The organism is Micromonospora humi (assembly GCF_900090105.1).
Taxonomy (GTDB): domain Bacteria; phylum Actinomycetota; class Actinomycetes; order Mycobacteriales; family Micromonosporaceae; genus Micromonospora; species Micromonospora humi.
Map to the genome: position 1 here is coordinate 111,440 of NZ_FMDM01000014.1, position 55,030 is coordinate 166,469.

General features: G+C 74.0%; 55 protein-coding genes, 1 tRNA gene and 1 pseudogene (2 of these 57 cut by a window edge). 38 read left to right on the forward strand and 19 right to left on the reverse strand.

Translation table 11 applies throughout. The features are described 5' to 3' along the window. Positions 1 to 30 carry the 3' end of a hypothetical protein gene (locus tag GA0070213_RS24315; protein ID WP_091069455.1) on the forward strand. It extends 357 nt beyond the left edge of the window, so 30 of the gene's 387 nt are visible here — the last part of the coding sequence; its start codon lies beyond the left edge, outside the window; the stop codon is at positions 28 to 30. A 58-nt stretch (positions 31 to 88) separates the two neighbouring features. Here the strand turns inward: GA0070213_RS24315 and GA0070213_RS24320 are convergent, their stop codons facing one another. Beyond that, complete coding sequence (locus GA0070213_RS24320) at positions 89 to 1,000, reverse strand: phytanoyl-CoA dioxygenase family protein (RefSeq protein WP_091069458.1); 912 nt, start codon at positions 998 to 1,000, stop codon at positions 89 to 91. Between the two features lie 90 nt (positions 1,001 to 1,090). Here GA0070213_RS24320 and GA0070213_RS24325 point away from each other — a divergent pair, with 90 nt between their 5' ends. Together GA0070213_RS24325 and GA0070213_RS24330 are read left to right on the forward strand one after the other, a co-directional pair. After that, complete coding sequence (locus GA0070213_RS24325; protein WP_091069460.1) at positions 1,091 to 1,675, forward strand: hypothetical protein; 585 nt, start codon at positions 1,091 to 1,093, stop codon at positions 1,673 to 1,675. Between the two features lie 58 nt (positions 1,676 to 1,733). Beyond that, entirely contained in the window at positions 1,734 to 1,985 is a 252-nt protein-coding gene (locus tag GA0070213_RS24330; protein WP_091069463.1) for a hypothetical protein, read from the forward strand. 7 nt (positions 1,986 to 1,992) lie between these two features. Here the strand turns inward: GA0070213_RS24330 and GA0070213_RS24335 are convergent. Next, positions 1,993 to 2,065: transfer RNA gene (locus tag GA0070213_RS24335), tRNA-Arg, on the reverse strand. A 169-nt stretch (positions 2,066 to 2,234) separates the two neighbouring features. Here GA0070213_RS24335 and GA0070213_RS24340 point away from each other — a divergent pair. Beyond that, positions 2,235 to 2,981, forward strand: coding sequence for a hypothetical protein (locus GA0070213_RS24340; protein WP_091069466.1), 747 nt, complete (start codon positions 2,235 to 2,237; stop codon positions 2,979 to 2,981). A 67-nt stretch (positions 2,982 to 3,048) separates the two neighbouring features. On the opposite strand, the gene GA0070213_RS24345 is transcribed toward GA0070213_RS24340, so the two are convergent. Further along, the gene (locus GA0070213_RS24345) at positions 3,049 to 4,092 is read right to left on the reverse strand and encodes an alpha/beta hydrolase (RefSeq protein WP_175441468.1); all 1,044 of its coding nucleotides are present in this window, start codon (positions 4,090 to 4,092) and stop codon (positions 3,049 to 3,051) included. A gap of 187 nt (positions 4,093 to 4,279) precedes the next feature. Next, positions 4,280 to 4,690 (reverse strand): HPF/RaiA family ribosome-associated protein, encoded by a 411-nt coding sequence (locus GA0070213_RS24350; RefSeq protein WP_091069469.1) that lies wholly within the window; start codon positions 4,688 to 4,690, stop codon positions 4,280 to 4,282. Between the two features lie 285 nt (positions 4,691 to 4,975). Between GA0070213_RS24350 and ssb the strand changes: the two genes are divergently transcribed. The 3 genes from ssb to GA0070213_RS24365 all read left to right on the forward strand — a co-directional run bounded on the left by ssb (position 4,976) and on the right by GA0070213_RS24365 (position 8,670). Next, positions 4,976 to 5,722 (forward strand): single-stranded DNA-binding protein, encoded by a 747-nt coding sequence (gene ssb / locus GA0070213_RS24355; protein WP_091069471.1) that lies wholly within the window; start codon positions 4,976 to 4,978, stop codon positions 5,720 to 5,722. A 228-nt stretch (positions 5,723 to 5,950) separates the two neighbouring features. Beyond that, positions 5,951 to 7,117 (forward strand): cobalamin biosynthesis protein, encoded by a 1,167-nt coding sequence (locus tag GA0070213_RS24360; protein WP_425412859.1) that lies wholly within the window; start codon positions 5,951 to 5,953, stop codon positions 7,115 to 7,117. Further along, complete coding sequence (locus tag GA0070213_RS24365; RefSeq protein WP_091069474.1) at positions 7,114 to 8,670, forward strand: cobyric acid synthase; 1,557 nt, start codon at positions 7,114 to 7,116, stop codon at positions 8,668 to 8,670. Before GA0070213_RS24360 ends, GA0070213_RS24365 begins: the two co-directional genes overlap by 4 nt. Before the next feature lie 29 nt (positions 8,671 to 8,699). Here GA0070213_RS24365 and GA0070213_RS24370 read toward each other — a convergent pair whose 3' ends face one another. Beyond that, complete coding sequence (locus GA0070213_RS24370; protein ID WP_091069476.1) at positions 8,700 to 9,101, reverse strand: rhodanese-like domain-containing protein; 402 nt, start codon at positions 9,099 to 9,101, stop codon at positions 8,700 to 8,702. Positions 9,102 to 9,213: 112 nt separating this feature from the next. On the opposite strand from GA0070213_RS24370, the pseudogene GA0070213_RS24375 reads away from it, so the two are divergent. From GA0070213_RS24375 to GA0070213_RS24390, 4 genes and pseudogenes are all read left to right on the forward strand, one after another. After that, a pseudogene (locus GA0070213_RS24375) lies at positions 9,214 to 9,911 on the forward strand (uridine kinase family protein); the annotation flags it as partial. Continuing rightward, on the forward strand, positions 9,886 to 11,247 hold the full coding sequence (locus tag GA0070213_RS24380) for a dipeptidase (protein ID WP_091069479.1): 1,362 nt from the start codon (positions 9,886 to 9,888) through the stop codon (positions 11,245 to 11,247). The pseudogene GA0070213_RS24375 and the gene GA0070213_RS24380, both read left to right, overlap by 26 nt. Positions 11,248 to 11,396: 149 nt before the next feature. After that, complete coding sequence (locus GA0070213_RS24385; protein ID WP_091069481.1) at positions 11,397 to 11,603, forward strand: hypothetical protein; 207 nt, start codon at positions 11,397 to 11,399, stop codon at positions 11,601 to 11,603. A gap of 154 nt (positions 11,604 to 11,757) precedes the next feature. Beyond that, positions 11,758 to 13,341, forward strand: a complete 1,584-nt coding sequence (locus GA0070213_RS24390; RefSeq protein WP_091069633.1) for an ATP-dependent DNA ligase — start codon at positions 11,758 to 11,760, stop codon at positions 13,339 to 13,341. Positions 13,342 to 13,356: 15 nt separating this feature from the next. Here the strand turns inward: GA0070213_RS24390 and GA0070213_RS24395 are convergent, their stop codons facing one another. Continuing rightward, positions 13,357 to 14,187 (reverse strand): SURF1 family cytochrome oxidase biogenesis protein, encoded by an 831-nt coding sequence (locus GA0070213_RS24395; protein ID WP_091069484.1) that lies wholly within the window; start codon positions 14,185 to 14,187, stop codon positions 13,357 to 13,359. Positions 14,188 to 14,321: 134 nt separating this feature from the next. On the opposite strand from GA0070213_RS24395, the gene GA0070213_RS24400 reads away from it, so the two are divergent. Then, positions 14,322 to 15,692, forward strand: a complete 1,371-nt coding sequence (locus tag GA0070213_RS24400; protein ID WP_091069634.1) for a cobyrinic acid a,c-diamide synthase CobB — start codon at positions 14,322 to 14,324, stop codon at positions 15,690 to 15,692. Then, positions 15,689 to 16,258 carry a GNAT family N-acetyltransferase gene (locus tag GA0070213_RS24405; RefSeq protein ID WP_091069487.1) on the forward strand — a complete coding sequence of 190 codons (570 nt, stop codon included), beginning with the start codon at positions 15,689 to 15,691 and terminating at the stop codon, positions 16,256 to 16,258. The genes GA0070213_RS24400 and GA0070213_RS24405 overlap by 4 nt, the downstream gene beginning before the upstream one ends. Before the next feature lie 114 nt (positions 16,259 to 16,372). Here GA0070213_RS24405 and GA0070213_RS24410 read toward each other — a convergent pair whose 3' ends face one another. Continuing rightward, a complete protein-coding gene (locus GA0070213_RS24410; protein WP_091069490.1) occupies positions 16,373 to 18,505 on the reverse strand; it encodes a transglycosylase domain-containing protein in 2,133 nt (710 codons plus the stop codon). Between the two features lie 123 nt (positions 18,506 to 18,628). Here GA0070213_RS24410 and cobC point away from each other — a divergent pair, with 123 nt between their 5' ends. The 3 genes from cobC to cobA are packed head-to-tail and all read left to right on the forward strand — an operon-like array spanning position 18,629 to position 22,154. Next, entirely contained in the window at positions 18,629 to 19,702 is a 1,074-nt protein-coding gene (gene cobC / locus GA0070213_RS24415) for an Rv2231c family histidinol phosphate aminotransferase CobC (RefSeq protein WP_091069493.1), read from the forward strand. Next, positions 19,702 to 20,925, forward strand: coding sequence for a nicotinate-nucleotide--dimethylbenzimidazole phosphoribosyltransferase (locus GA0070213_RS24420; RefSeq protein WP_175441476.1), 1,224 nt, complete (start codon positions 19,702 to 19,704; stop codon positions 20,923 to 20,925). The genes cobC and GA0070213_RS24420 overlap by 1 nt, the downstream gene beginning before the upstream one ends. Beyond that, positions 20,922 to 22,154, forward strand: coding sequence for a uroporphyrinogen-III C-methyltransferase (gene cobA / locus GA0070213_RS24425; protein WP_091069497.1), 1,233 nt, complete (start codon positions 20,922 to 20,924; stop codon positions 22,152 to 22,154). The genes GA0070213_RS24420 and cobA overlap by 4 nt, the downstream gene beginning before the upstream one ends. 159 nt (positions 22,155 to 22,313) lie before the next feature. On the opposite strand, the gene otsB is transcribed toward cobA, so the two are convergent. Both otsB and GA0070213_RS24435 read right to left on the reverse strand, forming a co-directional pair. Next, positions 22,314 to 24,914, reverse strand: a complete 2,601-nt coding sequence (otsB, locus tag GA0070213_RS24430; RefSeq protein ID WP_091069500.1) for a trehalose-phosphatase — start codon at positions 24,912 to 24,914, stop codon at positions 22,314 to 22,316. Further along, positions 24,911 to 26,311, reverse strand: coding sequence for an alpha,alpha-trehalose-phosphate synthase (UDP-forming) (locus tag GA0070213_RS24435; protein WP_091069502.1), 1,401 nt, complete (start codon positions 26,309 to 26,311; stop codon positions 24,911 to 24,913). Before GA0070213_RS24435 ends, otsB begins: the two co-directional genes overlap by 4 nt. Positions 26,312 to 26,637: 326 nt before the next feature. On the opposite strand from GA0070213_RS24435, the gene ettA reads away from it, so the two are divergent. The 4 genes from ettA to GA0070213_RS24455 all read left to right on the forward strand — a co-directional run bounded on the left by ettA (position 26,638) and on the right by GA0070213_RS24455 (position 30,140). Then, positions 26,638 to 28,314, forward strand: a complete 1,677-nt coding sequence (gene ettA / locus GA0070213_RS24440; protein WP_091069504.1) for an energy-dependent translational throttle protein EttA — start codon at positions 26,638 to 26,640, stop codon at positions 28,312 to 28,314. Next, positions 28,307 to 28,750, forward strand: a complete 444-nt coding sequence (locus GA0070213_RS24445) for an acyl-CoA thioesterase (RefSeq protein WP_091069507.1) — start codon at positions 28,307 to 28,309, stop codon at positions 28,748 to 28,750. The genes ettA and GA0070213_RS24445 overlap by 8 nt, the downstream gene beginning before the upstream one ends. Beyond that, positions 28,747 to 29,421, forward strand: a complete 675-nt coding sequence (locus tag GA0070213_RS24450) for a DUF8185 domain-containing protein (protein ID WP_425412860.1) — start codon at positions 28,747 to 28,749, stop codon at positions 29,419 to 29,421. The genes GA0070213_RS24445 and GA0070213_RS24450 overlap by 4 nt, the downstream gene beginning before the upstream one ends. Before the next feature lie 131 nt (positions 29,422 to 29,552). Then, positions 29,553 to 30,140 carry a type III secretion system chaperone family protein gene (locus GA0070213_RS24455; RefSeq protein ID WP_091069510.1) on the forward strand — a complete coding sequence of 196 codons (588 nt, stop codon included), beginning with the start codon at positions 29,553 to 29,555 and terminating at the stop codon, positions 30,138 to 30,140. Positions 30,141 to 30,159: 19 nt separating this feature from the next. Here GA0070213_RS24455 and GA0070213_RS24460 read toward each other — a convergent pair whose 3' ends face one another. The 3 genes from GA0070213_RS24460 to GA0070213_RS24470 all read right to left on the reverse strand — a co-directional run bounded on the left by GA0070213_RS24460 (position 30,160) and on the right by GA0070213_RS24470 (position 33,243). Then, positions 30,160 to 30,546 carry a globin gene (locus GA0070213_RS24460; protein ID WP_175441477.1) on the reverse strand — a complete coding sequence of 129 codons (387 nt, stop codon included), beginning with the start codon at positions 30,544 to 30,546 and terminating at the stop codon, positions 30,160 to 30,162. 78 nt (positions 30,547 to 30,624) lie between these two features. Continuing rightward, the gene (locus tag GA0070213_RS24465) at positions 30,625 to 31,992 is read right to left on the reverse strand and encodes an MFS transporter (protein ID WP_175441470.1); all 1,368 of its coding nucleotides are present in this window, start codon (positions 31,990 to 31,992) and stop codon (positions 30,625 to 30,627) included. 222 nt (positions 31,993 to 32,214) lie between these two features. Beyond that, positions 32,215 to 33,243 carry a mechanosensitive ion channel family protein gene (locus GA0070213_RS24470; protein WP_245716537.1) on the reverse strand — a complete coding sequence of 343 codons (1,029 nt, stop codon included), beginning with the start codon at positions 33,241 to 33,243 and terminating at the stop codon, positions 32,215 to 32,217. Positions 33,244 to 33,553: 310 nt separating this feature from the next. Between GA0070213_RS24470 and GA0070213_RS24475 the strand changes: the two genes are divergently transcribed. Continuing rightward, positions 33,554 to 34,093: an HNH endonuclease gene (locus GA0070213_RS24475; protein ID WP_091069643.1), complete on the forward strand. Its 540-nt coding sequence runs from the start codon at positions 33,554 to 33,556 to the stop codon at positions 34,091 to 34,093. Positions 34,094 to 34,106: 13 nt separating this feature from the next. On the opposite strand, the gene GA0070213_RS24480 is transcribed toward GA0070213_RS24475, so the two are convergent. The 3 genes from GA0070213_RS24480 to GA0070213_RS24490 form a co-directional block, all read right to left on the reverse strand. Then, positions 34,107 to 34,940 (reverse strand): class F sortase, encoded by an 834-nt coding sequence (locus GA0070213_RS24480; protein WP_091069517.1) that lies wholly within the window; start codon positions 34,938 to 34,940, stop codon positions 34,107 to 34,109. A 12-nt stretch (positions 34,941 to 34,952) separates the two neighbouring features. Next, a complete protein-coding gene (locus GA0070213_RS24485; RefSeq protein WP_091069520.1) occupies positions 34,953 to 35,465 on the reverse strand; it encodes a hypothetical protein in 513 nt (170 codons plus the stop codon). Between the two features lie 109 nt (positions 35,466 to 35,574). Next, entirely contained in the window at positions 35,575 to 36,021 is a 447-nt protein-coding gene (locus GA0070213_RS24490; RefSeq protein WP_091069523.1) for an Lrp/AsnC family transcriptional regulator, read from the reverse strand. A 147-nt stretch (positions 36,022 to 36,168) separates the two neighbouring features. Between GA0070213_RS24490 and GA0070213_RS24495 the strand changes: the two genes are divergently transcribed. The 11 genes from GA0070213_RS24495 to GA0070213_RS24545 are packed head-to-tail and all read left to right on the forward strand — an operon-like array spanning position 36,169 to position 46,769. Beyond that, positions 36,169 to 37,047: a tryptophan 2,3-dioxygenase gene (locus GA0070213_RS24495; protein WP_091069526.1), complete on the forward strand. Its 879-nt coding sequence runs from the start codon at positions 36,169 to 36,171 to the stop codon at positions 37,045 to 37,047. Between the two features lie 14 nt (positions 37,048 to 37,061). Further along, on the forward strand, positions 37,062 to 38,342 hold the full coding sequence (gene kynU, locus GA0070213_RS24500) for a kynureninase (protein ID WP_091069528.1): 1,281 nt from the start codon (positions 37,062 to 37,064) through the stop codon (positions 38,340 to 38,342). Then, complete coding sequence (locus GA0070213_RS24505) at positions 38,339 to 39,667, forward strand: FAD-dependent oxidoreductase (RefSeq protein WP_091069531.1); 1,329 nt, start codon at positions 38,339 to 38,341, stop codon at positions 39,665 to 39,667. The genes kynU and GA0070213_RS24505 overlap by 4 nt, the downstream gene beginning before the upstream one ends. 20 nt (positions 39,668 to 39,687) lie before the next feature. Beyond that, positions 39,688 to 41,169, forward strand: coding sequence for a 2-hydroxymuconic semialdehyde dehydrogenase (locus tag GA0070213_RS24510; protein ID WP_091069646.1), 1,482 nt, complete (start codon positions 39,688 to 39,690; stop codon positions 41,167 to 41,169). Between the two features lie 17 nt (positions 41,170 to 41,186). Further along, on the forward strand, positions 41,187 to 41,981 hold the full coding sequence (locus GA0070213_RS24515; protein ID WP_091069534.1) for a 2-keto-4-pentenoate hydratase: 795 nt from the start codon (positions 41,187 to 41,189) through the stop codon (positions 41,979 to 41,981). Next, on the forward strand, positions 41,978 to 42,907 hold the full coding sequence (locus tag GA0070213_RS24520) for an acetaldehyde dehydrogenase (acetylating) (RefSeq protein ID WP_091069537.1): 930 nt from the start codon (positions 41,978 to 41,980) through the stop codon (positions 42,905 to 42,907). The genes GA0070213_RS24515 and GA0070213_RS24520 overlap by 4 nt, the downstream gene beginning before the upstream one ends. Next, positions 42,904 to 43,962, forward strand: a complete 1,059-nt coding sequence (dmpG, locus tag GA0070213_RS24525; protein ID WP_091069540.1) for a 4-hydroxy-2-oxovalerate aldolase — start codon at positions 42,904 to 42,906, stop codon at positions 43,960 to 43,962. The genes GA0070213_RS24520 and dmpG overlap by 4 nt, the downstream gene beginning before the upstream one ends. Beyond that, on the forward strand, positions 43,959 to 44,732 hold the full coding sequence (locus GA0070213_RS24530) for a 2-keto-4-pentenoate hydratase (RefSeq protein WP_091069543.1): 774 nt from the start codon (positions 43,959 to 43,961) through the stop codon (positions 44,730 to 44,732). The genes dmpG and GA0070213_RS24530 overlap by 4 nt, the downstream gene beginning before the upstream one ends. Continuing rightward, positions 44,729 to 45,151, forward strand: coding sequence for a RidA family protein (locus tag GA0070213_RS24535; RefSeq protein WP_091069544.1), 423 nt, complete (start codon positions 44,729 to 44,731; stop codon positions 45,149 to 45,151). The genes GA0070213_RS24530 and GA0070213_RS24535 overlap by 4 nt, the downstream gene beginning before the upstream one ends. Next, on the forward strand, positions 45,148 to 45,672 hold the full coding sequence (locus GA0070213_RS24540) for a 3-hydroxyanthranilate 3,4-dioxygenase (protein ID WP_091069545.1): 525 nt from the start codon (positions 45,148 to 45,150) through the stop codon (positions 45,670 to 45,672). The genes GA0070213_RS24535 and GA0070213_RS24540 overlap by 4 nt, the downstream gene beginning before the upstream one ends. Next, complete coding sequence (locus GA0070213_RS24545; RefSeq protein WP_245716534.1) at positions 45,672 to 46,769, forward strand: amidohydrolase family protein; 1,098 nt, start codon at positions 45,672 to 45,674, stop codon at positions 46,767 to 46,769. Before GA0070213_RS24540 ends, GA0070213_RS24545 begins: the two co-directional genes overlap by 1 nt. Before the next feature lie 68 nt (positions 46,770 to 46,837). Here GA0070213_RS24545 and GA0070213_RS24550 read toward each other — a convergent pair whose 3' ends face one another. Next, positions 46,838 to 47,848: a poly(ethylene terephthalate) hydrolase family protein gene (locus GA0070213_RS24550; protein WP_245716535.1), complete on the reverse strand. Its 1,011-nt coding sequence runs from the start codon at positions 47,846 to 47,848 to the stop codon at positions 46,838 to 46,840. 113 nt (positions 47,849 to 47,961) lie between these two features. On the opposite strand from GA0070213_RS24550, the gene GA0070213_RS24555 reads away from it, so the two are divergent. The 3 genes from GA0070213_RS24555 to GA0070213_RS24565 are packed head-to-tail and all read left to right on the forward strand — an operon-like array spanning position 47,962 to position 50,182. Continuing rightward, the gene (locus tag GA0070213_RS24555; RefSeq protein WP_091069651.1) at positions 47,962 to 49,425 is read left to right on the forward strand and encodes an amidase; all 1,464 of its coding nucleotides are present in this window, start codon (positions 47,962 to 47,964) and stop codon (positions 49,423 to 49,425) included. Positions 49,426 to 49,473: 48 nt separating this feature from the next. Further along, positions 49,474 to 49,782: an aa3-type cytochrome oxidase subunit CtaJ gene (ctaJ, locus tag GA0070213_RS24560; protein WP_442929804.1), complete on the forward strand. Its 309-nt coding sequence runs from the start codon at positions 49,474 to 49,476 to the stop codon at positions 49,780 to 49,782. Next, positions 49,769 to 50,182 carry a DUF5130 family protein gene (locus tag GA0070213_RS24565; protein ID WP_091069547.1) on the forward strand — a complete coding sequence of 138 codons (414 nt, stop codon included), beginning with the start codon at positions 49,769 to 49,771 and terminating at the stop codon, positions 50,180 to 50,182. Before ctaJ ends, GA0070213_RS24565 begins: the two co-directional genes overlap by 14 nt. Positions 50,183 to 50,249: 67 nt before the next feature. On the opposite strand, the gene GA0070213_RS32585 is transcribed toward GA0070213_RS24565, so the two are convergent. The 3 genes from GA0070213_RS32585 to pepN form a co-directional block, all read right to left on the reverse strand. Continuing rightward, positions 50,250 to 50,378 (reverse strand): hypothetical protein, encoded by a 129-nt coding sequence (locus tag GA0070213_RS32585; RefSeq protein ID WP_281182319.1) that lies wholly within the window; start codon positions 50,376 to 50,378, stop codon positions 50,250 to 50,252. Further along, positions 50,375 to 50,563 (reverse strand): Uma2 family endonuclease, encoded by a 189-nt coding sequence (locus tag GA0070213_RS31905; protein WP_217628653.1) that lies wholly within the window; start codon positions 50,561 to 50,563, stop codon positions 50,375 to 50,377. The genes GA0070213_RS32585 and GA0070213_RS31905 overlap by 4 nt, the downstream gene beginning before the upstream one ends. 235 nt (positions 50,564 to 50,798) lie before the next feature. After that, entirely contained in the window at positions 50,799 to 53,345 is a 2,547-nt protein-coding gene (gene pepN / locus GA0070213_RS24575) for an aminopeptidase N (protein ID WP_175441471.1), read from the reverse strand. 230 nt (positions 53,346 to 53,575) lie between these two features. Between pepN and GA0070213_RS24580 the strand changes: the two genes are divergently transcribed. From GA0070213_RS24580 to GA0070213_RS24590, 3 genes are all read left to right on the forward strand, one after another. After that, on the forward strand, positions 53,576 to 54,202 hold the full coding sequence (locus GA0070213_RS24580) for a mycothiol-dependent nitroreductase Rv2466c family protein (protein WP_091069552.1): 627 nt from the start codon (positions 53,576 to 53,578) through the stop codon (positions 54,200 to 54,202). Positions 54,203 to 54,377: 175 nt separating this feature from the next. Further along, complete coding sequence (locus GA0070213_RS24585; protein ID WP_091069554.1) at positions 54,378 to 54,707, forward strand: hypothetical protein; 330 nt, start codon at positions 54,378 to 54,380, stop codon at positions 54,705 to 54,707. 128 nt (positions 54,708 to 54,835) lie between these two features. Then, positions 54,836 to 55,030, forward strand: the beginning of a protein-coding gene (locus tag GA0070213_RS24590; RefSeq protein WP_091069558.1) for a DUF1015 family protein. 1,005 nt of this gene lie beyond the right edge of the window; 195 of the gene's 1,200 nt are visible here — the first part of the coding sequence; its start codon is at positions 54,836 to 54,838; the stop codon falls past the right edge of the window.

The following is a 55,030-nucleotide window of genomic DNA, read 5'->3' on the forward strand; positions in this document are numbered from 1 at the left end:
CCGGGGGAGCGGCCACCCCCGCGGACCTGACGCACTCTCCGGCAGCCGGTCCGGCGGTGGCTGCCCGCCGGCACGGCCCGGTGACCCGTCAGACCTTCCAGGGCGTCAGATCCAGGTGCGGGTAACGCTGGGCGACACCGGCGAGGGTCTCGGCGGTCCAGTAGGGATGGCCCGGCGGTGGGAAGCCGAAGAGCGCGAGCTGCGCCGGGGTCGCCCGGCCGACGAAGCGGTACCAGGCGGGCTCGTGGCTGCGTTGCGCCCAGGCATGACGGTTGCTCCAGTCCACGGCGGCCGGCCGGAAACTCAGGTGCATGGTGTAGCGGGCGCCCCGTGGCGCGGTCATGCCGGTGCCCCGGTGGAACGTGCCGGGCTGGAAGGCGACCACCGTGCCGGCCGGGCCGGCGCCGGAGACCTCCGCGTCGTAGAGACGCGGGCTGCCGGTGGGCGCGACGAAGTCGCCGAACCGCTCGCCCACATCGCTGCGAGGATACCAGTTCGGCCGCGCCGGAAGGTCCCTTGTGTGCCGCGTGGCCAGCAGGTGCGGCGGGCCGAGGCCCTCGGGCACGTCGACGAGGTAGACGAACATCTCCAGCTGCCGGTGCCCGGGCGCGTCCGTCGGCACCAGCAGGGTGTGGTTGAGGTAGTCGCGGTGCAGCTCCTGGTCGTAGTCGGCCGCTCCGGTGAACTTCGCCCAGGCCTCGGCCGAGTAGATCCGGAGATCCTCGGTGGTGAGCAACGCGCGCGCCAGCCGCACCAGGCGCTCGCCCACCGCAAGCAGGCTGAGTGCGACGCTGTCGAACGGAAAGCCCTGGATGCCGGCGAACTCGTCGCCGAGGTAGCGGTCCCGCCGCGGATCCGTCCCGTCGTGGAAGCCGTCCGGCGACGGGAACATGGTCGCCAACTCGTCGAGCGCGGGCGCCAGGTCCGCAGCCGGGAGGTAGCCGGGCAGGATGACGAATCCCTCGGTCTCCCACTCGTTCCGTACAGCGTCGTCGATCATCCGGGCAGTATCCCGACGGATCCACCGACGTGCATCCGATTTCCACGCCGGCGTGGTAGACCGGTACGACACTCGGGACGGGGGCAGGCCATGGCCGAAACGCGAGCCTTCTGGCTCGACGAGAACGTCGATCGTGAGCGCGGCACCGGCGGACGCGGCCGCTACGAGGCCGAGGTGCTCAGACGTACCGATGAATTCGCCGACACGTGGGGCGACATCGCGCCGGTCGCCTTCGCCGCGACCGCCTGGCGGGTCGCCACCGAGCTGTCACCCGGCTACGTACGCCGGCACCGGCGGATCGTGGCCGCGACCTGCGCGCCGAGCCCGTGGGACGGCAGCCTGATCTGTGCCGTCACGGTGATCTCCCGGTGGCCGGCCGAACTCACCTGGAGCCGGCAGTGGCAGCGCGACCGGGGCTGGCGGGACTGGCCCCAGTTGTTCGGCCAGTACACGACGCCGACCGACCAGGACCTGACCCGCAGCCCGCACCTGCGCGCCACGCTCCAGGTGGAGGCGCCCGTCCCGCTCGGCGACCTGCCGCCGGCACCCGACGGGCCCGGCGACGCCGTGGCGGCCACGGCGCGGCGCGCGGTCGTCGTGCTGACCCGGGAACTCAACGACCTGCTCCACCCGTTGATCGGTCAACTGGAGGCGGGCGTGCCGGCGGACTCGTGATCCCCCGGCGGCCGCCGGTCGTGGCGGCGCGGCGCTCCGCGCGGGCTATGTTGAGTTGATGGACGAGCTCCTGGCGATCGTGCTGGTCGTCGGCTGCCTCGCCGGCACCCTGTGCCTTCTCGCGTGGCTGGCGGCCCGGGTTCGTAGCCGCGGGGTCGGCGACAACGTGATGGGCCCGTTCGAGGAGATCTGGCATCCGGCCGCCCACCGGTACCGTGCCGAGATCAAGGTGCACGAGGAACGGGTGGCGCCGCTGCCGCCCGCCGGAGATCCGGGGCGGCGAGGGCGAGGTGGAAGCGCCTCCGGGTAGGTGCCTGTGCGCCCGGCAGGATTCGAACCTGCGGCCTTGGGATTAGAAGTCCCCTGCTCTATCCGCTGAGCTACGGGCGCGCGTCGACGGTCGTCGCGCCAAGAGGGTACCGCCGGCTCCGGCCCGGCCGGGGGTACGGGTCGGGCGCGCCCACGTCGCCGCCAGCGTCCCACGCCGGGGCCGCATCCGGCATCGGAGTTCCGGCGGGTCCCGGGCCGGCGGGCACACCCCGGTCCGTACCCTCGGCGGATGCTGCTCGACCAGGAAACCGAGAACGAGATCGTCTTCGAGTTGTGCCAGCACCTCGGGCGGTCGATCCTGCCCGTCGCCGGGTCGGAGGGGCCCGGAGCGCCGGCCGGGACGGTCGGCACCGCCTTCTTCTACAGCGAGTTGGTCGGCGCCACCGACGACGGGGAGGTCGCGCACGAGTGGCTGCTCACCGCCGAGGTGCTCACCGACCGGCCGTACGGGGAGATTCTGCTCCGGCCCAGCGTCACCGAGCCGGCCGAGGGTGCGGCGGAGCCGATCGAGCTGTCCGGTTTCGCCGACCACTGGCTGCGCCTGCCGGAGCTGGGGGTGGCCGCGATGCCGACCGGCGGGCTGCACGGCCACGCGGACGACCGGGGCTGGCGCTGGCGTACCCAGCAGGTCACCGAGGCGGTGGCCGCGTCGGCCGGCGCGGTGGCGCGGATCGGCGCGGCGCCCGGTTCGGCGTTCGTGCTGGCCCTGGGGGTCGCCGAGGACGGGTCACGACCGTTGGAGGCGGTGGTCCAGCAGGTCGCGCGGGACGGCGACGAGGTGCGGGTCACCGTCGAGCTGCCCGCCGGGTACGTGGGTGCGCCGGTGTTCACGGTCGAGGCGGGGCCGGAGGGTGCAGCGGTCCCGCGCTGCCTGGGCGTGCTGCTGCCGCCGCGTGACGGCGGGCACCCGGTCGCCACGTTCGACCGGATCCGGCCGGCGCTCGCCGAGGTCGTGCAAGGAGGGGCCCCTTCTTAACGCCTCCGGTAGAGAGGGGGCCCCTTCTCACCGCCGCCGCGAGGGATGAGGGGCGACGGCGGTCGGCTCAGCCCTCGGCGCCGGCGGCGGCCCGGGCGTCAGCCGGCTCGTCGGCCGGGGAGCGTGGGGCGGGCGGCGCGGACTCGGGCGCCGGCTCGGTGGGGCCGGCGCGGAGGAAGCCCTCCGCCCACCGGCCGACCTCCGCGAAGACCTTCTCGCGTACGCCGGGGCTGGACAGCGTGAGGTCGTGCAGCCCGCCGTCGAAGCGGGCCACTGTGACGTGCCGGCCGAGCCGGGGGGCCCAGCGCACCATGTGTTCCACGTCGAGCACCGCGTCGGCCCCGGTGGCGCTCTCGTGCCACTTCGCGCCCCGGAAGCTGCGCGTGGAGCAGGCCAGCAGCACCGGCACCTCGATGGTGAGCCCGGCCCGCAGCCGGCGCTGACCGGTGCGGATCGCGTTCAGCCAGCCGGCCCGGACCGGGAACCCGGCGAGCGGCTTCCACGCCAGGTCGTAGCGCCACTCGCCACGGTGGTCAGCGTGCAGGCTCTCGCCGTACACGGTGCCGAGCCCGAACGGCAGGATGCGCTGCGGCGCCCGGCGGCCCAGGCGGGCGACGGCGGCCGCGAGCGGTCGACGGACCGCCCAGGGGGCGTTGATGTCGAAGAAGGGGCTGTTCAGCACGATGCCGTCGACCAGGCCGGCGTCGCGGCGGGCGTCCGCCCAGAGCGAGATGATCAGACCGCCGGTCGAGTGGCCCATGGCGAGCAGCGTGTCGTGCCCCTCCTCGGCGCGGATGATCTCCGCGGCGGCGTCCAGCTCGGGGAAGTAGTCGCTGAGGTCGCGGCAGAAGTTGGGGGTCTGGTGCGGGAGCAGACTGCGGCCGTACTTGCGCAGGTCGAGGGCGTAGAAGTCCCAGCCCCGCTCGGCGAAGAAGTCGGCCACGTGGGTCTGGAAGAAGTAGTCGACGAAGCCGTGCACGTAGAGCACGGCCCGGCCGGTCGGGCGGTCGGCGCGCCGGCGGACCACTGTCGCGACCACCGGCCCCTCGTCGTCGGTGCCCAGCTCGATCGTGCGCCGCTCGTAGGGCGCTCCCAGCACGTCCGGTTCCACGACCGCGACGGTACGCCGCCGAGCTACCCGGCGGTAGGGGCGTAAGGCGGGGGCCCTTGTTAACGCATTCGGTAGAGGAAGGGGCCCCGCTTAACACGAGGCGGTTGAGCGGGGGCCCCGCCTGACACCTGGGCCGAGCGCGGGACCCCCGCCCGCCGGCACCGTGCGGGCGGGGGCGTACGGGAACTCAGGCGGTCTCGGTGTCCTGCCGCAACGCGTCCTCCAGCGGGACGGGGTCGGGCTGCTCCGTCGCGCGCAGGTGCTTGTTGCTGCGCGGCTCCTGCCGGGTCTTCGCGTCGTTGAGCTTGCGGCGCAGGTCGTCCCGGACGTCGTTGAGCGCGGCGTGCAGGTCCTCCTCGGTCGAGGTGGTGACGATCTTCTGCCGGCCGGCCACCCAGCACTCCAGGGTCACCTTCTGGCCCCGGGCCTCGCGGTCCTTGACCGACACCTCCAGTTCGGTGGCGTCGGCGTGGAAGCCGGCGAGTCGGGCGTCAAGCGTCGCGAACTGCTCGGCGATCCAGTTGCGGTCGCCCTGGGAGAACCCGGCACCGACCCGCAGGCACTCGCCCACGGTCGCGGGGTTCGCCACGGCGCTCATCGCCCTGCCTCGCGGACGTCTCGGAGAAGCATCGGCGCTCCCTTTCTCTCGGTTGATCAAGTACTTACCCAACCGGCGCGATTCCGGAACGCCTCCCGCCGGTCACGTTCCGATCATGTGTCGCCGCAGGTCGTACCCGTAGGGCCCATCGGCCTAGCAGACGGGGCCCTTGATCAGGCGGTTGTCCACAAGCCGTGCGTCGTCCACAGGCGCGGGGTCGGCGGGCTGCCCGGACGGCCCGGTTCGGCCCACGCTCGTCCGGACAACCGATCCCTGGGAGGGGCGATGTTCGACACCTACGTCACGATCGTCGGCAACGTGCTGACCGCGCCGGAGTGGCGCCGCACCACGCAGAGCGGCACGCTCGTGGCCAACTTCAAGGTCGCCTCGACCGCGCGCCGGCTCGACCGGGACAGCGGCCGCTGGGTCGACGGCAACAGCCTGCGGGTGCGGGTGAACTGCTGGCGACGGCTCGCCGAGGGGGTGGCGGCGTCGGTGGCCCTGGGCGATCCGGTGATCGTCGCCGGCCGCCTCTACACCCGCGACTGGACCGACGAGGCCGGCAACCACCGCACGCTCTACGAACTGGAGGCGGTCGCGGTCGGCCACGACCTGTCCCGGGGGCGGGCCCGCTTCCTGCGCAACCAGCCGCGCGCGGCCACCAGCTCGGTCGAGGACGCCGAGGCGGAGCAGCGCGTGCACGGCGAGGCGACCGAGCCGGTGCCCGACGAGCAGGCCCCGACCACGTTCGACGCCCGGCCGTTCGTCGACGACTTCCCGGCGCCGGAGTTCGGGGCGGCGCACGTCGGTCTCTCCGGCACGCTCGACCGGATGGCCGCACTCGACCCGTTCGACGCTCGCCCCGGGGAGTCGGGGGATGGCGAGGAGGAGGGAGACAAGCCGGTCGCGGCCGAGGACGACGAGCTGACCGAGGTGGAGCTGCCCGTCGACGACGGGCCGAGGGCCGCGGGGTCCGACGGCGGGTCCGCCTCGGGGCGCCGCGGCCGACGGCGTAGCACGGTGGCCGTCTGAGGCCTGGGCCGTGCGACGGGGGCGCGGGGTGGCGACGTCGGCGTGGCCACCCCGCGGTACGGCGATGCGGCGGCCTCGGAGAGGACGCCTCTTCCGTCGTATACCTCGCATCGTTGTGCCGGGGCGGGCCGCACGGTCGGCAGCGGGGAGGCTGAACTGCCAGGGTGGTCGGAGCGTCCGCCGGGAACCGCCGGTGCGGCTAGGCTGGCCGGCCGGAGGTGGTGACGGGTGCGACAGGCGACCGCCATGGCGAACGCGACCGGGCTGGCGGCGGGGTACGCGCTCGACGCGCTGCTCGGTGACCCGCGCAGGTGGCATCCGGTGGCCGGCTTCGGCCACGCGGCCGGCGCGCTGGAGCGACGGATCTACCGCCCCCGGCGGTCGGCCGGAGCCGCGTTCACGGCGCTGGCGGTCGGCGCGCCGGCACTCCTCGGCGCCGCCGCCGCACTGGCCACCAGGCGTCACCCGGTGGCCCGGGCCGCGCTGGTGGCCGCCGGCACCTGGACGGTGCTGGGCGGACGGACCCTGCGGCACGAGTCGCGGGTGATGGGGCGGTCGCTGCGTCGCGCCGACCTGCCCGCCGCCCGGGCCCGTCTCGGTCACCTGTGCGGGCGGGACCCGTCCGCCCTGGACGAGCCGGAGCTGGCCCGCGCCACCGTCGAGTCGGTCGCCGAGAACACCTCCGACGCGGTGGTCGCGCCGCTGGTGTGGGGCGCGGTCGCCGGGCTGCCCGGCCTGCTCGGCTACCGGGCGGCGAACACGCTCGACGCCATGGTCGGTCACCGCTCACCCCGGTACGCCCGCTTCGGCACCCCGGCGGCGCGGCTGGACGACCTGCTCAACCTGGTGCCGTCCCGGCTGACCGGGCTGCTCACGGTGGCCGTCGCGCCGGTGGTGCACGGGGACCGGGCGACGGCCTGGCACGTCTGGCGGCGGGACCGGGCCGACCATCCGAGCCCGAACGCCGGGCAGTGCGAGGCGGCGATGGCGGGCGCGCTCGGCGTCCGGCTGGGCGGGCGCAACGTCTACTTCGGCCGCTCCGAGACGCGGCCGTTCCTCGGTGACGGCCCTCGGCCGGAGGCGCGACACCTGAAGCGGGCGGCCCGGGTCTCCGGCGCGGTGAGCCTGGCCGCGCTCGGGTTGGCCGCGCTCTACCCGGTGACGGTGGGCCGGCTGGCCGGCGCCACCGCCCGCGCCGCGTTGCGCACGATCACCGGCGCTCCCGGGCGCACGATCAGCGGCGCTCCCGGGCGCACGATCAGCGCCGCCACCGGGCGTACGATCACCGGCTCCGCCGGGCGCACGCTCGGTGCTCCCGAGCGCGACGGTCGGGGCCTCGTCCGGAGCGTCGGCGCCGCGCGCATCGCGCGTGGCGGCCGGGGGAGCGGGCGGTGAGCGGCGGGCTGCTGGTCGCCGGCACCACCTCCGACGCCGGCAAGAGCGTGCTCACCGCCGGGATCTGCCGCTGGCTGCGCCGCCAGGGGGTCCGGGTCGCGCCGTTCAAGGCGCAGAACATGTCCAACAACTCGGCCGTGGTGGTCGGCCCGGACGGCCGGGGTGGGGAACTCGGCCGGGCTCAGGCCATGCAGGCCGCCGCCGCCGGGCTCGCGCCCGACCTGCGCTTCAACCCGGTGCTGCTCAAACCGGGCAGCGACCAGGCCAGCCAGGTGGTGCTGCTCGGCGAGGCGGTCGACACGGTCACCGCCGGCAACTTCCACACGTTGCGGCCCCGGCTCGCCGCCACCGCGTACGCGGCGCTGGCCGAGCTGCGGACCGAGTACGACGCGGTGATCTGCGAGGGCGCGGGCAGCCCCGCGGAGATCAACCTGCGGGCCGGCGACTACGTCAACATGGGGCTGGCCCGCCACGCCGGCCTGCCCGCGATCGTGGTCGGCGACATCGACCGGGGCGGGGTGTTCGCCTCGATGTTCGGCACCGTGGCCCTGCTCGACGCGGCCGACCAGGCGCTGGTCGCCGGCTTCGTGATCAACAAGTTCCGGGGTGACGTCGGGTTGCTCCGGCCCGGTCTGGGCATGCTCCGCCAGGTCACCGGCCGACCCACCTACGGCGTGCTGCCGTGGGCGCTGGACCTGTGGCTCGACGCGGAGGACTCGCTCGCGTACGGGCGGGTGCTCGGCCGGCCGGCGGCGCCGCGCGGCACGGACTGGCTCGACGTCGCGGTGGTCCGGCTGCCCCGGATCAGCAACGCCACCGATGTCGAGGCGCTCGCCACCGAGCCGGGGGTGCGGGTGCGGCTGACCGTCGAGCCGGCCGAACTGGCCGCCGCCGACCTGGTGGTGCTGCCCGGCTCCAAGTCGACCGTCGCCGACCTGGCCTGGCTGCGGGAGAGCGGGTTGGCCGACGCGGTGCGGGCGCACGCCGCCGCCGGCCGTCCGCTGCTCGGCATCTGCGGCGGGTTCCAGATGCTGGGCCGGGCGATCCACGACCCGGTGGAGAGCCGCCAGGGCACCGTGCCCGGCCTCGGGCTGCTGCCCGTCGAGATCACCTTCGATCCGCGCAAGACGGTCCGCCGGGCCGAGGGCGCCGCGGCCGGGGACGTGCCGGTGCACGGGTACGAGATCCACCACGGCCGGGTCTCCGCCGCCGACCCGGGGCTGCCGCCGCTGCTGCGCCACGCCGACGGCACCGGCGAGGGCGCCCGGCTCGGCGCGGTGTACGGGACGCACTGGCACGGCGCGTTCGAGTCCGACGCGTTCCGCCGCCGGTTCCTCACCGAGGTCGCCGGGGTGGCCGGTCGGACCGGTTTCAAGGTGGCGCCGGACACGTCGTTCGCGGCGGTTCGGGAACGGACGCTGGACCTGCTCGGCGACCTGGTGGAGGAGCACCTCGACACCCGCGCGCTGCGGCGGCTGATCGAGGACGGCCCGCCGCCGGGCCTGCCGTTCGTGCCGCCCGGCGCGCCCGGGCAGCCGCCCGGCCCGTCCTGACCGGAACGACCCGGCAGCACCCGGGCGGGTCAGTGGCGCACGTCGGCCGGGCGGTCGGACATCGGCAGGCCGGCCTCCCGCCAGCCCTGCACGCCGCCGATCATGTCGGTGGCGTGCCGCAGGCCGAGCGTCTGGAGGCTGGCGGCGGCCAGGCTGGAGCTGAAGCCCTGCCGGCAGGCCACCACGATCTCGCGGTCGTAGCCGATCGCCTCCGGGATGCGCCACTCGCTGGCCGGGTCGAGCCGCCACTCCAGCACGGTGCGGTCGATGACGATCGCGCCGGGCAGCTCACCCTCCTCGCGACGCTGCGCCTCGGTGCGCGTGTCGATCAGCAGCGCGCCGTTGCGGACCGCCTCGACGGTCTCGTGCGGGGTGAGCCGGCGGAGACCGGCGCGGGCCTGTTCCAGGAGGGCGTCGACGCCCGGACACATCACGTCATGGAGCACCCCCAGATCATGCCCGCGGCCCGGCGACACCGCCGGGCGAAACGGCCCGCCCGGGTCGCAGGATCCAGCGGACGGGGGAAACGTTAGCGTCGGTCGGGTGAACGTCGCGGTGGTCGAGGCGTACGCCGGACTGGTCCGGCGGGTGCTGGCCGGGCCGGCGCGGTTGGGGCGTACCCGACTGGTGGCGGTGGACGGGCCGAGCGGCGCGGGCAAGAGCGTCTTCGCGACGCGCCTCGCGGAGGCGTTCGCGGCGACCGGCGGCGACCGGCCGCCGCTGGTCCGCACCGACGACCTGCTCGACGGCTGGGACGACCAGCTCACGTTCTGGGCGCGGCTGGAGGAGTGGGTGCTCGGGCCGGTGCGGGCCGGCCGGCCGGGCGGCTACCGCCGGTACAGCTGGGTCCGTCGGCGTTTCCTGGACCGGGTGGTGCCGGTGCCGGTGGCGCCGGTGCTGATCGTCGAGGGGGTGAGCGCCGCGCGCGCCGCCGTACGTCCCGAGCTGACGCTCTCCGCGCTCGTCACCGCGCCGGCCGAGCTGCGGCTGTCCCGGGCGCTGGCCCGCGACGGCGCGGGGGTCCTGCCGGAGTTGCGCCGCTGGCACGCCGGCGAGCGGGCGCACTTCGCCGCCGACGGCACCGAGGCGGCGGTGGACCTGGTCGTCGACGGCGCTCCCGGCCTGCCGCACGATCCGGACCGCTACTTCGTGCGGCACGGTCGGCGTCCGGGCTCGGACGGCGTGGCCGGGTAAGGCCGGCATACGATTCCGGTCATGACCACTCCGATCATCTCCGAGTCCGAGGTGCGGGCCGCCGTCGCGCGGGAACTGCCCGGCGTCCGTGCCGACCTCGAACGACTCGTCCGCATTCCGGGCATCGCCTTCGAGGGCTTCGACCACTCGCACGTGGAGCGTTCCGCCGAGGCGGTGGCGGAGTTGCTGCGCGGTTGCGGCCTGGACACCCGGATCGTCCGCTCCGGCGGCCAGCCGGCGGTGATCGGGACGAAGGCGGCCCCGGCCGGCGCGCCCACCGTGCTGCTCTACGCCCACCACGACGTGCAGCCGGTCGGTGACCTGTCGCTGTGGGAGTCCGACCCGTTCGAGCCGGTGGAGCGCGACGGCCGCCTCTACGGCCGGGGTGCGGCCGACGACAAGGCGGGCATCATGGCGCACGTCGCCGCGCTGCGCGCGTTCGGCGACCGGCTGCCGGTCGGCGTGGTGCTGTTCGTCGAGGGTGAGGAGGAGTACGGCTCGGACTCGCTGGAACGGCTGCTCGCCGAACACCGCGACGACCTGGCCTCGGACGTCATCGTGATCGCCGACTCCACCAACTGGGACGTCGGGGTGCCGGCGTTGACCACCTCGCTGCGCGGCATCGTGAACTGCTTCGTGGAGGTGCGCACGCTCGACCACGCGGTACACAGCGGCATGTTCGGCGGCGCCGTGCCGGATGCGCTCACCGCCCTGGTGAAGCTGCTCGGCACGCTGCACGACGACGCCGGCGACGTGGCGGTGGACGGCCTGGCCGGGCGCGAGGGTGCGAGCGTCGACTACCCGGAGGACCGGTTCCGCGCCGAGGCCGGCCTGGTCGACGGCGCGCGGCTGTTCGGCACCGGCCGGATCACCGACCGGCTCTGGACGAAGCCGGCGCTGGCGATCCTCGGCGTCGACGCGCCGGCCACCGGGGAGGCGCCGAACGCGCTGGTCCCCGCCGCGAAGGCGAAGCTGAGCGTACGGCTGGCGCCGGGCGACGACCCGAAGAAGGCGTATGCGGCGTTGACCGCGCACCTGGAGCGGAACGCGCCGTGGGGCGCGCAGGTGACGGTGACGTTCGAGCACGACGGCGCGCCCTGCGTGATCGACGCGAGCGGCCCGATGTTCGACGCGGCGCGGGCGGCGTTCCGGGGCGCCTGGGACGGCACCGACCCGGTCGACATCGGGGTCGGCGGCTCGATCCCGTTCATCGCCACGTTCCAGGAGATGTTCCCGGCGGCGGCGATCCTGGTGACCGGCGTGGAGGACCCGCACGCCCGGGCGCACGGGCCGAACGAGAGCCTGCACCTGGGCGAGTTCGCCCGGGTCTGCCTGGCCGAGGCGCTGCTGCTGGCGAAGGTGGCCGAGGCGGGCCGCGCCTGACCTGGCCGTACGACGGGTGCCGCTGCCGTCGGCGTTGCGGGCCGACCTCTCTGTCCGGTCGCGACACGCTCGGTGTCGAAACCGTAACTTCGGGATGGATGTCGGAGTTTGCGGCGTGTCGGCCGGTCGGGTGTTATAGCCTTTCGAACATGCGTACGAACGACGAGATGGCGCGGCTCCAGGCCGCCGTCCGTGCTCTGGGGGACGTCGACGTCTCCGCGTGGCCCGAGGCCACGCTCAAGGAACAGCTCGGTGAGCTCTCGGCCACGCTGGTCACGCTCGACGCGCTGCTCACCCGGGTGGCCGAGGGGGTGCGCGGGCGCGGCCTGCGGGTCGAGGAGCCGGTCTCGGCCTGATCTTCGGGCGCCAGAAGCGGCCCGGCGCGCGCGGCCCGGCGACCGGCACGACGGGCCGCGCGCGTCCGGGCGTCCGGCGGTCCGGCGCACCCGAAACGGTGCGCCGGGCCGCTGGAACCGCCCCGGTGTCACCGCCGGCTGGCAGGATGTGGGCGTGCGTTTCGCGGAACTGGCGGCCACCTCGGCCGCGGTCGGGGCCACCGGCGGCCGGCGGGCCAAGGTGGAGCTGCTGGCCGCCGCGCTGCGCGCGCTCGACCCGGGCGAGATCCCGGCCGGCGCCGGCTACCTCGCCGGTGAGCTGCGGCAGCGGCAGACCGGTGTCGGCTGGGCGGGGCTGCGGGACCTGCCACCACCGGCGGCCGAGCCGACCCTGACCGTGACCGCCGTCGACGCGGGGATCGAGGAGATCTCCCGGGTCGCCGGCGCCGGCTCCCAGGCCCGGCGGCGGGAGCTGGTCGGCCGGTTGTTCGCCGCGGCCACCGCCGACGAGCAGCGCCTGCTGGTCGGCCTGTTCCGCGGCGAGCTGCGGCAGGGCGCCCAGGCCGGCCTGCTCGCCGAGGCGGTGGCCCGAGCCGCCGACGTGCCGGTCCCGGCCGTCCGGCGGGCCCTGCTGCTCGCCGGTGACCTGCGGGCGGTGGCGGTCGCGGCGCTCACCGGCGGCGCCGCCGCACTGGCCGGGTTCGGGCTCCAGGTGGGCCGTCCGCTCGCGCCGATGCTGGCGCAGAGCGCGCCCACTGTCGACGAGGCGCTCACCGCGACCGGCGCGCCGGCCGTGGTCGACGTCAAACTCGACGGCATCCGCATCCAGGTGCACCGCTCCGGGTCGGACATCGCGGTCTTCACCCGCAGCCTCGACGAGATCACCGGCCGGCTGCCCGAGGTGGTGGCCGCCGTCCGCGCGCTGCCCGCCCGCGAGCTGGTGCTCGACGGCGAGGCGATCGGGTTGGACGCCGCCGGCCGGCCGCTGCCGTTCCAGCAGACGTCGAGCCACGCGGCGCGGCGCACCACGCCCAGCACCACCGGCCGCGCCCCGGTCGCGCCCGCCGTGCTGGCCGCCGCCGAGCGGGCCGGCGAGCCGGTGCTCACCCCGTACTTCTTCGACCTGCTGCACCTCGACGGCGCCGACCTGATCGACCTGCCCGGGCGGGAGCGGTGGGCGACGCTGGCCCGCGCGGTGGATCCGGCGCTGCTGGTCGGCCGGGTGGAGGTGGACGACGCGGAACAGGCCGCCGCCGCGTTCGCCGCGGCGATCGACGCCGGTCAGGAGGGCGTGGTGGTCAAGGACCCGGCCGCGCCCTACGACGCCGGGCGGCGCGGCGCGGCCTGGGTCAAGGTCAAGCCCCGGCACACGCTCGACCTGGTGGTGCTCGCGGTCGAGTGGGGCAGCGGCCGGCGTCAGGGTTGGCTGTCCAACCTGCACCTCGGCGCCCGCGACCCGGGCAGCGGCGAGTTCGTCATGCTGGGCAAGACGTTCAAGGGGCTCACCGACGAGACGCTGCGGTGGCAGACCGAACGCTTCCTGTCGCTGGCCGTGGAGAAGGGTGACTGGGTGGTGCGGGTCCGCCCGGAGCAGGTGGTCGAGATCGCGTTCGACGGGGTGCAGACGAGCAGCCGCTACCCGGGCGGGATGGCGCTGCGCTTCGCCCGCGTGGTGCGCTACCGCGACGACAAGAGCGCCGCGGAGGCGGACACGATAGACGCGGTCCGGGCGATCCACGCCGGCCGGGTCACCGGCTGAGCCCCTGGTCCGGGCTCAGGAGGTGGCGGGGCCGGCGGCGGCCGGCTCGGCGGCCCGGTCCACCGGCACGCGCGGGCCGTCCAGACCGGCTCGGCGGCGGGCCTCCCGGCGTGCCACCCAGCCGTAGCCGACCAGGCTCATCACCGCGAAGATCCACCACTGCCACACGTAGCCGAAGTTCTGCCAGTTGTTGGTGTGCCCGATCGGCACCGCCCGGAAGGCCGGGTCGGCGGCCGGCGTCTGCCCGTCCAGCAGCACGTAACCGCCGGTCACCGGGTAGGGCAGCTGCTTCGCCAGGCGGGCGACGTCGATCCGCCGCGCCTCCAGCTTGCCGTCGCGCCGGGCGACGCCGCCGCCACCGCTCTCGCTGCCGACCACCCGGCCGGTGACGGTGACCTCGCCGGTCGGCGCCGCCGGCACCGCCGGCTGGACGGTCGCCCCGCCGCCCGGGATCGGCGGGATCCAGCCGCGGTCGACGAGCACCGCGCTGCCGTCGGCGAGCACCAGCGGGGTGAGCACCTCGAAGCCGACAGTGCTGTCCACGGTCCGGCCGCGGATCAGGACGTCGTTCGCGCTGTCGTAGCGACCGGTGGCGGTGACCCGGCTCCAGGTTAGCCGCTCGGCCGGGGCCGGGCCCACGCTGCCGGCGGCGCCGGTCGGCGCGGGCATGGCGTCGCGCAGCGGCGCGGGGGTCATCGTGGCGCCGGCGTCGATCCGTTCGTTGATCGCCGTGCGGCCGTGGTAGCGGTCCAGCTGCCAGTTGCCCAGGAACACCATCACCGCGGCGGCCACCAGGGTCAGCGCGAGGTAGCCGAGCCAGCGCGGGGTCAGCAGGAACCGGTACACGTTGGCAAAGGCTACCCGTATGAGCGGGGCCACTCGTGGCTGCCGGTGGAATCCCGGCACCCGGCGGACGCCGCGCGTCGGGCCGGGCGGGTATGGTCACGCGGGCGGAAATCCCCCGGATCCAGGAGTCGATGATGACCGACGTGCCCCGCGTCGTGCTGAGCGCACCCTCCTCGGGGCACGGCACCGGTGCCCTCTCCCTCGGCCTGCTCGCGGCCCTGGCCGACCGGGAGCTGCCGGTGGCCGGGTTCAAGGTCGGGCCGGACCAGGTCGACGCGGCATACCTCGGGTTGGCCGCCGGCCGGCCGGGGCGCACGCTCGACCCGCGCCTGGTGGGCCCGGAGCGGATCGCCCCGCTCTTCGCGCACGGCGCGGCCGGGGCCGGGTTCGCGCTGGTCCAGGGCACCATGGGTCTCTACGACTCGGTCGCCGGCCGGCCGGAGAGCGAGTCCACCGCCGCCGTCGCCACCGCGCTGCGCAGCCCGGTGGTGCTGGTGGTGGACGTGGCCGCGATGGGCCAGTCGGTGGCCGCGCTGGTGCACGGCTTCCGGGCGTACGACGAGCAGCTCTGGCTGGGCGGCGTGATCCTCAACCGGGTGGCGTCGCCCCGGCACGAGGAGTTGCTGCGCGAGGCGCTGGACGACGTCGGGGTGCCGGTCTACGGGGCGTTGCGCCGGCACGAGTTGCCTCCGGTGCTGCCCGCCCGCCGGCACGGCGCCGCTCCGGTGGTGCGCGGCGACGCCGAGGCCGAGCGTGGGGTGCGCCGGCTCGGTGAGGCGGTGGCCGCCACCGTCGACCTGGACCGGCTCCTGACGCTGGCCCGCTCCGCGCCGGCGCTGACCGTCGGGCCCTGGTCGGCCGAGTCGGCGGACGGGCCGTCCGAGGCCGGCGGGCGGCCGGTGGTGGCGCTGGCCGGTGGTCCGGCCGGCAGCTACAGCCACCCGGAGACGGTCGAGCTGCTGCGCGCCGCCGGCGCCGAGGTGGTCACGTTCGACCCGCTGCGCGACGAGGCGCTGCCCGCCGGGGCCCGCGCGCTCGTCGTCGGCGGCGGGCTCCCCGAGGCGTACGCGGAGCAGCTCTCCGCCAACCGCCGGCTCTGCATCGCGGTGGCCGAGCTGGCCCGCTCCGGCCGCCCGGTGGTGGCCGAGGGCGCCGGCCTGCTGTGGCTGGCTCGCGAGCTGGACGGCCTGCCGATGTGCGGGGTGCTCGACGCGGTCGGCACGGTCCGGGACGGTCTGGTGGTGGGCTACCGGGAGGCCACCTCGGTCACCGGCAGCGTGGTGGCGCCGGCCGGCGTCACGGTGACCGGGCACAAGCAGCACGCGGCGGTGCTCACCCCGCGCGCCGGTGACCGCCCGGCCTGGCAGTGGGGTGGCGGCACCCCGGAGGGCTTCGTCCACCACGGCGTGCACGCCTCGCAGCTCGTGCCGCACTGGGCCGCGCTTCCCGGGGTCGCCGAGCGCCTGGTGGCCGCCGCCCGGACACCCGCGGCGGCGCCCGCGTGATCGGTCAGGTGGCGGTACGCCGGTTTCCGGCGCTGACCGTGTCCACCCCGCGCACGGAGGTGCGGCGGCTGACCGTGGCCGACGCGGCGGCGGTGGACGAGGTGTTCGCCGACCGGCAGACGCAGCGCTGGTTGCCGCTGGCCGAGGCGGCCGGGCAGATCGACGGGCGGGCCTGGTGCACCGAGCTGGCCCGGCAGCGGCGGGACAGCGGCGACGGCGACCACTGGGCGGTGGTCCGCCGGGAGGACCAGCGGGTGGTCGGCTGCCTCTGGACCCGTCGCACCGACTGGGGCGCCCGGCTGACCGAGGTGTCGTACGCGATCGCGCCGCACGCCCGGGGCTACGGCCTGGCCGCGGAGGCGGTGGACGGGGTGGCGATCGCGTTGATCCTGGAGCACGGTTTCCACCGGGTGGAGCTGCGGGTGGCGCCGGGCAACGTCGCCTCGCGGCGGGTCGCCGAGAAGGCCGGCTTCAGCTACGAGGGCCTGCTGCGCAACGCCGGCTACGTCCGCGGCGCCCGGGTCGACCTGGAGCTGTGGTCGTTCGTGGCCGCCGACCTGCGCTGAGGCCCGCCGCTCCCCAAGTCGATCAAGGAGTTCGCGTCGGGGGATCACCCGATCCCGGACGCAAACTCCTTGATCAACTGACCCGGGCGCACCCCCGGGACGGGCAGGCGGCGGTCAGCCGACGATCTGGTCGGACGGTGGGGTGAACTGGCGGGTGGGTTGGCCCTTCAGCGCGTCGCGCAGCGTCTGCGCCACCGCGTTCACCGGGATCTGTGACTGCCCGTCACCCACCGCGTTGAAGGGGTTGTCCGGATCGGCGATGAAACTCGCCGCGGCCAGTTCCGGGGTGTAGCCGACGAACCAGGCCGACCGGGTGCTGTCCGTGGTGCCGGTCTTGCCGGCCACCGGGCGACCGACCGTCTTCCGGACGCTGTCGGCCGTCGACCAGCCGCCGCAGCTTCCCTTGGCCGGGGTGTCGCCGGTCGGGCAGCGCGCCGCGTCGGTGGCGGCCCGGGCCGCGTCCGCGTTGACCACCTGCCGGCACCTCGGCTTGGCCACCTCCCGCTGCACCCCGCCCGGCGTGGACCAGGTGGCCGGCGTGCCGTCCCGGTTCATGATCGCGTTGACCGGGATCGCCTCGCAGTAGCGCCCGTCGGCGGCGACGGTCGCGTACGCGTTCGCCATCTCCAGCGGGGTGGCGTCGGAGACGCCCAGCGTGAACGCGCCCCACTTCTTCGCCTTGGCCGGCGAGGCCTGTTCCTTGTCCACGTCGGTGCGCCAGCGCAGCCCCAGTTGTTCGGCCAGGCGCACCCCGGCGTCCGCGCCGACCTTCTCCTCCAGCTGGACGAAGTAGGTGTTCACCGACTTGCCGAAGCCGGACCACATGGTCTGCCGGCCGGTCATCGCGCCGCTGGCGTTGGACGGAGCCCAGCCGTCGTAGACCGCGGACTGGTACCGGTAGGGCGAGTCGTAGGCGGTGGAGAGCGGCATCCCGGCGTTGAGCGCGGCGAGCATCGGGAACATCTTGAACGTCGATCCGGCCTGGTAGCCGGGGAGTGTCCCGCCGCCGAGCAGCGGTGCCACCGTGTTCGGGTAGTTCGCCTTGACCTTGGGGCCGGCCTCCGGGTTCGAGCTGTTCGGGTTCTCGGCCAGGTCCAGGGAGTAGTTCCGGTTCACCGCCATCGCCTTGATCCGCCCGGTGCCCGGTTCGGCGACCACGATGCCGTTGGCGAACGGGCTGCCGGTGTTGTCCTTGGCGCCGACGTTCTTCTCGGCCGCCGCCTGGGTCTTCGGGTCGAGCGCGAGCACGATCCGGTAGCCGCCGCGGCGTAGCTTGTCCATCCGTTCCAGGCGGTTCTCGCCGAACGCGGACTGCGCGCTCCACCAGTTCTTCAGGTAGTCGCAGTAGAAGCCCCAGCTGCGGTGCGCGCCGTCGATCGCGGCGCAGTCGTTCGGCGGGTCGGTCAGCTTCAGCTTGATCGGCTGTCCCTTGGCCGTCGCGGCGGCGTCCGGCGACAGGTAGCCGAGGCGGGCCATGTTGTCCAGCACGTAGTTGCGCCGGCCGGTGGCGTCCTTCTGGTCGGAGGTGATCGGGTCGTACTCGGAGGGGGACTTGACCAGCCCGGCCAGGGTGGCCGCCTCGACCGGGCTGAGCGTCGCCGGGGTCTTGGAGAAGAAGATCTGCGAGGCGGCGTAGATGCCGTACGCCCGGTGGCCGAAGTAGGCCGAGTTGAGGTAGCGCTCGAGGATCTGCTCCTTGGTCAGGTGCTTCTCGATGTCGAGCGCCATGCGCATCTCCTTGACCTTGCGCAGGCTGGTCTGCTGGGTGGCCTCCTGGACCTCCTTGGGCGTGCTCGCGCTGTCCCGCAGGGCCATCCGCACGTACTGCATGGTGAGCGTGGAGGCACCCTGGGAGACGCCGCCGGAGCGGGCGTTGGAGACGAACGCCCGCGCCACGCCCTTCGGGTCGACGCCGTGGTGCTGGTAGAAGCGGTTGTCCTCGGCGGCGACGATCGCCTGCTGGATGTTCGGCGACATGTTCTCGATCTTGGTGTACTGCCGGTACTCCTCGTAGAACATGGTCAGCACGGTCTTGCCGTCGGGCGCGTAGACGTACGAGGTCTCGGCCGGCAGCGCGGTCTTGAGGATGTTGGTCTTCTGCTGCACGGCGTGCGCGGTGGCCTTCGCGCCGAGGCCGGTGACGGCGGCCATCGGATAGAGCGCGGCGGCGACGACGATGCCGGCGATCAGCCCGGCGCGGAGAAGGGGCACGGCACGACCGGCGGAGGCAAGGGGTCGGTTGCTCACGTGGTCAAGCTATGACATTTCCGATTCGGAAATGAGAAGAATTCATAAACGGGCGGGGGTCGTGACGCGCCCCACGCCGGGATGCGCTGTCCCGGACGGCGGCTTCCCGGCAGGATCGCGGTCATGCCCGCCGCACCGACCGCCGCCGCGCCCGAACCCGACCTGGGTCACCACGGGGACGCCGAGGCCACCCCCGGTCTGGTCGACCTGGCGGTCAACGTGCGGCGCGCCGCGATGCCCGACTGGTTGGCCGACCCGATCACCGCCGCGCTGGGCGACCTGGCCGCGTACCCGGACCCGGCGCCGGCCCGCGCCGCCGTCGGTCACCGGCACGGGCGACCCCCGGACGAGGTACTCCTCACCGCCGGCGCCGCCGAGGGTTTCGTGCTGATCGCCCGCGCGCTGCGCGACGCCCGCCACCCGGTGGTGGTGCACCCGCAGTTCACCGAGCCGGAGGCCGCCCTGCGCGCCACCGGGCACCGGGTGGACCGGGTGCTGCTCGACCCGGCCGACGGTTTCCGGCTCGACCCGGCCCGCGTCCCCGCCGACGCCGACCTGGTCATGATCGGCAATCCCACCAACCCGACCTCGGTGCTGCACCCCGCGGACGCCGTCGCCGCGCTGGCCCGCCCCGGCCGGGTGCTGGTGGTCGACGAGGCGTTCGCGGACACCACCGTCGCCCCCGGTGTCGACGGCGAGCCCGAGTCGCTCGCCGGCCGCCGCGACCTGCCCGGCCTCCTGGTGGTCCGCAGCCTCACCAAGACCTGGGGGTTGGCCGGGCTGCGGATCGGCTACCTGCTCGGCGACGCCGGGCTGCTGGCCCGCCTCGCCGCCGCCCAGCCGCTCTGGGCCGTCTCCACCCCGGCGCTCGCCGCGGCCACCGCCTGCGCCGCGCCGGTCGCCGTCGCGGCCGAGCGCGCGATCGCCGCCGACCTCGCCGCCGACCGCGACCACCTGGTGACCCGCCTGTCCGGCCTGCCCGGCGTACGCGTCGCGGGAGCGCCGGCCAGCGCCTTCGTCCTGATCCACCGACCCGGCGCGGCCGAGCTGCGACAGCGGCTGCGGGAGCGGGGCTGGGCGGTGCGCCGGGGCGACACGTTCCCCGGGCTCGGCCCGGACTGGCTCCGGATCGCGGTGCGCGACCCGGCCACCACCGACGCGTTCGTCGAGACGTTCGCAGGGATCCTGGAGGCATGATGCTGGAGTCCACCGTCGCGGCGATCCGGCCGCTGGACGAGGCCGCCATGGCGGCCGCCCGCGAACTCCAGGGCCGGCTGACCAAGCCCGCCGGCTCGCTCGGCGCCCTGGAGCCACTCTCGGTACACCTGGCCGGGCTGGCCGGGACCTGCCCGCCGCCGCTGCCCGACCAGGCCGCGGTGGCGATCTTCGCGGGCGACCACGGCGTCCACGCCCAGGGCGTCAGCCCGTGGCCGCAGGAGGTCACCGCCCAGATGATCGGCAACTTCCTGGCCGGCGGCGCGGTGGTCAACGCGTTCGCCCGGCAGGCCGGCGCCTCGGTCACCGTGGTGGACGTCGGCGTCGCCACCCCGCTCGCGGCCACCCCGCCCGCCGCGGCGGCGCGCACCGCCGACCCGGCGGACCTGGCTGCGCTTCCCGCCGACCCGGCCGACCCGACGGGGCTCTCCGCCGACCCGGCCGGGTTCTCCGCCGATCCGGCCGCCGGCCCCGTCGCGCGCCCCGCGGACATCGTCGCGACGCCCGCCGACCCGGACGGGCCGCGTCTGGTGGTGGCGAACGTGCGACTCGGCACCCGGGACATGACGGTCACCGCCGCGCTCACCCGGGACGAGGCGCGGGCGGCGGTGGAGACCGGCATCCGGATCGCCGCCGAACTGGTCGACGCCGGCGCCGGCATCCTGCTCACCGGCGACATGGGCATCGGCAACACCACCCCGGCGGCTGCCCTGGTCGCCGCGTTCACCGGTGTGGACGCGGCGGCGGCGACCGGCCGGGGCACCGGCGTGGACGACGGGACGTACGCCCGCAAGGTGGAGGTGGTCCGGGCCGCGCTGGAGCGGCACGCGCCCGACCCGGCGGACCCGCTGGGCGTGCTCGCCGCGGTCGGCGGGCTGGAGCACGCCGCGCTGGCCGGGCTGATCCTCGGCGCCGCCGCGCGGCGGGTGCCGGTGCTGCTCGACGGCGTGATCGCGGTCAGCGCCGCGCTGGCCGCCGCCGCGTTCGCACCGGACGCGGTGGGCGCCATGGTCGCCGGGCACCGCAGCGCCGAGCCGGGCGCCACCGCGGCGCTGCGGCACCTCGGGCTGGACCCGCTGATCGACCTGGGACTGCGGCTCGGCGAGGGCACCGGGGCGCTGCTCGCCCTGCCGGTCGTCACCGGCGCGGTCCGGGTGCTGCACGAGGTGGCCACGTTCGACTCGGCCGGGGTGGCCGAGAAGTGAGCGAGCCGAGCCCGTACCCCCTGGGGTTGCGGCTGGCCGGGCGGCGCGTGGTCGTGGTGGGCGGGGGAGCGGTGGCCACCCGACGGGTGCCGGCGCTGCTGGACGCCGGCGCGGAGGTGCTGCTGGTGTCGCCGGAGCTGACCCCGGCGCTGCGCGCGCACGCCGACGCCGGGCGGCTGCGGTGGGAGCCGCGCCGGTTCGTCCCCGGCGACCTGGACGGCGCCTGGCTGGTCCAGGTGGCGGTGGACGACCGGCTCGCCGCCGCGGCGGTCAGCGCCGCCGCGGCCGAGCGACGGATCTTCTGCGTGCGCGCCGACGACCGCGCGGCGGCCAGCGCGTGGACGCCCGCGGTCACCCGGCACGGCCCGGTGACGGTGGCGGTTCTCGGCGGCGGTGACCCACGCCGCGCGATGGCCGTCCGCGACGCCGTCCGCACCCTCCTGAGCGCAAGGCGGGGGCCCCAGTTAACGGATTCGGTAGAGGAGGGGGCCCCGCTTAACACCTCCGGCGGGCGCGTCGCGCTGGTGGGCGCCGGGCCGGGCGACCCGGAGCTGATCACCGTGAAGGGCTGGCGGCTGCTCACCGAGGCCGAGGTGGTGGTGGCCGACCGGCTCGTCCCCGGGCTGCTCCTGGACGAGCTGCGCCCGGACGTCGAGCTGGTCGACGCGTCGAAGATCCCCTACGGGCCGTCGCGCACCCAGGAGGAGATCAACCGGATCCTGGTGGAACGCGCCCTGGCCGGCCGGGTCGTGGTGCGGCTCAAGGGCGGCGACCCGTACGTCTTCGGGCGGGGTGGTGAGGAACTGCTGGCCTGCGCCGAGGCGGGGGTGCCGGTGACCGTGGTGCCGGGGGTGACCAGCGCGATCGCGGTGCCCGGGGTGGCCGGGGTGCCGGTGACGCACCGGTCGGTGGCGCACGAGTTCACTGTGGTCTCCGGGCACGTCGCGCCGGACGCGCCGGCCTCGCTGGTGCGCTGGGAGTCGCTGGCCGGGCTGCGCGGCACGCTGGTGATCCTGATGGGCCTGAAGAACCTGGCCGCGATCGCCGCCACGCTGATCGCGCACGGCAAGCCGCCGGAAACCCCCGCCGCGGTGATCCAGGAGGGCACCACCGCAGCCCAGCGCACCCTGCGCGCCACGCTCGCCACGGTCGCCGCCGACGTCGAGTCCGCCGCCCTGCGCCCGCCCGCGATCGTGGTGATCGGCGACGTGGTCAACGCCCTGACCTGAGCCCTGACCCGCCGGAGCTTCGGCGATCTTGCACTTGGTGCCCGCACTGTGCCCCACTCCACCCCTTTTGTCGGGGCAGAAAGTGCAAGATCGACGAGGTGGGGTGGGACGGGAGCGGCCCGGGGCCATGTGGTCCCGGGCCGCGTCGTGGGGGTCGGGTTACTGCTTGAGCATGTTGTCCAGGAGCAGGGCGCAGCGGATCAGGCCCAGGTGGCTGTACGCCTGGGGGTGGTTGCCCAGGCCCCGCTCGGCCAGCGGGTCGTACTGCTCCGGGAGCAGGCCGGTGGGGCCGGCCGTGTCGACCATCTGGGTGAACAGCTCCTCCGCGTCGGTGCGGCGGCCGGTGCGCAGGTACGCCTCGATCAGCCACGCCGTGCAGATGTGGAAGCCACCCTCCCGACCGGGCAGGCCGTCGTCCCAGTGGTAGCGGTAGACCACCGGGCCGCTGCGCAGGTCCGCCTCGATCTTGAGCACGGTGGAGAGGAAGCGCGGATCGTCGCCGGGGAGCAGCCCGGACAGGCCGATCCAGAGCGACGAGGCGTCCATCTCGTCGTGCCCGTACGCGACGCTGTAGGCCTCGGCCTCCGGGTGCCAGCCGTGCTCCAGCACGTTGGCGCCGATCCGGTCGCGCAGGTCGACCCACTCCGGCCGGTCCTCGCCGCCGTGCTGGCGCACCACGTGCAGCGCCCGGTCGACGGTCATCCAGAGCATGACCTTGGAGAAGACGTGGTGCCGGGGTGGGAGGCGGGCCTCCCAGATGCCGTGGTCGGGCTCGTGCCAGCGGCGGCGCACCGCCTCGACCATGTTCTCCAGCACCCGCCACTCGTCGTCGCGGACCGAGCCCCGGGCGTCGGCCACCGCGGCGATCAGGTCGGCCACCGGGCCGAAGACGTCGAGCTGGAGCTGGTGGTTGGCGAGGTTGCCGACCCGGACCGGCCGGGAGCCGGCATAGCCGGGCAGCGTGTCGATGACCGCCTCGGCGCCCAGCTCGAAACCGTCGACGGTGTAGAGCGGGTGCAGCCGCTCCGGGTGCCCGCCGGTGCGTTCCACCACGCCGTCGATCCAGCGCAGCAGCCCCTCGGCCTCCTCGGTGGAGCCGAGGTCGACGAGCGAGCGCGCGGTCATCGCCGCGTCCCGCAGCCAGCAGTAGCGGTAGTCCCAGTTGCGGACCCCGCCCAACTCCTCGGGCAGCGACGTGGTGGCCGCGGCGAGGATCGAGCCGGTCGGCTCGTGGGTGAGCCCGCGCAGGGTCAGCGCGCTGCGGGCGACCAGGTCCCGGGCGGTGGTGGGCAGCCGCAGCGAGGCCACCCAGTCCTTCCAGGGCTGCTCGGCGGCGGCCTGCCGCTCGTGCACCGGCACCCGGTGCGGCTCCAGGCTCTGGGTGCCGAAGCGCAGCTCCAGCACCACCTGCCCGCCGAGGGCCGACAGGTCCACCACGGCCTTCGCGGTCTCGTACCCGGCGTCGTTGGTGACCTCCCACTCGACGCCGGGGGAGTGCAGCGCGACCGGCTCGTTGGAGCCGAGCACGAGCAACCCGTCGTCGAGCGGCTGGAGCTGCACCGCCACCTGGCCGAACTCCGGTCGCGGCGCGAACTCGACGCGGGCCCGCCCGGTGCCGCTGAGCACCCGGACCAGGGTCGAGTCGCCGCTGACCACGGCCGGGTCGTCCGGCGTGGTCTGCCGGACCGGCAGGTCCAGCCAGTCGGTGACGGTCAGGCCGGACCAGCGGGTCTCCACCGTCATGGTGTTGCTGCGGTAGCGCTGGCCGAGCGGGATGCCGCCGCGCTCCGGGCCGACGGTGAAGTGCCCGGCCGGGCTGCCGCCGACCAGGTCGGCGAAGATCGCCGCCGAGTCCGGCTTCGGGTGGCACAGCCAGGTGATCTTCGCTTCCGGGGTGACCAGCGCGACGGTACGGCCGTTGGCGAGCATCGAGTGCCGCTCGATCGGCACCGCCCGCTCGCCGAAGAGCCAGTGCCGCCGGGTCTCCAGCAGCAGGCCCAGCGCCCGGGCCGCCTCGATCGGCTCGGCCACCCGGTAGTCGGCCTGGGTCTCGCCGGGGCCGATCTTGATGCCGACGTCCGGCCCCTGGAGGTTGCCGAACGCGTTCTCGTCGGTGACGTCGTCACCGATGAAGAGCACCGCGCCGGCGGCGAGCTGGGTGCGGAGCTGGTCGACGGCGGTGCCCTTGTGGGTGGCCACCACCGACAGCTCGATGACCTCCTTGCCCTGGGTGACGGTGACGTCGTCCCAGGTGGCGGGCCCGTTGCGGACCGCCTCCACGGCCGCGGCGGCCACCTGCGGGTCGACCCCGCGGGTGTGCACGGCCACGCTGGCCGGCTTGCGTTCCAGCCGGACCCCGGGGTGCGCGGCGGCGATGTCCCGCAGCTCCTGGCGGAGCCGGTGCCGGACCGCGATCAGCTCCGGGCTGAGCCGTTCGACGAAGCCGATGTCGAACTCCGAGCCGTGGCTGCCGACCAGGTGCACCTCGCTCGGCAGCCGGGAGAGCGTGGCCAGGTCGCGCAGCGCGCGGCCGGAGACCACCGCGACGCTCGTCTGCGGCAGCGAGGCCAGCGCGCGGATCGCGGCCACCGACTCGGGCAGCGGCACGGCCTTGGTCGGGTCCTCGACGATCGGCGCCAGTGTGCCGTCGTAGTCGCAGGCGACGAGGAGCTGGGGGATCCGGGCGATGCGGCCGATCGCGGCGCGCAGTTCCGGGTCGAGCACGCCACCGGGTGAGGTGGCGGCGGCGGGCGAGGTCACGCAGCCTCCGTATCGGGGACGCCGAGCTCGCTGAGGAACGACTTGGCCCAGTGGCCCACGTCGTGGCTGCGCAGATGGCGCTGCATGACGCGCATCCGGCGGCGGGCTTCGGGCTTCTCGACGTGCACGGCCCGCAGCAACGCGTCCTTCACCGCGTCCGGGTCGTGCGGATTACACAGGAACGCCTGGCGCAGCTCGGTGGCGGCGCCGGCGAACTCACTGAGCACGAGCGCGCCGCCCTGGTCGGCGCGCGATGCGACGTACTCCTTGGCCACCAGATTCATTCCGTCTCGCAGCGGGGTCACCATCATCACGTCGGCCGCGACGTACATCGCGGCCAGTTCGGAGCGACTGTACGACTGATGCAGATAATGCACCGCCGGCACGCCGACCCGGCCGAATTCACCATTGATCCGGCCAACCTCGCGTTCCACCTTCACCCGAAGTGCCTGGTAGTGCTCCACACGCTCACGGCTGGGCGTGGCGACCTGCACCATAACCGCGTCCGGAACTGTCAACTTTCCGTCAGCGAGGAGTTCGCGGAAGGCCTTGAGCCGGAGTTCGATGCCCTTGGTGTAGTCGAGCCGGTCGACGCCCAGGATGATCGTCTTCGGGTTGCCCAGCTCCTCGCGGATCTGCTTGGCCCGGGCCTGGATCGCCGGGTCCTCGGCCAGCCGCTCCATCTCCCGGGTCTCGATCGAGATGGGGAACGCGCCGGCCTTCACCTGCCGGCCGTCGACCTGGATCATCTGCCCCTCGTAGCGCAGGCCGAGCAGGTGCCGGGCCAGCCGGACGAAGTTCTGCGCCGCCAGTCGCTGCTGGAAACCGACCAGGTCCGCGCCGAGCAGGCCGCGCAGGATCTCGGCGCGGAACGGCATCTGCATGAACAGCTCGATCGGCGGGAACGGGATGTGCAGGAAGAACCCGATCTTGAGGTCGGGACGCAGCTCGCGCAGCATCGCCGGGACGAGCTGGAGCTGGTAGTCCTGCACCCAGACCGTGGCGCCCTCGGCCGCCACGTCCGCCGCGGCCTCCGCGAACCGGGCGTTGACCAGGCGGTACGCCTCGCGCCAGCGCCGCTTGTAGGCGGGTGTCTCCACCGCGTCGTGGTAGAGCGGCCAGATCGTCGCGTTGGACTGGCCCTCGTAGTAGCGCTCCAGCTCCTCGGCGCTCAACGGCACCGGGTGCAGCCGGATCCCCTCCAGGTCGAACGGCTCGGGTGCGGCGCCGGTGCCACCGGCCCAGCCGACCCAGGTGCCCTGGTGTTCGGCGAGCACCGGGTGCAGCGCGGTCACCAGGCCGCCCGGGCTGCGTCGCCACTGCCGCCCCTCGGGTGTGCTCACCTCGTCGACCGGCAGTCGGTTGGCCACAACGACAAAGGAGCTGCGGACGGTCACGATCGGCCACCTCCGGGTACTGACGGGTCCACCGCGATGAGCGTACTGAGCGTAGCTGCGGCGTCTGATCCCCCGTGCCGGACTCCTCTACCCGCCCGGAAAGCGCCGAATCCTCCCCGTGATCTTGTCGACACCGGTGGCCGGGTGGGTGCGCGGCCCGCCGTACCGGTGCTGGGGTGGGGTGATGTGGGCGCGGCCGCCCGTACCTGTCAGGATTGACGGCGGTGTGCGCGGCCGGCTCCCGGCCCGCGGCGGCGGGCGGAGGTCGAAGCCCGCGCCCCGCACCCGCAAGCCCGCGATCGCAACCGACGGAGGTAGCCCGCACCGTGGCCCAGTTCATCTACGTCCTGGAGAAGGCGCGCAAGGCGCACGGCGACAAGGTCGTGCTCGACAACGTGACGCTGAACTTCCTGCCGGGGGCCAAGATCGGTGTGGTCGGCCCGAACGGCGCCGGTAAGTCCAGCCTCCTCAAGATCATGGCAGGGTGGGACCAGCCGAGCAACGGCGAGGCCCGGCTGATGCCCGGCTTCACCGTCGGCATGCTCGCCCAGGAGCCCCCGCTCAACGACAGCAAGACGGTCCTCGGCAACGTCGAGGAGGCGGTCGCGGAGATCAAGACGAAGCTGGACCGCTTCAACGCCATCGCCGAGCAGATGGCCACCGACTACTCCGACGAGCTGATGGAGGAGATGGGTCGGCTCCAGGAGGAACTGGACAACGCCGACGCCTGGGACATCGACTCCAAGCTCGAACTGGCCATGGACGCGCTGCGCTGCCCGCCGCCGGACGCCGACGTCACCAAGCTCTCCGGTGGTGAGCGCCGCCGGGTCGCGCTGTGCAAGCTGCTGCTGGAGGCGCCCGACCTGCTGCTGCTCGACGAGCCCACCAACCACCTGGACGCGGAGAGCGTGCAGTGGCTGGAGCAGCACCTGGCCAAGTACGCCGGCACCGTCATCGCCATCACCCACGACCGGTACTTCCTGGACAACGTGGCGAACTGGATCCTGGAGCTGGACCGCGGCCGGGCCTACCCGTACGAGGGCAACTACTCCACCTACCTGGAGAAGAAGGCCGCCCGGCTGGCCGTCGAGGGTCGCCGCGACGCCAAGATGAAGAAGCGCCTCTCCGACGAGCTGGAGTGGGTCCGCTCCAACGCCAAGGCCCGGCAGACCAAGTCCAAGGCCCGCCTCGACCGGTACGACGAGATGGCCGCCGAGGCGGAGAAGACCCGCAAGCTGGACTTCGAGGAGATCCAGATCCCGCCGGGCCCGCGGCTGGGCAGCACCGTCATCGAGGCGCACGACCTGACCAAGGGCTTCGGCGACCGGGTGCTGATCGACGACCTGTCCTTCTCGCTGCCGCGCAACGGCATCGTCGGCATCATCGGCCCGAACGGCGTCGGCAAGACCACGCTGTTCAAGACCATCGTCGGGCTGGAGCAGCCGACCGGTGGCGACGTGAAGGTCGGCCCGACGGTCTCCCTGTCGTACGTCGACCAGAACCGCCAGGGTCTCGACGGTGACAAGACCGTCTGGGAGGTCGTCTCCGACGGGCTGGACCACCTCATGGTGGGCAAGGTCGAGATGCCGTCCCGGGCGTACATCGCCGCGTTCGGCTTCAAGGGGCCGGACCAGCAGAAGCCGACCAAGGTGCTCTCCGGCGGCGAGCGGAACCGGCTCAACCTGGCGCTGACGCTGAAGATCGGCGGCAACGTCATCCTGCTCGACGAGCCGACCAACGACCTGGACGTGGAGACGCTCTCCAGCCTTGAGAACGCGCTGTTGGAGTTCCCTGGCTGCGCCGTGGTCATCTCCCACGACCGGATGTTCCTGGACCGGGTGGCCACGCACATCCTCGCCTGGGAGGGCACCGAGGAGGAGCCGTCGAAGTGGTTCTGGTTCGAGGGCAACTTCGAGGCGTACGAGAAGAACAAGATCGACCGGCTCGGCGCGGAGGCGGCCCGCCCGCACCGGGTGACCTACCGCAAGCTCACCCGTGACTGATCGGTTCGTCTACCACTGCGCGTTGCGCTGGTCCGACCTGGACGCGTACGGCCACGTCAACAACGCCCGCTTCCTCACCCTCTACGAGGAGGCCCGGGTGGCGATGATGTTCGCCGGCGGCCGGGCGTGGGGGGTGGGCTCGTTCGTCGACGGGGTGGTCATCCGCCGGCACGAGGTCGACTACCTGCGCCCGGTCGACTACGCGCTCGGCCGGGCCAGCGCGGAGGCGGCACCGAGCGTGCGGATCGAGCTCTGGGTGGACGAGATCCGGGCCGCGTCCTTCTCGGTCGCCTACGAGCTGTACGACGGCGACGCGCTGGCCGGCACCGCCCGCTCGGTGCTGGTGCCGTTCGACCTGTCCGTCCAGCGGCCGCGCCGGATCTCGGCCGACGAGCGGGCGTTCCTGCTGCGCTACGCCCCGGGGTTGGCCGGGTGACCGGGCCGGTGGTCGGGCACGGGCTGGCCGGGGTGGCCGACGCCGGGGCCTTCCTCGCCCGGCTGGTCCGGCTGGACCCGGCCGTGCTGGTCCGGCTCCGGCCGGTGCCCGGCGTCGGCCGGACCGCCCTCTGGGCCCACCTGCCCTGGGGGGTGCTCGTGGTGCGCACCGTGCCCGGCGCGGCGCCCGGTGACGTCACGGTCGCCGCGGGGGAGCTGCTGGCCGAACTCTCCGCCGCCGGGGCGGCGTTGCCCCGCCGTCGCGACGACGGCTGGCGCTGGCCGCTGCCACCGCCGGCCAGCCGGCCGGTCGAGGTGCTCCCCGGCGCGGAGCTGCGCCGGATCGCGGACGCGGCGGCCGGCACGCTGCGTGAGGCGGCCACCCACGGGGTGGGCGGTCGGGCGGTCGGCCAGCGGGTGCTGCGGGACGCGCTGCTGGACCACGTCGCGGTGGTGGTGACCCCGGACGACGCGCCGGCGGCCCCGGTGGAGGTGTCGCAGCGGCTGGTGCAGGGCGTGGTCCGGATGGGCTTCGTCGGCCCGGGCGTCGGCGACGTTCAGGTGCGGGTGGCCGGCCGTTGGGTCGGCCTGGTCGGGCCGTACGGGGCGGCATGGTCGCGGACCGTCGCGGACCTTGCACTCACGCCTACTCGAACTCACCCGAACGGATGACCCGGCATCGTTCTTCCGGGCCGGGGCGGTCGTTGGGGGGGTGCCTCCTGCCGGCTGTCCGGGTACCGTCCATCCTCGGATCCAACGCACCGTAGGCGGCTGGATCCGCTGGGGAGTGAGGTGCGCGAGCGATGCCGTGGTGGTCATGGCGCCCCGGTCCCGCCGGTGGCGGCGATCCGGAGACTCGAAGCGGGACCACAGTGGACGACAGCGTCCGGGTCGGGCCACCGACCCCGCGCCAGCCAGGTGACGACGCGGCGTCCGCGCCCGAGCGGCCGGTCATCGCCGACATGCCGGCCACTGTCGCCCCGGTCACCCTGCGCCGGGTCTGCGACGCGCTCGACCTGCTCGACGTGCGTTACCTGGCCGACGGCGACGGCAACCTGCTGGCCATGTGGGAGCGGCACGCCGTGCTGGTCGCGCTGGAGGGTCCGGAGGACGAGATCCTGGTGATGCGGGCCCGTCCACACGCGACAGTGCCGCCGGACTGGGCCGACCGGGCCTACCGGGTGGTCAACGAGTGGAACCACACCCGGCGGTTCTGCAAGGCCTACATCGGCGACCCGACCGAGCGTGGCCAACTGCCGATCTACGCCGAGCTGCAGGTGCCGCTCGGCGCCGGCGCCCACGACGCGCTCCTGGTCGAGATGCTCGACTGCGGCGCCGCGGTGGCCACCACGTTCGTCGACTGGCTGCACGACGAGGGCGCCCTGCTCTGAGCCCGCGCCGGGCCACCGGTCAGCCGGCGGCCGGGTCGTCCTCCGCGTTCACCATGAAGTACGCGGCCCGCTCCAGGTAGTCCCAGAGTGCGACGGCGAGCTGCGGCGGCAGGTCCAGCGCGTCCACCGCCTGCCGCATGTGACGCAGCCAGGCGTCCCGCTCGGCGGCGCCGATCCGGAACGGGGCGTGGCGCATCCGCAGGCGCGGGTGCCCGCGCTGGTCGGAGTAGGTCCGCGGGCCGCCCCAGTATTGGATCAGGAAGAGGGTCAGCCGGTCCGCCGCCGGGCCCAGGTCCTCCTCCGGATACATCGGCCGCAGCAGCGGGTCGTCGGCGACGCCGGCGTAGAACTCGTCCACCAGCTTGCGGAAGGCGGGCTCACCGCCGATCGCCTCGAACAGCGTCATCGACTCGCCTGGGGAAGTCACGTTTCCATCCTGCCAGGTGCGACCCGGCACCCGCGCCCGCCCGCCGGGCGTCGCGCGTCACGTCACCGCGTGCCGGTGCCGGCCGTGCTCCCGCCCCCGCTCACCCGCCCCCGGCCCCCGCTGCGGCGCGTGCGCGTTCCCGGCGGCCGACTCGGCGCGGGCGCTCTCGACGGCCGCCTCGATCGTCGCCGGGCGGGGCCAGGTGATCGCCGTGGCCAGCATGAGGACCACCCCGGCCGCGCTCCAGAGGCCGACCACCGTCGGGATGCCGAACCGCTCCGCCAGCGCGCCGGTGGCCAGCACCGAGGCGCCCTGGATGATCTGGGTGCCGCTCGCCATCACCCCGAACGCCCGGGCCCGGTAGCCGTCCGGCAGCGCCTGCACGAAGAGGCCGTTGGCGACCGGGACGAGCCCGCCGACCGCGAAGCCGCACGCGCCGGCCAGCAGCGCCACCACGGCCGGCGGCGGGTTGAGGAGCGAGGGTACGAGCACCGCCGGCGCGAGCACCGCCAGCACGGGCATCAGGGTCAGCCGACGGGCCGGGCCGGTCAGTCGGGCGATCACCAGGCCGCCGAGGACGTAGCCCACCGGGTTGGCGGCCATGATGACCGCCTGGGCGGTGCCGGCGTCCATGCCGCCGCCGGTCCGGTCGGCGGCCCAGCCGGCGGCGAGCCCCTCGGGGACGATCGAGAAGAGCATGGCGCTGAACACCAGCACCGCGATGGCCCGCAGCACCGGCCGCTCGAAGACCATCCGGAAGCCCTGGGCGGTCTCCCGCAGCAGGTGACTGCGGTGCGCCTCGGTCATCGCCGGGGGCCGGTCCCGCAGGCCGAACCGGACCAGCGCCGCCGACAGGGCGAACGTGCCCGCGTTGATCAGCAGGGCGGTGCTCGGGTTCAGCACCGCGATGGCCGCGCCGGCCAGGTAGCCGACGACCTGGGCGGCCTGCGCCGCGCTGGTGGAGACGGTGAGGCCCACCACCAGCCGGTCGCCGCCGAGGATGTGCGGCATCAGCGCCGAGCGTGCCGCCTGGCTCGGCGGATTCGCCAACGTGGCCACGAAGATCAGGGTGAGGATCGACCAGGGTGGCATGAACGGCATGGCGACGAGCACCATCAGCGCCATCCGGATCAGGTCGCAGAACACCATCACCCGGCGGTAGCGGTGCCGCTCGGCGAGCGCCGAGAGCAGCGGGCCACCGATCAGCCAGGGCAGGTAACTGGCCGCGAAGGCGGCGGCGGAGAGCGCGACCGACTGGGTCTCGCGCAGGACGAGCACGGTGACCGCGGCCTTGGCGAGGTAGTCGCCGACCCAGGACAGCACGTTCGCCGCGAAGAGCGCCCGGAACTCCGACTGACCGAAGACGTCGCGGAAGGTGGCCGGGCTCTCCTGGGCGGGCCGCTGGTCGGACACCGTCGCCTCCATCGTTCCGGGTCGGCCACTTGTGATGGCCGGACCGGGAACCGTCGTCAGATCAACCGATCGGCGAGGACACGAACACACTCCCCGGTGGAGGGTGTTCACCGGATTCTGCCCGATCGTCTGACAACTGACTAGGGCGAACGGATTGATCGTCGCATCTCCGACTGAACGAACGGACGATACCCGAGGGGCCGCGCGACGCGCGACCCCCGAAATCGTCCGGCCTCAGGTGGCCCCGCCGGTGCCCGTTCCCTCGCCGCGTGGCGGCGGCGACGGCTGCGGCGGCAGCCCGGGATAGAGCCGGGCCGCGGCGATCTGCGCGGTGATCCCGGAGTTCTCCAGCGCTTCCGCGAGCCGTCGGCGCAGCTCACGGCCGACCGCGAACTGCCCGTCGGCGGTGGTCTTGACCACGGTACGGATCACCGAACCGTCGACCGTCACCTGCTCGACACCGAGCACCTCCGGCTCCTCCACGATCTTCGACGCCAACTCCGGGTCCAGCGCCACCGACGCCGCCGCGGTCCGCAGCACGGCGGTGGCCTCCTCGGTGCCGGCGAAGCCGATCGGCAGGTCCACCACGACCAGCGCCCAGCCCTGGCTCTTGTTGCCGACCCGGACGATCTCGCCGTTGCGGATGTACCAGAGCACGCCCCGGCCGTCGCGCACCGTGGTCACCCGCAGGCCCACCGCCTCCACCACGCCTGTCGCCTCGCCGAGGTCGACCGTGTCGCCCACGCCGTACTGGTCCTCGATCAGCATGAACAGGCCGGCGATCAGGTCCTTGACCAGGCTCTGCGCGCCGAAGCCGAGCGCCACGCCGGCGATGCCGGCGCTGGCCAGCAGCGGAGCCAGGTCGAAGCTGAACTCCTTGAGCACCATCAGCAGCGCGATGCCGAAGACGAACGCGGTGACGAGACTGCGCAGCACCGACCCGATCGCCTCGGCCCGCTGGCGCCGCCGCTCGGGCACGAACTGCTCCGGTTCGAGCGTGGCGCTGGGGATCCGCTCGCGCAGCGGGCGGAGCATGGTCGGCACCGCGCCCTGCGTGGTGGTGCGCACCAGCCGGTTGATGGTCCGGTGCACCGCCCAGCGGGCGGCCACGGCGATCAGCAGGATCAGGGCCACCCGCAGCGGCTTGAGCAGGACCCAGTAGCTGCTCTCGGCGAACCAGGCGGAGCCGGTGAGCCGGTAGAGGAACTCGCAGGAACTGCTGCCCTGGCAGTCGGGGCGCCGGTCGGAGAGCGCGGACAGCAGCGCGGTGATCAGGTCGGAGACGTTCACCGTGCTTTCGTACCGCACCGGGCGCCGTCGGGCCGCACGGACCCGCCCCGGCGGCGGCCGCCGGGTCGACGATCATCCCGGGCGGAACCGGTCATCCTGGCACGCCGGGGTCAGCCCCGAAGGGGGTACCCCGGATTAGTGCGTGCATTCCGGGGCGCGATCAGGGACTATTGGCCCAACGGACGTCGGTGATCCCGGCCGGCGCCAGGGCCGTGCCGCGCCGCGCGCCGGCGGTCCCGGCACCTGCGGCGGCGGGAGCGGCTGGACCGGGAGGGTGACCGCGATGCCTGACATACGACCCACGGCGGGCTCCGGTGCGCTCGTTCTCAACGCCACCTACGAGCCCCTGTGCGTCGTGTCGGTGCGTCGTGCCGCCATCCTCGTGCTCTCCGCCAAGGCGGTCTGCGTGGCCGACGGCGAGGGCATCCTGCACAGCGCGCGCAACACCCTCCCGATCCCCTCGGTGGTGCGGCTGACCCGCTACGTCCGGGTGCCCTACCGCACCCACGTGGGGCTCTCCCGCCGGGCGATCTTCGCCCGCGACGGATGGCGCTGCGCCTACTGCCGGGGGCCGGCGGAAACCATCGACCACGTCTTCCCGCGCAGCCGGGGCGGCCGGCACGCCTGGGAGAACGTGGTCGCCGCCTGCGCCCGCTGCAACCACACCAAGGGCGACAAGACCCCGGCCGAGCTGGGCTGGCGCCTGCACCACCCACCGGTGGCGCCGAAGGGCAACGCCTGGCGGGTGCTGGGCCACCGGGCCCCCGACCCACGCTGGGCGGACTGGCTCGACCTGCGCGAGCCCGAGCCCGAGGCGGCCTGACGGGGCTGGTCGCTCAGCGCGCCTTCACCAGCGAGGCGTAGACGACCAGGTTGTCCGCGTAGCCGGTCTCGCCGCCCACCCACCGCCCGCCACAGGTGATCAGCCGCAGGGCGGGGCGACTGAAGTCCCCGTAGACCTCCTGCACGGGCAGTTTCTCCTTGCCGTACCGCTCGATCGACGTCACCTCGAAGACCGCCACCGAGTGGTCCTGCCGGGTCACCTCGATCCGGTCGCCGTCGTCGAGTTCCCGCAGCCCGTGGAAGACGGCCGGTCCGGTGGTGGTGTCGACGTGCCCGACGAGCACCGCCGGGCCGTACTGGCCGGGGGTCGGGCCCTGGTCGTACCACCCGACCTCGCCGGCGCGGCCGACGTCCGGTACCGCGATGCTGCCGTCGGGCGCGATGCCCACCCGGTGCACCGGCGCCCGCAGGTCGAGCTTGCCGATGGTCAGGTCGGTCGGCGGGCTGGCCGGCAGCACCGGGAACTTCTTCGGCGGCGGGCGCAGGCCGGCGACGATCCGGTCCGGCAGCACGCTCGCCCCGGTCACCCGCTCCACCCCGAGCATGGCCACGATCATCGCCATCAGGGCGGCCACCACCAGCACCGGGACCCCGGGACCGCGCCTCGGGGCGTACCGCCGGGTGGTGGCCGTGGCGGGGCGGGCCGCGACCGGGCGGGCCTGCGGGTCCGCCGTGGTGACGCTGGCCGAGAACGCGTGCCCGGCGGCGTGGCCGAACCGGCGCGCGGCCGCCGAGGCCAGCCGCAGCGCGGCCCGGAGCCGTCCGGTCCGGTCCGCCGGCGGTCGGTTCCGCCGGCCGGCGCCAGGTCGGCGCGGTGAGCGGGCCATGGCCGGACCCCCTCAGACGCGGCCACCGGTCTTGCGGCGGGCGCCCACGCCGGCCACCACGGCCACCGCCACCAGGCCGCCGACCAGCAGCAGCGAGCCGGCGCCCCGGCCACCGGTCGCGGTGCCCCCGCCGCCGGTCGCCGGGCCCTTGCTCGGCTGCGACATGTTCAGCACGGTGAGCATGGTCGAGGCGGTGGCGCCGTTGGCGCAGTCCAGGTTCACCGGGTAGTCGCCGGGCGCCTTGTTGCCGGGCACGGTGACCGAGCCGGTCAGGAAGCCGTTGTTCGAGCGCAGCGTCACCCGGCCGAACGCGTCCGAGGTGACCTGCGCCTGACGGTCGTTGTTGTTGTCGCAGCCGGCCCGGAGGCTCACCCGGGAGCCGGCCTGGACGCTGTTCGGCGTCACCTCGATGAACACGTTCTCGCCGGCCCGGGCCGGCAGGGCCGTGGTCAGGACGAACGCCGCGACCAGGCCGAGCAGGCCCAGTACGGACGACAGTGCGCGATGTGACAGGAGCCCTCGCATGGTTCCCCCCTCCCGGTGCGACGTCGCACCGGACCTGCTGATGGGCAGCGGGGCCTGCCTTCCCGGTCAGCGGGGCGGTTAACAGGGGCCCCCTCCTATACCGGAGGCGTTAAGCGGGGGCCCCTCCTTTCTCCACCGGATGCCAGGCGAGCGGGGTGGAGAGGACCATGGTGCTGGCGGGCTGGCCGTAGGGGGCCAGGCGGTCGATGACCGCCTCGAACTCGCCCATCGACGCGGCGGCGACCTTGAGCATGCTGCACGCGTCGCCGGTGATCCGGTGGATCTCCATGATCTGCGGCCAGCGCGCCACGTCCGGGTCGTTGAGGATGCACCGGGTGCCGTAGCAGGACATCCGGATCAGCGCGAGCACGGTCCGCCCGGCCCGGGTCAGGTCCACGTGCGCGTGGTAGCCGGTGATCACCCCCGACTCCTCCAGCCGCCGCACCCGTTCGGCGACCGCGGGCGGCGACAGGTGCACCCGGCGGGACAGCTCGCTGTAGGAGAGCCGGGCGTCGGATTGGAGCTCGCGCAGCAGCGCCCAGTCCATGTCGTCCACGCGGCGACCTTTCTTCCGTGAAGTCGGTGACCCGAGATGCTTTCAGTTCGTGAAGTGAACCCACCTTACCGCCGTTGAACAGGCATTCCATCCGCGCGTCCACCGGCGGGATCATGGCGTCTACCCCGCGCACGGACGGAGAACACGGTGGAACACACGACGGCGGTGCGCCCGGTCACCGGGCAGCAGCGGGCGGCCCGGGCGGCCCGCAACGGCGGCGAGCCGACGCTGGAGTTCGCCGAGCGCGTCCCCTACGACGCGTACGTCCACGCCAGCACGCTGCACCGGCTCCAGCAGCCGCTCAGCGAGGACCCGGGCGAGATGTCCTTCCTGATGGTCAGCCAGATCATGGAGCTGTACTTCAAGCTCACCTGCCACGAGCTGCGGCACGCCCAGCGGGAGCTGCGGGCCAACCGGGTCTGGGAGGCGTTGCCGCCGCTGCGCCGCGCCGCCCTGCACCTCGAGGGCCTCAACGCGGCCTGGCAGGGGCTGCGGTGGATGACCCCGGCCGACTTCAACCGCTTCCGCGACCGCCTCGGCGAGGGCTCCGGCTTCCAGTCGGCCATGTACCGGCAGTTGGAGTTCCTGCTCGGCCTCCGCGACCCGGCGCTGATCCGCCCGTTCCGCCGGCAGACCGACGTGCACGCCGAGCTGACCGCCGCGCTCGCCACGCCGAGCCTCTGGGACGACGTGGTCGCGCTGCTCGCCCGCCGCGGCTTCGCCCTCCCGGCCGAGTTGCTGGAGCGGGACGTGGCGGCCGAGCACGAGTCGCACCCGGCGGTCGAGGCGGCCTGGGTGCGCGTCTACGGCGACGGCGGGCCGGACAACCACCTGCGGATGCTCGGCGACGCGTTGACCGAGGTCGCCGAGCGGTTCGGCGACTGGCGGTGGAACCACGTCAAGGCGGTGCAGCGCACCATGGGCGCGAAGGTCGGCAGCGGCGGTTCGGCCGGCCTGGCATGGTTGCAGCGCAGCATGGCCCGGGTGGTCTTCCCGGAGCTGTGGTCGGCCCGTACCGCGATGTGACCGGAGAACAATCGATGATCACCCCCGAGAGCGAAGCCCACCGGCTCGACGCCGCCGACCCCGGCCACCGGCACCTGTTCCACGTGCCGCCGGCCGAGGGCGGCCGGCACCCCGACGTGGCGTACCTGGCCGGCAACTCGCTGGGCCTGCAACCCCGGGCCACCGCCGACGAACTCGTCGCCGACCTGGACGCCTGGCGCCGGCTGGGCGTCGAGGGGCACCTGGAGGCGGAGCGGCCCTGGCTGCCGTACCACGAGCTGCTGACCGCGCCGGCCGCGCGGCTGGTCGGCGCGCTGCCCACCGAGACCGTGGTGATGAACTCGTTGACGGTCAACCTGCACCTGCTGATGGTCAGCTTCTACCGCCCGGCGGGCGGGCGCACCCGGATCGTCATCGAGGACAGCGCGTTCCCCTCGGACAGCTACGCGGTGCGCAGCCAGGCCCGCTTCCACGGCCTCGACCCGGACGCCACGGTGGTGCGGCTCAGGCCGCGCCCGGGCGAGGACACCCTCCGCACGGCCGACGTCACCGACTTCCTGGCGGCCGAGGGGCACACGGTGGCGCTGCTGCTGCTCGGCGGCGTCAACTACCTGACCGGCGAGCTGATGGACATCCCGGCGATCACCGCCGCCGGGCGGGCCGCCGGCGCGGTGGTCGGCTGGGACCTGGCGCACGCGGCCGGCAACGTGCCGCTGGCGCTGCACGACTGGGACGTCGACTTCGCCGCCTGGTGCTCCTACAAGTACCTGAACTCCGGCCCGGGCGCGCTCGGCGGCGTCTTCGTCCACGAGCGCCACCTCGGCGATCCCGCGCTGCCCCGCTTCGAGGGCTGGTGGAGCACCGAGGCGGCCACCCGGTTCGAGATGACGCCGGTGTCCCGCCCACCGGCCACCGTGGAGGCGTGGCAGATCTCCAACCCGCCGATCTTCGCGATGGGCCCGGTGCGGACCTCGCTGGAGCTGTTCGACGCCGTCGGCATGCCGGCGCTGCGCGCACGCAGCCTGCGGCTCACCGGCTGGCTGGAGCGGCTGCTCGACGAGGTGACGCCCGGCCGGCCGCTGACCGTGGTCACGCCGCGCGACCCCGCCCGGCGCGGCTGCCAGCTCTCCGTCCGCATCGGCACGGGAAGCGCGAACGAGCTGACCAAGCGGCTGCGGCACGAGCACGGCGTGCTCGCCGACGCCCGGGAACCGGACATCGTCCGGTTCGCCCCGGTGCCGCTCTACTCGACGTACCACGACTGCTGGCGGGTCGCCGAGGCGCTGGCCGCCACGGTTGCGAAGGAGGAGTCGTGACGGAACGCGACGAGATCGCGGTGGTCGGTGCCGGGTTGGCCGGCTGCCTGCTGGCCTGCTTCCTGGCCCGGCGCGGCTACCCGGTCGCGCTCTACGAGCGGCGGGGCGACCCCCGCGCCGGCACCGTCGAGCGGGGCCGCTCGATCAACCTCGCGCTCTCCGAACGCGGCCTGGACGCGCTGCGCCGGATCGGCCTGGACGAGCAGGTGATGACGGACGCGCTGCCGATGCGCGGCCGGATGATCCACCCGGTCGAGGGTCAGCCGCAGTTCCAGTCGTACAGCGTCTCCGGGGACCGGGCGATCAACTCGATCAGCCGGGGCGCACTGAACAACGCGCTGCTCGACGCCGCCACCGCGCTGCCCGGCGTGCGGGTCGCGTTCGACCACCGGCTGGTCGGCCTCGACCCGGTCGGCGGGGAGATGACGTTCGAGACCCCGCAGGGCAAGGTCACCGCCACCGCGTCGGTCGTCCTCGGCGCCGACGGCGCCGGCTCCGCGGTGCGCGGGCAACTGCTGGCGTACGGGGGCCTGACCGAGAGCCTGGACTTCCTCGACTACGGCTACAGGGAGCTGACCATCCCGCCGATCGGCGGGGAGTTCGCCCTGGACCCGGGCGCGCTGCACATCTGGCCGCGCGGCACCTCGATGATGATCGCGCTGCCGAACCCGGACCGCTCGTTCACCTGCACGCTGTTCTGGCCCACCCACGGCAGGAGCAGCTTCGCGTCGTTGAGCAGCCCGGCGGCGATCGAACGGTTCTTCGCCACCCACTACCCGGACCTGGTCCCGCTGGCGCCGAACCTGGTCGACGACTACCAGCACAACCCGGTGGGCGTGCTCGGCACGGTGCGCTGCACGCCGTGGCAGGTGGCCGGCACGGTCGGCCTGCTCGGCGACGCCGCGCACGCCATCGTGCCGTTCTACGGCCAGGGCGCGAACTGCGCGTTCGAGGACGTGGTCGAGCTGGACCGCTGCCTCGACGAGTGTGACGACGAGTGGGCCGCCGCGCTGCCGCTGTTCCAGCGCCGCCGGCAGGACGACGCCGAGGCGATCGCCCGGATGGCGCTGGCCAACTTCGTGGAGATGCGGGACAAGGTCGCCTCCCCGGTGTTCCGCACCCGCAAGACGGTCGAGCACGCGCTGGAGCGGGCGCTGCCCGGCCGCTACGTCTCCCAGTACGAGCTGGTGTCGTTCTCCACCACCCCGTACGCCGAGGTGCGCCGCCGGGTCCGCCGCCAGTACGCGACCCTCGGCGCGGTCGCGGCCGGCGCGGTGGCGCTGCTGGCCGCCGGCGTCGGCGCGGCGCTGAGGGGGCGACGGTGACGCTCTGGGACCCCCGGCTGATGACCGGGCACGCGCCGGACGGGCCCGGCCTGCTGCGCAACTTCGTCGGCGGCGCGTTCGTCGACGCCGGTGACCGGTTCACCAAGCGCAGCCCGGTCACCGGCGAACCGGTCTTCGAGGTGGTCGAGGCGTCGCGGTCCACGGTGGACGACGCGGTGGCCGCCGGCCGGGCGGCGCTGCGCGGCCCGTGGGGCCGGATGGGGGAGCGGGACCGCGCCGAGGCGCTGCGCCGGGTCGCCGACGAGTTGGAACGCCGCTTCGACGACCTGGTGGCGGCCGAGGTCGCGGACACCGGCAAGGCCATCTCGCAGGCCCGCACGCTGGACATTCCGCGCGGCGCGGCCAACTTCCGGGCGTTCGCCGAGATCGTGGCGACCGCGCCGACCGAGTCGTTCACCACGGTCACCCCGACCGGGGGCCGGGCGCTGAACTACGCGGTCCGCAAGCCGGTCGGTGTGGTCGCCGTCATCGTGCCGTGGAACCTGCCGCTGCTGCTGCTCACCTGGAAGGTCGCCCCGGCGCTGGCCTGCGGCAACGCGGTCGTGGTGAAGCCCAGCGAGGAGACGCCGGCGTCGGCCACCCTGCTGGCCGAGGTGATGGCCGCGGCCGGCGTGCCCGACGGCGTGTTCAACCTGGTGCACGGGTTCGGCCCCGGCTCGGCCGGCGAGCACCTGACCCGGCACCCGGACGTGGACGCGATCACGTTCACCGGCGAGTCGGCCACCGGCGGCGCGATCATGCGCGCCGCCGCCGACGGGGTGAAGGCGGTCAGCTTCGAGCTGGGGGGCAAGAACGCCGGCCTGGTCTTCGCCGACGCCGACCTGGACGCGGCGGTCGCCGGGTCGGTGCGGTCCAGCTTCACCAACGGCGGCCAGGTGTGCCTCTGCACCGAGCGGATCTACGTGCAGCGGCCGGTGTTCGAGGAGTTCACCGCGCGGCTGGCCGAGCGCGCCGACGAGCTGGCGTACGGCTGGCCGGCCGACGAGGCGACGGCGAACATGCCGCTGATCTCGCACGCCCACCGGGACAAGGTGCTCGGCCACTACGCGCTGGCCCGCACCGAGGGCGCCGAGGTGCGCGCCGGTGGCGGGACACCCCGGTTCGGCGACGCCCGCGACGGCGGCGCGTACGTGCAGCCGACGGTGCTCACCGGGCTCGGGCCGGACGCCCGCACCAACCGCGAGGAGATCTTCGGCCCGGTGGTGCACGTGGCGCCGTTCGACGACGAGGACGAGGCGTACGCGCTGGCCAACGGCACCGACTACGGCCTGGCGGCGACGGTCTGGACCCGGGACGTGGGCCGGGCGCACCGGGCCGGGGTGCGGCTGGACGCCGGCATCGTCTGGGTCAACACCTGGTTCCTGCGCGACCTGCGTACCCCGTTCGGCGGGGTGAAGGCGTCGGGTGTGGGGCGCGAGGGCGGCGTGCACTCGCTGGCGTTCTACTCCGAACTGACCAACGTCTGCGTGGACCTGACGTGAAGGGGCGAGGAGCCGACATGACCGTGGACATCGAGGCCGCCAACCGGGAGCTGGCGGTGGCCCGGCAGGAGGGGAAACCCTGCCCGCCGCTGCGCGGCCGGCTGCTGCCGGAGGGCGACGTCGAGGCCGCGTACCAGGCGCAGCAGGTCTACACCCGGCAGCGTCTGGGCAAGGGGCACCGCCGGGTCGGCGCGAAGATCGGCCTGACCTCCCGGAGCGTGCAGGAGAGTTTCGGCGTCTTCCAGCCCGACTTCGGGGTGCTCTTCGACGACATGGCGGTCGGCGACGGCGAGGAGGTGCCGGTCGGCCGGCTGCTCCAGCCCCGGGTGGAGGCGGAGATCGCCTTCGTGCTCGGCGCCGGCCTGCCGGACGAGCGGGTCACCACCGTCGACCTGATCCGGGCCGTGGACCACGTGCTGCCGGCCATCGAGATCGTCGACTCGCGGATCGCCGACTGGGACATCTCGATCGTCGACACGGTGGCGGACAACGCGTCCAGCGGGCTGTTCGTGCTCGGCACCGCGCCGCGCCGGCTCGCCGACGTGGACCTGCGGTTGTGCGGGATGGTGCTGGAGCACGCCGGGGAGCCGGTCTCGGTCGGCGCGGGCGCGGCCTGCCTCGGCAACCCGCTGCACGCGCTGCGCTGGCTGGCCGCCACCATGGCCCGCGCCGGCGATCCGCTGAAGGCCGGCGACGTGGTGCTCTCCGGCGCGCTCGGTCCGATGGTGCCGGTGACGCCGGGCGCCGCGTACGAGGCGCGGATCTCCGGGCTCGGCTCGGTGCGGACCTGCTTCTCGAAGGAGACCTCATGACTGTCGGGGTGGCGGTGCTCGGGTCGGGCAACATCGGCACCGACCTGATGATCAAGGTGTTGCGGCTCAGCACCGAGTTGCGCATGGTGGCGATGGCCGGCATCGACCCGGCCTCCGACGGGCTGGCCCGGGCCCGCCGGCTCGGCGTGGCCACCACCGCCGAGGGCGTCGACGGCCTGGTGGCGCTGCCCGAGTTCGCCGACGTGGAACTGGTCTTCGACGCCACCTCGGCCGGCGCGCACCGCCACCACGACGAGGTGCTGCGCGCCCACGGCCGCACCGTGGTCGACCTGACCCCGGCCGCGCTCGGCCCGTACGTGGTGCCGACGGTCAACCTCGACGAGCACCTGCACGAGCCGAACGTCAACATGGTCACCTGCGGCGGGCAGGCCACCGTGCCGATCGTGCACGCGGTCGGCCGGGTCACCCCGGTCGCCTACGGGGAGATCGTCGCCTCGATCGCCTCGAGGTCGGCCGGTCCGGGCACCCGGGCCAACATCGACGAGTTCACCGAGACCACCGCCCGGGCCATCGAGGTGGTCGGCGGCGCCGAGCGCGGCAAGGCCATCATCGTGCTGAACCCGGCCGACCCGCCGCTGCTGATGCGGGACACCGTCTACTGCCTCTGTCCGGACGCCGACGCCGACCGGGCTGCGATCGCCGCCTCGGTGGCCGACATGGTGAAGGCCGTGCAGGAGTACGTGCCCGGCTACCGGCTCAAGCAGGAGGTGCAGTTCGACCCGGTGGACACGTACGCGCCGGTGCTCGGCCGGCACGTCACCGGGCTCCAGGTCTCGGTGTTCCTGGAGGTCTCCGGCGCCGGGCACTACCTGCCCGCGTACGCCGGGAACCTGGACATCATGACGTCGGCCGCGCTGCGCACCGCCGAGCGGCTGGTGGCCCTGCGGGAGGTGGCACCCCGATGACCGACCTCTACATCCAGGACGTGACGCTGCGCGACGGCATGCACGCCATCGGGCACCGCTACACGGTCGACCAGGTGCGTACCATCACCGCCGCGCTGGACGCGGCCGGGGTGGCGGCCATCGAGGTGGCGCACGGCGACGGGCTGGCCGGGTCCAGCGTCAACTACGGCCACGGCGCGGCCTCGGACGCGGAGTGGATCTCGGCCGCCGCCGAGGTGCTGACGAACGCCCGGCTCACCACGCTGCTGCTGCCGGGCATCGGCACGATCGCCGACCTGAAGGCGGCGAAGGCGCTCGGCGTGACCAGCGTGCGGATCGCCACCCACTGCACCGAGGCGGACATCTCCGCCCAGCACATCGCCTGGGCCCGGGAGAACGGCATGGACGTCGCCGGGTTCCTGATGATGTCGCACCTCAACGACCCGACCGGGCTGGCCGCCCAGGCCAAGCTGATGGAGTCGTACGGGGCGCACTGCGTCTACGTCACCGACTCCGGCGGCCGGCTGCTGATGTCCGACGTGGCGCAGCGCGTCGACGCGTACCGGCAGGTGTTGGCGCCGGAGACGCAGATCGGCATCCACGCGCACCACAACCTGTCGCTGGGCGTGGCGAACAGCGTGCTGGCGGTGGAGCACGGCCGGATCCTCGGCGACGGTCCGCTCGGCTCGCCGGCCGGGCGCACCGTGCGGGTGGACGCGTCGCTGGCCGGGATGGGCGCGGGCGCCGGCAACGCCCCGCTGGAGGTGTTCGTGGCGGTCGCCGAGCTGCACGGCTGGAAGCACGGCTGCGACGTGTTCGCGCTGATGGACGCCGCCGACGACCTGGTCCGCCCGTTGCAGGACCGGCCGGTCCAGGTGGACCGGGAGACGCTCTCCCTGGGGTACGCGGGCGTCTACTCCAGCTTCCTGCGCCACGCCGAGCGGGCGTCGGCGAAGTACGGGGTGGACGTGCGCTCGATCCTGGTCGAGCTGGGCCGCCGCCGGATGGTCGGCGGCCAGGAGGACATGATCGTGGACGTGGCACTGGACCTGGCGAGCAAGGAGCAGACCTCATGATCGGGCCGGACGTCGCGGGAATCGCCGAGAAGCTGGGCGCGGCGGCGGACTCCGCGACCGCCATCGGTCAGCTCGCCGCCGAGACCGGCCTCGACTCCGACACCGCGTACACCGTGCAGGCCGCGCTGGTGCAGCGCCGCCTCGACCGTGGCGAGCGGCTGGTCGGGCTGAAGATGGGGCTGACCAGCCGGGCCAAGATGGCCCAGGTCGGCGTGGACGAGGTGATCTGGGGCCGGCTCACCGACGTGATGCGGGTGCCCGACGGCGGGACCGTCGACACCGGCGACTTCATCCACCCCCGGGTCGAGCCGGAGGTGGCGTTCCTGCTGGACCGGCTGCCCGAGCCCGGTGAGCCGGTCGGCTCGTTCACCCGCGCGGTCCGCGCGGTCGCCCCGGCGATCGAGCTGATCGACTCCCGGTACGCGAACTTCACGTTCTCGCTGCCGGACGTGATCGCGGACAACACCTCGGCCGCCGCCTTCGCGATCGGGCCCTGGTCACCGGTGCCGGACGGGTTGGACAATCTGGGTGTGCTGCTGGAGATCGACGGGCGGGTGGCGCAGGTCGGCTCGACCGCGGCCATCCTCGGCGACCCGCGCCGCGCGCTCGACGAGGGCCTGCGGCTGGCCGGCCGGCACGGCGTCCGGCTGCGCAAGGGTTGGGTCTTCCTGGCCGGCGCGGCCACCGCCGCGGTGCCGCTGCGACCGGGCGCGCACGTGCGCGCCGTCGTCGAGAAGCTCGGCTCCGCCTCGCTGAAGGCTCTGCCATGACCGCCCGGGTGGTGGCCGGGAAGGCCGTGCCGCGCGGGGCGTTCCCGCACGTCAAGGTGGCCGGCGGGTTCGTCTTCGTCTCCGGTACGTCGTCGCGCCGGCCGGACAACACGTTCGCCGGTGTCTCGGTGGACGAGTTCGGCACCACCGACCTGGACGTCCGGGCGCAGACCCGGGCGGTGATCGGGAACATCCGCGACCTGCTCCGCTCGGTCGGCGCCGACCTGGCCGACCTGGTGCAGGTCACCAGCTACCTGGTCAACATGAACGACTTCGGTGGCTACAACGAGGTGTGGGCGGAGTTCTTCGACGCCACCGGTCCGACCCGGACCACGGTGGCCGTGCACCAGCTTCCGCACCCGCACCTGCTGATCGAGATGCAGGCCGTGGCCCTACTGCCGTCCGGAGGTCAGTCATGAGTGAGATCGCCGAGCCGTTCAGCTTCACCGGCTGGATCGGGGAGAACCAGCACCTGCTCAAGCCGCCGGTCGGCAACAAGGAGATGCTGCCCGGCAGCGACGACTTCATCGTCATGGTGGTGGGCGGGCCGAACCAGCGCACCGACTTCCACGTCGACCCGTACGAGGAGTTCTTCTACCAGGTCAAGGGCAACATGCACATCAACCTGATGACGCCCGAGGGCCCGCGCACGGTGCACGTGCGCGAGGGGCAGATGTGGATGCTGCCGCGTAACACCCCGCACTCGCCGCAGCGCCCGGAGGCCGGCTCGATCGGCATGGTGATCGAGCGGGTGCGCGAGGAGGGCACGCTGGAGAGGTTCCAGTGGTACTGCGCCGAGTGCAGCCACAAGGTGCACGAGGTCGAGTTGCAGGTCCGCGACATCGCCGCCGACCTGCCCCCGGTCTTCGCCGCGTTCTACGCCGACGAGAAGGCCCGCACCTGCGACAACTGCGGCGCGTTGCACCCGGGCAAGGGCTGATGCCGCTGCCGGTGGTGGACGTGCACACGCACGTCGTACCGAAGGGGTGGCCGGACCTCGCCGCGGCCTGCGGCGGGTCCGGCTGGCCGTGGCTGCGGGTGGACTCCGAACGCGCCGCCATGATCATGGTGGGGGAGACGGAGTTCCGGCCGGTCGGCGCGCCGTGCTGGGACGCGCCCACCCGGCTCGCCGACATGGCCGCCGACGGCGTCGACGTGCAGGTGGTGTCGCCCACCCCGGTCTTCTTCGGCTACGACCGCCCGGCCGACCAGGCGGTCAAGGTCGCCCGGATCTTCAACGACCTCACCCTGGAGGTCACCGCGGCCGGCGGCGACCGGCTGGTGCCGTTCTGTCAGGTGCCGTTGCAGGACCCGGACGCCGCCTGCGCCGAGCTGGACCGCTGCCTCGCCGCCGGGCACGCCGGGGTGGAGATCGGCAACCACGTCGGCGACCGGGACCTCGACGACGCCGGCATCGTGCAGTTCCTGACCCACTGCGCCGAGGTCGGCGCGCCGGTCTTCGTGCACCCGTGGGACATGCCCGGCGGGCCCCGGCTGAACCGGTGGATGGCCCGCTGGCTGACCGGAATGCCGGCCGAGACGCACCTGTCGGTGCTGGCGCTGATCCTCGGCGGCGTCTTCGACCGGGTGCCGGAGACGCTGCGGATCTGCTTCGCCCACGGCGGCGGCAGCTTCCCGTTCTGGCTGGGGCGCGCCGACAACGCCTGGCACCGCCGCGGCGACCTGGTACGCGGCGCGTCCACCGCCCCGCCCAGCTCCTACCTCGACCGGTTCAGCGTCGACTCGGTGGTGTTCGAACCGGCCGCGTTGCGCCTGCTGGTGGACACCATGGGCGCGGACCGGGTGCTGCTCGGCAGCGACTACCCGTACCCGCTGGGCGAGCGGCCGGTCGGTCAGGTGGTGCACCGGTCCGACTTCCTCACCGACGCCCAGCGGGCCGCGCTGCTCGGCGGCAACGCCCTGCGCTTCCTCGGCGCAGGCGTGGCGGTCGAGCGGAGCGAAGCCATTCGGGGGCTGCTGTCGATCGACCGGGACTGGACCGGCGTCGTCGACGACGACAAGGTGGCGCCGGCCTGACGCGCCGGGTGCGTCCCTCGCTGCTCCGGCGACGACGGACGCACCCGAGCTTCGCAGGGGACGCCGGGTCAGGAGTGCGGGCAGGTGTCCCGGTACTCCTCGATGGCGCTGCCCCGGGGCGCCGGGCAGAGGAACTGCTCGTAGCGGGTGTCGTCGTCGACGAACCGCTTGAGCCAGGAGATGCTGTACTTCGCGACGGTCACGTTCGGCGAGGTCGGCGCCGAGTGGCTGGCCGTGTTCAACTCCAGGTACGCCTTGTCCAGCGTGGCCGGCAGGCTGGTGTAGAACGGCTCCGAGTGCGACGACACCGGGGCCACCGTGTCGTTCTCGGCGCCGACGACGAGCGTCGGCACGCGTACCGACGACCAGTTCTTCACGGTGTGCCAGCCGGTCAGCGGGATCGCCGCCTGGAGCGAGGGTCGGGCGTTGGCCGCCGAGAGGCTGCCGCCGCCACCCATCGAGTGCCCCATCACGGCGAGCCGGTTCCGGTCCACCCGGGTGCGCACCGTGCTGGTGTTCGCCAGGTAGTCCACGGCGGCCAGGAGTTGGGTGCCCCGGCTGGCCGGCTGGTCGTAGACGGAGAGCGTGTCGATGGTGATGACCACGAAGCCCTGCGAGGCCAGGCGCGGCCCGAGCCAGGCGACCGAGGACTGGCTGGCGGTGAAGCCGGGGGAGATGGCGACCGCGCCGAAGGTGCCCTCGGCGGTGCTGGTCGGGTAGTAGATCGTGCCGCCCCGGAAGCCGCTCACGCTGGACGCGGAGACCGTGGTCTGCGCGATGGCGAACGGGCCGCGGGTGGCCTCGATGCTGGCCACGGTCGGCGCGGGACCCCGCTCGTAGGGGTTCGCGGCCAGCGGGGCGACCGGTACGCCGTCGCGGGCTCCGGCCGGGGACGTGGGCACGGCGGCGAGGCCGGCGGCGGCCAGGGTGAGAGCGAGCAGCGGGTGGAGGGCGCGCGGGAGCCGGCGGCGGGTCGGCCGGATCCGGGGCGGGCGGTTCTGCGGGGCGGGTACGGGTGGCACGGCACGCTCCTGGTGGTGGTCGGTGGTGTTGCATCGGAGCTGATCGATGTATTTCATGATGCGCGCGTGCGCCCCTCGGTCGGCAATCCCGATCCGGTCATGCCAGCCGGATATGGGGCCCAGCCGTGTCGACCGCTCATCCGGCCGCGGCTCGGGGCAGGATGGTGGCCATGGCCGAGCCGCACGACCTGACCGCGCTGGAGCAGGCCGCCGCGATCCGCCGGGGTGAACTGTCCAGCCTGGAGGCGGTCGACCACCACCTGCGTCGGGTCGACGCGCTCGGCGACACCGTCGGCGCGTTCGTCACCGTCACCGCCGAGCGGGCCCGGGCCGCGGCCCGCGCCGCCGACGCCCGGCCGGTGGCCGACCGGGGGCCGCTGCACGGCGTGCCGACCGCGATCAAGGACCTGACGCTGACCGCCGGGGTACGCACCACGTTCGGCTCGGCCGCCTTCGCCGACTTCGTGCCTCCGGTCGACGCCGACGTGGTCCGCTTCCTGACCGACGCGGGTCTGGTCAGCCTCGGCAAGACCACCACCTCCGAGCTGGGCTGCTCGCTCTACTCCGAGGGGCTCGTCGCGCCGCCGGCCCGCAACCCGTGGAACCTCGCGTACACCGCCGGTGGTTCCAGCGGTGGCGCGGCCGCCGCGGTCGCCGCCGGCCTGGTCCCGGTGGCGCAGGGCTCCGACGGCGGCGGCTCACTGCGCATCCCGGCCGCGCTCTGCGGCCTGGTCGGCCACAAGCCGAGCCGCGGGCTGGTCTCCGGCGGGCCGCTCGGCTTCGGCGCGTTCGGGCTGCCCACCAACGGGCCGATCGGCCGCACCGTCGCCGACGTGGCCGCGCTGCTCGACGTGCTGGCCCGACCGGTGCCCGGTGAGCCCTACCTGCCACCGGCCGCGCCCACCGGCGGCCACCTCGGCGCCGCCCGGGCCGCCGACCCCGGCCGGCTGCGGATCGGCCGCTTCACCACCGGCATGCTCGCCGACGAACCGGTCCACAGCGACTGCGTGGCCGCCGTCGACCGCGCCGCCGCGCTGCTCGCCGACGCCGGCCACGAGGTGGTCGAGGTCCCCGCGCCGCTCGGCCCGGAGGCGTGGCCGATGTTCGAGACCGTCTGGTACGCGCTCGCGCTCGCCCCGGTGCCGGCCGGGCGGGAGGGCGACCTGCTGCCGCTGACCCGCTACCTGCGCGAGCGCGGCGAGGCGGTCGGCGCGGCTCGGCTGATGGCCGCGCTCGGCGGGCTGCAGGCCCAGGTACGCCGGGGAATACGCCGCACCGCCGGCTGTGACCTGCTGCTCTGCCCCACCCTGGCCACCCCGCAGGCGCCCGTCGGCGCGTTCGCCGCGCTCGACCCGGCGGAGGATTTCGACAGGCAACGGCGCTTCTCGCCGTACTGCGCCGTCTTCAACGTCACCGGCGACCCGTCCGTTTCGCTGCCGGTCGGCCGGACCGCCGAGGGCCTGCCGGTGGGGGTGCTGCTCACCGGCCGCTACGGCGACGACGCGACATTGATCGCCACTGCCGCGCAACTGGAGCACTGGTGTGGCGGATGGGATCAGCACCCCGCAATCTGGCGGGCCGCCGACTCCGCTAACGTGAACATCACAAGCGAGGTCGGGCGCGGCCCGTCGTGACCGTCCACCCGACCCGGAACATTCCTGGTCTCTTTCCGCCTGGGGGCGTTGGGATTGTCTGTTACCGAGACGTTGGTGTTCTTCGTCGGCATCCCGGCCGCCGCGGTGCTGGTGATCGCCGGTCTGGCGGCCGCCGGCAGCCGTGGCAACGGTGGCGGCGCCAAGCGCTACCGGCCGGGGCGGCCCTTCGACTTCACTCCGGTCTGGTTCCTGGGCCGCCCGGAGCAGCTGGCCGACTCGGCCGGCACCGCGCTGACCGCCGGGGCCCAGGCGCCGGCGCTGACCAGCCGCAAGCAGGAGCAGGCCGGCCGGGAGGCTCCGGCCGGTGGAACCGGAGGCGCAAGTGACCGTTGGTGAAGCGCGGCCCACGACCGGGACGGGCACCCCGCCCGACGTGCTGGACGGGCCGTTCTCGACCCGGCAGCTGCTCCGCATCGACGAGGCGCTCCGCCTGGCCGACCAGGGCACCGGCCTGGTCTTCTCGGTCTACGTCGGCGGCCTCGACGAGCCGATCCGGGAGCACGCCGAGCGGCTGCACCGCCAGCTCGCCGACCCGGACCGGTCGGTGCTGATCGCGGTGTCGCCCAACCAGCGCCAGCTGGAGATCGTCACCGGCAAGTACGCGCGCAAGCGCATCCCCGACACGTACGCCAAGCTGGCCGCGCTCTCCATGGTGGCGTCCTTCGGCGGCGGCGACCTGGCCGGCGGCGTCATCCAGGGCCTCGACCAGCTCGCCAGCCACGCCGGCAAGGGCTGAGCGCCCCCGCCCGCAGACACGACGAAGCCCGGCCCGCGTCACGCGTGGGCCGGGCTTTCTCGTGCGCTCAGCGGGGCCAGGCGGAGGGATCCAGCCGCATCGGCCACGGCTCGTCGAGCTGGACCGGGTCGTCCGGCCCGAGCGTGCCGCCCATGTTGTAGTGGACGCCCTTGACCAGGTGGCAGCGGTAGATCACCGGACCGAAGTCGCCCGCTCCACCCGCCAGTAGTGCGGGATGCCCGCCTCGGCGTAGAGCGTCGGCTTGATCAGCCGGTCGTACCGGCGGCTGCTCGGGGATTCGATCTCGACAACGAGCGCCACGTCCGCCGCGTGCAGCCACAGGCCGTCGCGGGGGGGCGTCGGGCTTGACCACGCTGACATCCGGAATGAGATTACCGCCGGGAGCGCGCAGGCCGGCTCCCCGGATGACCCGCCAACCGGGGGGCGCGGAGAGACGGAGTGCCATCCGCAGATCGTCCGCCAGCTCCTGGTGGGCGAACCCCGGGGGTGGAGTCACGGTCGGTTGTGCCATCACGTCCGCCTCCTCCGCACACGATAAACGGCCGGGGCCGGCGCGGGCTCCCACCCACGCCGGCCCCGGCCGTCGTACCCCTGCTCAGGCGCTGCGGGCGTCCCGCTCGCGGGCCTTCAGCGCGCGGACCACGCCGTCGCGGCCCTCGGCCACCAGGCGGCGCAGCGACGCCGGCTGGCCGTCGCGGGCCAGCCACGCGTCGGTGGCCGCCACCGTGTCCTCGTCGACCAGGTACGACGGGTAGGCGAGCTGCACGAACTCCTGCGCCGGCTCGCTGTCCCGCTGCGCCCAGACCTGGTCCACCGTGGCGAAGTAGCGCTCCCGGTAGGGCGCGATCAGCTCCACCTGCGCCGGGTGGGTGAGACCCTGCAACAGCGCCCGGTTACGCCAGTTGGGCAGCGCGTCCGGGCCGGTGAGCTGCGCCCACACTGCGGCCTTGTTCGCCTCCGTCGGCACCAGGGCGTACGCGTACGCGGCCTCCCGCTCGCCGCTGGCGGTGCGGTCACCGGCCAGCTCGGCGTCCACCTCGGCGGACCCGGCCGCGCCGTTCGCGACCAGCGACTGGAGCACGGTCCAGCGCAGCTCGGTGTCGACGGTCAGCCCGTCCGGCACCCCGCTGCCGTCCAGCCAGCCGCGCAGCGTCGCCAGGTCCTCGCTGGAGCGGGCCGAGGAGGCGTACGCCCGGGCCCAGGCGAGCTGGAAACCGCTGCCCGGCTCCGCCGCGGCGAGCGCGGTCCGCGCGGTGCGGGCCAGGTCCGCCCAGCCGGTCGGCGCCCACTCCGGGTCGGCGTAGAAGGTGAGCGCGGTGGTGGCCTGGCGCAGCGTGGCGGTTACCAGGTTGATGTCGGTCTCGGTGGTCAGCCCGGCCAGCACCAGCGCCACGTAGTCCCGGGCGGCCAGCTCGGCGTCGCGGGTCATGTCCCAGGCGGCCGTCCAGCACAGCGCCCGGGCCAGCGACGAGTCGAAACCGGAGATGTGCTGCACGACTGTCGACATGGACCGCTCGTCCAGCCGCAGCTTGGTGTAGGTGAGGTCCTCGTCGTTGAGCAGCAGCACGTCCGCGGCCGGCTTGCCGTGCAGCGCGGACAGCTCGGTCAACTCGCCGGTCACGTCCACCTCGACCAGCTCGCGGCGGGCCAGCCGGCCGTCGGTCAGGTCGTAGAGACCCACCCCGATCCGGTGCGTGCGCAGCGTCGGGTGCCCGGCCGGCGCCTCCTGCCGGACCACCACCCGCTCGTACGTGCCGTCGGCGCCGACGGTGACCTCCGGGCGCAGCGTGTTGACCTGTGCGGTCTCCAGCCACTGGGCGGCGAACTTGCGCAGCTCCCGGCCGGAGGCCGCCTCCAGCTCGGAGAGCAGGTCGTCGAAGGTGGCGTTGCCCCACGCGTGCTTGCCGAAGTAGGCCCGCAGGCCGGCCAGGAACGGCTCCTCGCCCACGTACGCGACGAGCTGCTTGAGCACGCTGGCGCCCTTGGCGTACGTGATGCCGTCGAAGTTGACCTCGACGGCCTCCAGGTCCGGCATCTCGCAGTAGACCGGGTGCGTGGAGGAGAGCTGGTCCTGCCGGTAGCCCCAGTTCTTGCGGATGGACAGGAACGTCGTCCAGGCGTCGGTGAACCGGGTGGCGTGGGTGTTGCACCAGTGGCTGGCCCACTCGGCGAACGACTCGTTCAGCCACAGGTCGTTCCACCAGCGCATGGTGACCAGGTCACCGAACCACATGTGCGCCAGCTCGTGCAGGATCGTGTTGGCCCGCTGCTCGTACTCGAAGTCGGTGACCTGCGAGCGGAAGATGTAGTGCGACTCGGCGTGCGTGACGCAGCCGAAGTTCTCCATCGCGCCGGCGTTGAAGTCCGGCACCCAGAGCTGGTCGTACTTGGGCAGCGGGTAGCGCACGCCGAACTTCTCCTGGAAGAAGTCGAAGCCCTGCGTGGTGATCAGGTGCAGGTCGTCGGCGTCCATGTGGGGGGCCATGCTGGCCCGGCAGAAGTAGCCCATGTCGATGCCGTCGTGGGTGTGCCGCACCTCGTGGTAGGGCCCGGCGCAGAGCGCGGTGATGTAGGTGCTCATCCGCTCCGAGACGGTGAAGTGCAGCGTCTTCATGCCCTCGCCGGCGGCCTCCTCGCGGGCCACCGGCATGTTGGACACCACCTTCCAGTGGTCCGGGACGGTGGCGTGCCAGGTGTAGACGCTCTTCAGGTCGGGCTGGTCGAAACAGGCGAAGACCTTCTGCGCGTCGGCGGTCTCGAACTGGCTGTAGAGGTAGGTCTCGCCGTCGACCGGGTCGACGGTGCGGTGCAGGCCCTGCCCGCTGTTCGAGTAGCCGAAGTCGGCGTCCACCACGAGCACGTTCTCGGCGGCCAGGCCGGTCAGCGTGAGGCCCTTCTCGGCGGACCAGTCGGACAGGTCGACCGGTTCGCCGTTGAGGGTGGCCGAGCGCACCGACTCGGCGGCCGTCTCGATGAAGGTGGTCGCCCCCGGCTCGGCGCAGCGGAACCGGACCTCGGTCACCGAGCGGAACGTGCGACCGGTGGGCTGCACGGCGGTCGACAGGTCAAGGCTGATGTCGTACCCGGTCACCTCGAGCAGGCGGGCCCGCTCCGTCGCCTCGACCTGGGTCAGGTTGCGCACTCCCGGCACTGTTCGTCTCCATCCCACTCGTCTCGCCGCGCCCCGCGGCACCGGTCTCTGCCCGGTCCGCTCGTGACGGCCGGCGCAGCACCGAGTCTTCCATGCACGCACCGACTCCGGTGGGCGAGGTCACGCTCTCATTCCGGTACCGATCGACGCTTCCCGGGGCGAGGATCGGAAGGTGAAGGCGCCGGGACTCCGGCGCGGGGAAGACGTGAAGGGACGACACCGTGACCGATCGTGTCACCGCGGACATGTGGTTCGACCCGCTGTGCCCGTGGGCGTGGATCACCTCCCGCTGGCTGCTGGAGGTCGAGCAGGTCCGGGACGTGGACATCCGGTTCCACGTGATGAGCCTGTCCGTGCTCAACGAGGGGCGGGAGCTGCCGGAGGAGTACCGGGAGCTGATGAGCAAGGGCTGGGGCCCGGTACGGGTGTGCATCGCCGTCGAGCAGGCGCACGGCGCCGAGGCGCTGGCGAAGCTCTACACCGCCATGGGCACCCGGATCCACCTGGGCAAGGAGGAGTTGGGCCGGGACATGCTGGTCGGCGCGCTGACCGACGTCGGGCTGGACCCGGCGCTCGCCGACGCCGCCGAGTCCACCCAGTACGACGACGCGCTGCGGGCCAGCCACGAGGCCGGCATGCGGCCGGTCGGCACCGAGGTGGGCACGCCCGTGGTGCACGCGCCCGGTCCGGACGGCGCCGGCCAGGTCGCGTTCTTCGGCCCGGTGATCACGCCGGCGCCGAAGGGCGAGGCGGCCGGCCGGCTGTGGGACGGCGTGCTGCTGGTCTCCGCCACCCCCGGCTTCTACGAGCTGAAGCGCACCCGCACCCAGGGCCCCATCTTCGACTGAGGTGTAAGGAGGGGCCCCTTCTTAACGCCTGCGGTAGAGGAGGGGGCCCCTCTTAACAACCCGCGCCGAGCCCCGCGCCGCCCGTCACCGGGTCGGTGCAGGGCTCGTTTCACCGGGTGTCCCAGCCGGCGGCCCGACCGCGGCCGCCTCACGGCAGCTCCTGGAGGCGTTCTCAATGGGTAAGCACCGCCGCCCGTCCGACGACGCGACGCAGCCGGCGATCGAGGATCCCGGTGCGACGTACTGGTCGGTGGCCGAGGGCGACTGGCCCGCCGGGCCGGCCGAGCTGGCCCACCTGCTGGCCCCGCCGATCGTGGTCGGGGTGGCCCGGGTGGTGGCCACCTCGCGGATGACTCCACCCGAGACGACTCGCCCCGGCCGCGCGCCGTCCCGGTCCGGCGCCACCGCGGGCGCGACGACGGTACGCCTCAACGCCGCCTCCCGCCCGTCCGCGCCGCCCCGCCGCCCGGCCGGTCCCGGTCGCCACCGTGACCCCGTCGCCTGAGCGCCCCGGCTGTTAACAGGGGGCCCCGCCTCTACCGGAGGCGTTAACAAGGGGCCCCTCCTTTCACCTGGTGGAAGGAGGCGAGTCCGGCGGCGGGGGCGGAACGGGCGCGGGTAGCGTCAGCGGGCATGACGGTCGTGCATCCGATCGCCCGGGCCTGGATCACCACTGGCGGCACCGGCGCGCAGAACTACGACGAGTTCGCCGACGACGCGGAGATCACCGCCATCGTGGCGGCCAATCCGCACAGCGCCCTGGGCATCGAGATGCCCCACCGGGCACCGGACAGCGTCGGGAAGTCGTTCCTCGACGCCCTGCCGGAC

What these genes read in the sequence shown, in the direction of transcription:
- GA0070213_RS24320 (WP_091069458.1), bottom strand. Translation starts at nt 1,000, where the DNA reads ATGATCGACGACGCTGTACGGAACGAGTGGGAGACCGAGGGATTCGTC.
- GA0070213_RS24370 (WP_091069476.1), bottom strand. Translation starts at nt 9,101, where the DNA reads ATGTGTCCGGGCGTCGACGCCCTCCTGGAACAGGCCCGCGCCGGTCTC.
- GA0070213_RS24545 (WP_245716534.1), top strand. Translation starts at nt 45,672, where the DNA reads ATGCCGCTGCCGGTGGTGGACGTGCACACGCACGTCGTACCGAAGGGG.
- GA0070213_RS24455 (WP_091069510.1), top strand. Translation starts at nt 29,553, where the DNA reads ATGCCGTGGTGGTCATGGCGCCCCGGTCCCGCCGGTGGCGGCGATCCG.
- GA0070213_RS24420 (WP_175441476.1), top strand. Translation starts at nt 19,702, where the DNA reads ATGCTGGAGTCCACCGTCGCGGCGATCCGGCCGCTGGACGAGGCCGCC.
- GA0070213_RS24330 (WP_091069463.1), top strand. Translation starts at nt 1,734, where the DNA reads ATGGACGAGCTCCTGGCGATCGTGCTGGTCGTCGGCTGCCTCGCCGGC.
- GA0070213_RS24340 (WP_091069466.1), top strand. Translation starts at nt 2,235, where the DNA reads ATGCTGCTCGACCAGGAAACCGAGAACGAGATCGTCTTCGAGTTGTGC.
- GA0070213_RS24550 (WP_245716535.1), bottom strand. Translation starts at nt 47,848, where the DNA reads ATGAAATACATCGATCAGCTCCGATGCAACACCACCGACCACCACCAG.
- GA0070213_RS24510 (WP_091069646.1), top strand. Translation starts at nt 39,688, where the DNA reads ATGACCGGGCACGCGCCGGACGGGCCCGGCCTGCTGCGCAACTTCGTC.
- GA0070213_RS24385 (WP_091069481.1), top strand. Translation starts at nt 11,397, where the DNA reads ATGCGTACGAACGACGAGATGGCGCGGCTCCAGGCCGCCGTCCGTGCT.
- GA0070213_RS24485 (WP_091069520.1), bottom strand. Translation starts at nt 35,465, where the DNA reads ATGCGAGGGCTCCTGTCACATCGCGCACTGTCGTCCGTACTGGGCCTG.
- GA0070213_RS24325 (WP_091069460.1), top strand. Translation starts at nt 1,091, where the DNA reads ATGGCCGAAACGCGAGCCTTCTGGCTCGACGAGAACGTCGATCGTGAG.
- kynU (WP_091069528.1), top strand. Translation starts at nt 37,062, where the DNA reads ATGATCACCCCCGAGAGCGAAGCCCACCGGCTCGACGCCGCCGACCCC.
- GA0070213_RS24400 (WP_091069634.1), top strand. Translation starts at nt 14,322, where the DNA reads ATGACCGACGTGCCCCGCGTCGTGCTGAGCGCACCCTCCTCGGGGCAC.
- GA0070213_RS31905 (WP_217628653.1), bottom strand. Translation starts at nt 50,563, where the DNA reads ATGTCAGCGTGGTCAAGCCCGACGCCCCCCCGCGACGGCCTGTGGCTG.
- GA0070213_RS24475 (WP_091069643.1), top strand. Translation starts at nt 33,554, where the DNA reads ATGCCTGACATACGACCCACGGCGGGCTCCGGTGCGCTCGTTCTCAAC.
- GA0070213_RS24555 (WP_091069651.1), top strand. Translation starts at nt 47,962, where the DNA reads ATGGCCGAGCCGCACGACCTGACCGCGCTGGAGCAGGCCGCCGCGATC.
- ssb (WP_091069471.1), top strand. Translation starts at nt 4,976, where the DNA reads ATGTTCGACACCTACGTCACGATCGTCGGCAACGTGCTGACCGCGCCG.
- GA0070213_RS24460 (WP_175441477.1), bottom strand. Translation starts at nt 30,546, where the DNA reads ATGACGCTGTTCGAGGCGATCGGCGGTGAGCCCGCCTTCCGCAAGCTG.
- GA0070213_RS24540 (WP_091069545.1), top strand. Translation starts at nt 45,148, where the DNA reads ATGAGTGAGATCGCCGAGCCGTTCAGCTTCACCGGCTGGATCGGGGAG.
- GA0070213_RS24380 (WP_091069479.1), top strand. Translation starts at nt 9,886, where the DNA reads ATGACCACTCCGATCATCTCCGAGTCCGAGGTGCGGGCCGCCGTCGCG.
- GA0070213_RS24535 (WP_091069544.1), top strand. Translation starts at nt 44,729, where the DNA reads ATGACCGCCCGGGTGGTGGCCGGGAAGGCCGTGCCGCGCGGGGCGTTC.
- GA0070213_RS24520 (WP_091069537.1), top strand. Translation starts at nt 41,978, where the DNA reads ATGACTGTCGGGGTGGCGGTGCTCGGGTCGGGCAACATCGGCACCGAC.
- GA0070213_RS24585 (WP_091069554.1), top strand. Translation starts at nt 54,378, where the DNA reads ATGGGTAAGCACCGCCGCCCGTCCGACGACGCGACGCAGCCGGCGATC.
- GA0070213_RS24480 (WP_091069517.1), bottom strand. Translation starts at nt 34,940, where the DNA reads ATGGCCCGCTCACCGCGCCGACCTGGCGCCGGCCGGCGGAACCGACCG.
- GA0070213_RS24350 (WP_091069469.1), bottom strand. Translation starts at nt 4,690, where the DNA reads ATGAGCGCCGTGGCGAACCCCGCGACCGTGGGCGAGTGCCTGCGGGTC.
- cobC (WP_091069493.1), top strand. Translation starts at nt 18,629, where the DNA reads ATGCCCGCCGCACCGACCGCCGCCGCGCCCGAACCCGACCTGGGTCAC.
- dmpG (WP_091069540.1), top strand. Translation starts at nt 42,904, where the DNA reads ATGACCGACCTCTACATCCAGGACGTGACGCTGCGCGACGGCATGCAC.
- GA0070213_RS24530 (WP_091069543.1), top strand. Translation starts at nt 43,959, where the DNA reads ATGATCGGGCCGGACGTCGCGGGAATCGCCGAGAAGCTGGGCGCGGCG.
- GA0070213_RS24465 (WP_175441470.1), bottom strand. Translation starts at nt 31,992, where the DNA reads ATGGAGGCGACGGTGTCCGACCAGCGGCCCGCCCAGGAGAGCCCGGCC.
- GA0070213_RS24515 (WP_091069534.1), top strand. Translation starts at nt 41,187, where the DNA reads ATGACCGTGGACATCGAGGCCGCCAACCGGGAGCTGGCGGTGGCCCGG.